General features: G+C 69.6%; 52 protein-coding genes (2 of these 52 running past the window's edge). 23 read left to right on the forward strand and 29 right to left on the reverse strand.

Translation table 11 applies throughout. The annotated features are described in order from the left end of the window. The 3 genes from AC57B8_RS13195 to AC57B8_RS13205 form a co-directional block, all read right to left on the reverse strand. Positions 1-292 carry the 5' portion of an NAD(P)-dependent oxidoreductase gene (locus tag AC57B8_RS13195; protein WP_496479826.1) on the reverse strand. The gene continues 617 nt to the left of window position 1, outside the view, so only the first 292 of its 909 coding nucleotides appear in the window; it begins with the start codon at positions 290-292; its stop codon lies off the left edge, out of view. A gap of 68 nt (positions 293-360) precedes the next feature. After that, entirely contained in the window at positions 361-1,497 is a 1,137-nt protein-coding gene (locus AC57B8_RS13200; RefSeq protein WP_062482331.1) for a PilT/PilU family type 4a pilus ATPase, read from the reverse strand. A 29-nt stretch (positions 1,498-1,526) separates the two neighbouring features. Next, the gene (locus AC57B8_RS13205) at positions 1,527-2,570 is read right to left on the reverse strand and encodes a type IV pilus twitching motility protein PilT (RefSeq protein ID WP_062482334.1); all 1,044 of its coding nucleotides are present in this window, start codon (positions 2,568-2,570) and stop codon (positions 1,527-1,529) included. A 51-nt stretch (positions 2,571-2,621) separates the two neighbouring features. Here AC57B8_RS13205 and AC57B8_RS13210 point away from each other — a divergent pair, with 51 nt between their 5' ends. After that, on the forward strand, positions 2,622-3,323 hold the full coding sequence (locus tag AC57B8_RS13210) for a YggS family pyridoxal phosphate-dependent enzyme (RefSeq protein WP_496479827.1): 702 nt from the start codon (positions 2,622-2,624) through the stop codon (positions 3,321-3,323). An 11-nt stretch (positions 3,324-3,334) separates the two neighbouring features. Here the strand turns inward: AC57B8_RS13210 and AC57B8_RS13215 are convergent, their stop codons facing one another. The 13 genes from AC57B8_RS13215 to AC57B8_RS13275 form a co-directional block, all read right to left on the reverse strand. Continuing rightward, entirely contained in the window at positions 3,335-4,072 is a 738-nt protein-coding gene (locus AC57B8_RS13215; protein ID WP_447747510.1) for a sulfite exporter TauE/SafE family protein, read from the reverse strand. Positions 4,073-4,082: 10 nt separating this feature from the next. After that, a complete protein-coding gene (locus tag AC57B8_RS13220; protein WP_496479828.1) occupies positions 4,083-4,673 on the reverse strand; it encodes a malonic semialdehyde reductase in 591 nt (196 codons plus the stop codon). Next, positions 4,670-5,512 carry an alpha/beta hydrolase gene (locus tag AC57B8_RS13225; RefSeq protein ID WP_496479829.1) on the reverse strand — a complete coding sequence of 281 codons (843 nt, stop codon included), beginning with the start codon at positions 5,510-5,512 and terminating at the stop codon, positions 4,670-4,672. Before AC57B8_RS13225 ends, AC57B8_RS13220 begins: the two co-directional genes overlap by 4 nt. A gap of 6 nt (positions 5,513-5,518) precedes the next feature. Further along, complete coding sequence (gene dapA / locus AC57B8_RS13230) at positions 5,519-6,412, reverse strand: 4-hydroxy-tetrahydrodipicolinate synthase (RefSeq protein WP_083259398.1); 894 nt, start codon at positions 6,410-6,412, stop codon at positions 5,519-5,521. Between the two features lie 45 nt (positions 6,413-6,457). Next, positions 6,458-7,273, reverse strand: coding sequence for an ABC transporter ATP-binding protein (locus tag AC57B8_RS13235; protein ID WP_307590426.1), 816 nt, complete (start codon positions 7,271-7,273; stop codon positions 6,458-6,460). Next, positions 7,270-7,671, reverse strand: a complete 402-nt coding sequence (locus AC57B8_RS13240) for a VOC family protein (protein WP_095746984.1) — start codon at positions 7,669-7,671, stop codon at positions 7,270-7,272. The genes AC57B8_RS13235 and AC57B8_RS13240 overlap by 4 nt, the downstream gene beginning before the upstream one ends. A 58-nt stretch (positions 7,672-7,729) precedes the next feature. Next, positions 7,730-8,500 (reverse strand): ABC transporter permease, encoded by a 771-nt coding sequence (locus AC57B8_RS13245; RefSeq protein ID WP_496479830.1) that lies wholly within the window; start codon positions 8,498-8,500, stop codon positions 7,730-7,732. A 121-nt stretch (positions 8,501-8,621) separates the two neighbouring features. Beyond that, on the reverse strand, positions 8,622-9,185 hold the full coding sequence (locus tag AC57B8_RS13250) for a VOC family protein (protein ID WP_496479831.1): 564 nt from the start codon (positions 9,183-9,185) through the stop codon (positions 8,622-8,624). Positions 9,186-9,202: 17 nt separating this feature from the next. Then, on the reverse strand, positions 9,203-10,222 hold the full coding sequence (locus AC57B8_RS13255; protein ID WP_496479832.1) for an ABC transporter substrate-binding protein: 1,020 nt from the start codon (positions 10,220-10,222) through the stop codon (positions 9,203-9,205). Between the two features lie 68 nt (positions 10,223-10,290). Further along, positions 10,291-11,229 carry a fumarylacetoacetate hydrolase family protein gene (locus tag AC57B8_RS13260; protein ID WP_496479833.1) on the reverse strand — a complete coding sequence of 313 codons (939 nt, stop codon included), beginning with the start codon at positions 11,227-11,229 and terminating at the stop codon, positions 10,291-10,293. A 229-nt stretch (positions 11,230-11,458) separates the two neighbouring features. Next, positions 11,459-12,148: a GntR family transcriptional regulator gene (locus AC57B8_RS13265; RefSeq protein WP_095950084.1), complete on the reverse strand. Its 690-nt coding sequence runs from the start codon at positions 12,146-12,148 to the stop codon at positions 11,459-11,461. Positions 12,149-12,262: 114 nt separating this feature from the next. Continuing rightward, positions 12,263-12,730 carry an Lrp/AsnC ligand binding domain-containing protein gene (locus AC57B8_RS13270; RefSeq protein ID WP_062478450.1) on the reverse strand — a complete coding sequence of 156 codons (468 nt, stop codon included), beginning with the start codon at positions 12,728-12,730 and terminating at the stop codon, positions 12,263-12,265. 142 nt (positions 12,731-12,872) lie between these two features. Then, positions 12,873-13,328: a hypothetical protein gene (locus AC57B8_RS13275; protein WP_307696727.1), complete on the reverse strand. Its 456-nt coding sequence runs from the start codon at positions 13,326-13,328 to the stop codon at positions 12,873-12,875. A gap of 252 nt (positions 13,329-13,580) precedes the next feature. Here AC57B8_RS13275 and AC57B8_RS13280 point away from each other — a divergent pair, with 252 nt between their 5' ends. Together AC57B8_RS13280 and AC57B8_RS13285 are read left to right on the forward strand one after the other, a co-directional pair. After that, positions 13,581-14,855: a Glu/Leu/Phe/Val family dehydrogenase gene (locus AC57B8_RS13280; protein WP_070063824.1), complete on the forward strand. Its 1,275-nt coding sequence runs from the start codon at positions 13,581-13,583 to the stop codon at positions 14,853-14,855. Between the two features lie 104 nt (positions 14,856-14,959). Beyond that, positions 14,960-15,622 (forward strand): DUF2242 domain-containing protein, encoded by a 663-nt coding sequence (locus AC57B8_RS13285; RefSeq protein WP_492745463.1) that lies wholly within the window; start codon positions 14,960-14,962, stop codon positions 15,620-15,622. 13 nt (positions 15,623-15,635) lie between these two features. Here AC57B8_RS13285 and rocF read toward each other — a convergent pair whose 3' ends face one another. Beyond that, positions 15,636-16,568 carry an arginase gene (gene rocF, locus AC57B8_RS13290; protein ID WP_496479834.1) on the reverse strand — a complete coding sequence of 311 codons (933 nt, stop codon included), beginning with the start codon at positions 16,566-16,568 and terminating at the stop codon, positions 15,636-15,638. Next, positions 16,565-18,616 carry a prolyl oligopeptidase family serine peptidase gene (locus tag AC57B8_RS13295; RefSeq protein WP_496479835.1) on the reverse strand — a complete coding sequence of 684 codons (2,052 nt, stop codon included), beginning with the start codon at positions 18,614-18,616 and terminating at the stop codon, positions 16,565-16,567. The genes rocF and AC57B8_RS13295 overlap by 4 nt, the downstream gene beginning before the upstream one ends. 235 nt (positions 18,617-18,851) lie before the next feature. On the opposite strand from AC57B8_RS13295, the gene AC57B8_RS13300 reads away from it, so the two are divergent. The 5 genes from AC57B8_RS13300 (at position 18,852) to AC57B8_RS13320 (ending at position 23,333) form a co-directional block, all read left to right on the forward strand. After that, complete coding sequence (locus AC57B8_RS13300) at positions 18,852-20,558, forward strand: WS/DGAT/MGAT family O-acyltransferase (protein WP_070063828.1); 1,707 nt, start codon at positions 18,852-18,854, stop codon at positions 20,556-20,558. Between the two features lie 146 nt (positions 20,559-20,704). Continuing rightward, a complete protein-coding gene (locus tag AC57B8_RS13305; protein ID WP_095950081.1) occupies positions 20,705-21,256 on the forward strand; it encodes a hypothetical protein in 552 nt (183 codons plus the stop codon). Positions 21,257-21,311: 55 nt separating this feature from the next. Continuing rightward, entirely contained in the window at positions 21,312-21,809 is a 498-nt protein-coding gene (locus AC57B8_RS13310) for a phasin family protein (RefSeq protein ID WP_496479836.1), read from the forward strand. A gap of 30 nt (positions 21,810-21,839) precedes the next feature. Then, positions 21,840-22,475 (forward strand): TetR/AcrR family transcriptional regulator, encoded by a 636-nt coding sequence (locus tag AC57B8_RS13315; protein WP_095746972.1) that lies wholly within the window; start codon positions 21,840-21,842, stop codon positions 22,473-22,475. 84 nt (positions 22,476-22,559) lie between these two features. Further along, entirely contained in the window at positions 22,560-23,333 is a 774-nt protein-coding gene (locus tag AC57B8_RS13320; RefSeq protein WP_095950078.1) for an esterase/lipase family protein, read from the forward strand. A 75-nt stretch (positions 23,334-23,408) separates the two neighbouring features. Here the strand turns inward: AC57B8_RS13320 and AC57B8_RS13325 are convergent, their stop codons facing one another. The 3 genes from AC57B8_RS13325 to AC57B8_RS13335 form a co-directional block, all read right to left on the reverse strand. Then, positions 23,409-26,627: a bifunctional cytochrome P450/NADPH--P450 reductase gene (locus AC57B8_RS13325; RefSeq protein WP_496479837.1), complete on the reverse strand. Its 3,219-nt coding sequence runs from the start codon at positions 26,625-26,627 to the stop codon at positions 23,409-23,411. 193 nt (positions 26,628-26,820) lie between these two features. Next, complete coding sequence (locus AC57B8_RS13330; RefSeq protein ID WP_095746969.1) at positions 26,821-28,086, reverse strand: branched-chain amino acid ABC transporter substrate-binding protein; 1,266 nt, start codon at positions 28,084-28,086, stop codon at positions 26,821-26,823. A gap of 32 nt (positions 28,087-28,118) precedes the next feature. Then, entirely contained in the window at positions 28,119-28,808 is a 690-nt protein-coding gene (locus AC57B8_RS13335; protein ID WP_496479838.1) for a TetR/AcrR family transcriptional regulator, read from the reverse strand. 85 nt (positions 28,809-28,893) lie between these two features. On the opposite strand from AC57B8_RS13335, the gene AC57B8_RS13340 reads away from it, so the two are divergent. From AC57B8_RS13340 to AC57B8_RS13355, 4 genes are all read left to right on the forward strand, one after another. After that, positions 28,894-30,537 (forward strand): AMP-binding protein, encoded by a 1,644-nt coding sequence (locus AC57B8_RS13340; protein WP_496479839.1) that lies wholly within the window; start codon positions 28,894-28,896, stop codon positions 30,535-30,537. 13 nt (positions 30,538-30,550) lie between these two features. Further along, positions 30,551-33,847, forward strand: coding sequence for a carboxyl transferase domain-containing protein (locus tag AC57B8_RS13345; RefSeq protein WP_496479840.1), 3,297 nt, complete (start codon positions 30,551-30,553; stop codon positions 33,845-33,847). Between the two features lie 66 nt (positions 33,848-33,913). Then, positions 33,914-35,248: a GDSL-type esterase/lipase family protein gene (locus AC57B8_RS13350; RefSeq protein WP_496479841.1), complete on the forward strand. Its 1,335-nt coding sequence runs from the start codon at positions 33,914-33,916 to the stop codon at positions 35,246-35,248. A 112-nt stretch (positions 35,249-35,360) separates the two neighbouring features. Next, on the forward strand, positions 35,361-35,735 hold the full coding sequence (locus AC57B8_RS13355; protein WP_159279682.1) for a YXWGXW repeat-containing protein: 375 nt from the start codon (positions 35,361-35,363) through the stop codon (positions 35,733-35,735). A gap of 31 nt (positions 35,736-35,766) precedes the next feature. Here the strand turns inward: AC57B8_RS13355 and AC57B8_RS13360 are convergent, their stop codons facing one another. Together AC57B8_RS13360 and purU are read right to left on the reverse strand one after the other, a co-directional pair. Then, positions 35,767-37,014, reverse strand: a complete 1,248-nt coding sequence (locus AC57B8_RS13360) for a S1 family peptidase (RefSeq protein ID WP_496479842.1) — start codon at positions 37,012-37,014, stop codon at positions 35,767-35,769. A 22-nt stretch (positions 37,015-37,036) separates the two neighbouring features. Then, entirely contained in the window at positions 37,037-37,894 is an 858-nt protein-coding gene (gene purU / locus AC57B8_RS13365) for a formyltetrahydrofolate deformylase (RefSeq protein ID WP_062478396.1), read from the reverse strand. A 70-nt stretch (positions 37,895-37,964) separates the two neighbouring features. On the opposite strand from purU, the gene aptA reads away from it, so the two are divergent. Continuing rightward, positions 37,965-39,299 (forward strand): omega-aminotransferase AptA, encoded by a 1,335-nt coding sequence (aptA, locus tag AC57B8_RS13370; protein WP_496479843.1) that lies wholly within the window; start codon positions 37,965-37,967, stop codon positions 39,297-39,299. On the opposite strand, the gene AC57B8_RS13375 is transcribed toward aptA, so the two are convergent. Then, complete coding sequence (locus tag AC57B8_RS13375) at positions 39,283-40,101, reverse strand: ChaN family lipoprotein (RefSeq protein ID WP_496479844.1); 819 nt, start codon at positions 40,099-40,101, stop codon at positions 39,283-39,285. The genes aptA and AC57B8_RS13375 overlap by 17 nt on opposite strands. Positions 40,102-40,165: 64 nt before the next feature. On the opposite strand from AC57B8_RS13375, the gene AC57B8_RS13380 reads away from it, so the two are divergent. Then, positions 40,166-41,221, forward strand: coding sequence for an AbrB family transcriptional regulator (locus AC57B8_RS13380; RefSeq protein WP_496479845.1), 1,056 nt, complete (start codon positions 40,166-40,168; stop codon positions 41,219-41,221). A 69-nt stretch (positions 41,222-41,290) separates the two neighbouring features. On the opposite strand, the gene AC57B8_RS13385 is transcribed toward AC57B8_RS13380, so the two are convergent. Both AC57B8_RS13385 and AC57B8_RS13390 read right to left on the reverse strand, forming a co-directional pair. Then, a complete protein-coding gene (locus tag AC57B8_RS13385; protein WP_062478455.1) occupies positions 41,291-41,572 on the reverse strand; it encodes a BTH_I0359 family protein in 282 nt (93 codons plus the stop codon). 109 nt (positions 41,573-41,681) lie between these two features. Then, entirely contained in the window at positions 41,682-42,854 is a 1,173-nt protein-coding gene (locus AC57B8_RS13390; RefSeq protein ID WP_496479846.1) for a DUF3108 domain-containing protein, read from the reverse strand. 118 nt (positions 42,855-42,972) lie between these two features. Here AC57B8_RS13390 and AC57B8_RS13395 point away from each other — a divergent pair, with 118 nt between their 5' ends. The 3 genes from AC57B8_RS13395 (at position 42,973) to AC57B8_RS13405 (ending at position 46,575) form a co-directional block, all read left to right on the forward strand. Continuing rightward, positions 42,973-44,067: a fumarylacetoacetate hydrolase family protein gene (locus tag AC57B8_RS13395; RefSeq protein WP_496479847.1), complete on the forward strand. Its 1,095-nt coding sequence runs from the start codon at positions 42,973-42,975 to the stop codon at positions 44,065-44,067. A 126-nt stretch (positions 44,068-44,193) separates the two neighbouring features. After that, positions 44,194-45,420 (forward strand): ABC transporter substrate-binding protein, encoded by a 1,227-nt coding sequence (locus AC57B8_RS13400; RefSeq protein WP_370869700.1) that lies wholly within the window; start codon positions 44,194-44,196, stop codon positions 45,418-45,420. A 27-nt stretch (positions 45,421-45,447) separates the two neighbouring features. Beyond that, positions 45,448-46,575: a zinc-dependent alcohol dehydrogenase family protein gene (locus AC57B8_RS13405; protein WP_070063846.1), complete on the forward strand. Its 1,128-nt coding sequence runs from the start codon at positions 45,448-45,450 to the stop codon at positions 46,573-46,575. On the opposite strand, the gene AC57B8_RS13410 is transcribed toward AC57B8_RS13405, so the two are convergent. Further along, positions 46,562-47,359 (reverse strand): helix-turn-helix transcriptional regulator, encoded by a 798-nt coding sequence (locus tag AC57B8_RS13410; protein ID WP_496479848.1) that lies wholly within the window; start codon positions 47,357-47,359, stop codon positions 46,562-46,564. The genes AC57B8_RS13405 and AC57B8_RS13410 overlap by 14 nt on opposite strands. 83 nt (positions 47,360-47,442) lie before the next feature. Between AC57B8_RS13410 and AC57B8_RS13415 the strand changes: the two genes are divergently transcribed. From AC57B8_RS13415 to AC57B8_RS13425, 3 genes are read left to right on the forward strand one after another with little or no spacing between them, the layout of a single operon-like run. Beyond that, positions 47,443-49,203 (forward strand): FAD-dependent monooxygenase, encoded by a 1,761-nt coding sequence (locus tag AC57B8_RS13415; RefSeq protein WP_496479849.1) that lies wholly within the window; start codon positions 47,443-47,445, stop codon positions 49,201-49,203. After that, positions 49,200-49,436: a hypothetical protein gene (locus AC57B8_RS13420; RefSeq protein WP_496479850.1), complete on the forward strand. Its 237-nt coding sequence runs from the start codon at positions 49,200-49,202 to the stop codon at positions 49,434-49,436. Before AC57B8_RS13415 ends, AC57B8_RS13420 begins: the two co-directional genes overlap by 4 nt. A 4-nt stretch (positions 49,437-49,440) precedes the next feature. Further along, positions 49,441-50,415, forward strand: a complete 975-nt coding sequence (locus AC57B8_RS13425) for a tripartite tricarboxylate transporter substrate-binding protein (RefSeq protein WP_492744470.1) — start codon at positions 49,441-49,443, stop codon at positions 50,413-50,415. A gap of 21 nt (positions 50,416-50,436) precedes the next feature. Here the strand turns inward: AC57B8_RS13425 and AC57B8_RS13430 are convergent, their stop codons facing one another. Together AC57B8_RS13430 and AC57B8_RS13435 are read right to left on the reverse strand one after the other, a co-directional pair. Continuing rightward, a complete protein-coding gene (locus AC57B8_RS13430) occupies positions 50,437-51,564 on the reverse strand; it encodes a toxin-antitoxin system YwqK family antitoxin (RefSeq protein ID WP_496479851.1) in 1,128 nt (375 codons plus the stop codon). 74 nt (positions 51,565-51,638) lie between these two features. Beyond that, positions 51,639-52,052 (reverse strand): VOC family protein, encoded by a 414-nt coding sequence (locus tag AC57B8_RS13435; protein ID WP_095950063.1) that lies wholly within the window; start codon positions 52,050-52,052, stop codon positions 51,639-51,641. A 65-nt stretch (positions 52,053-52,117) separates the two neighbouring features. On the opposite strand from AC57B8_RS13435, the gene AC57B8_RS13440 reads away from it, so the two are divergent. From AC57B8_RS13440 to AC57B8_RS13450, 3 genes are all read left to right on the forward strand, one after another. Then, positions 52,118-53,374 carry a TraB/GumN family protein gene (locus tag AC57B8_RS13440; RefSeq protein ID WP_496479852.1) on the forward strand — a complete coding sequence of 419 codons (1,257 nt, stop codon included), beginning with the start codon at positions 52,118-52,120 and terminating at the stop codon, positions 53,372-53,374. 11 nt (positions 53,375-53,385) lie between these two features. Continuing rightward, on the forward strand, positions 53,386-53,757 hold the full coding sequence (locus tag AC57B8_RS13445; protein WP_495304033.1) for a DUF2946 family protein: 372 nt from the start codon (positions 53,386-53,388) through the stop codon (positions 53,755-53,757). 86 nt (positions 53,758-53,843) lie between these two features. Continuing rightward, positions 53,844-55,621, forward strand: partial view of a TonB-dependent receptor domain-containing protein gene (locus AC57B8_RS13450; protein WP_492732672.1) — the 5' portion only. The gene runs 562 nt beyond the window's last position; only the first 1,778 of its 2,340 coding nucleotides appear in the window; its start codon is at positions 53,844-53,846; its stop codon lies beyond the right edge, outside the window.

Raw genomic sequence — 55,621 nt, forward strand, 5'->3', positions numbered from 1 at the left:
GCGCGCCGTCGTCGCCCAGCACCACCGAGCGCAGGTCGTCGTCGTTGCCGACGCAGCAGAACACGATGTCCGCGCCAGCCGCGGCTTCGCGCGGCGTGGGGGCGTGGCGGCCGGGCGCGCCGAACTCGGCGACCCAGGCCTGCGACTTGGCGGGCGTGCGGTTGTAGACCGTGACCGTGTGGCCGGCCTTGGCCAGGTGCCCGGCCATGGGCCCGCCCATGACGCCGAGGCCGAGAAAGGCCACCGTCTGGGCGGGAACGGATTCGTAGGTGCGGGGGTTGATGCTGCTCATGGCCGACAGCTTAAAGCCAAAGAAAGAAACAAGGCCGGCGCGCCTCGCGGTGCACCGGCGGGGCGACCTCAGACGATCGCGAAGTGCTCGGTGCCGGCCGCCAGGTCGGTGCTGCGCGCGCGCTGGCTGTTGAGCTTGATCTGCAGGCGCAGGTCGTTGGCCGAATCGGCGTTGCGGATCGCCTCTTCGAAGTTGATCGCGTTGCCCTCGAACAGGTCGAACAGCGCCTGGTCGAAGGTCTGCATGCCCAGGTTGCGGCTCTTCTTCATGATCTCCTTGATCTCGCCCACCTCGCCCTTGAAGATCAGGTCGGAGATCAGCGGCGTGTTCAGCAGGATCTCGACGGCGGCCACGCGGCCCTGGCCGTCTTCGGTGGGCACCAGCCGCTGCGAGACCAGCGAGCGCAGGTTCAGCGACAGGTCCATCAGGAGCTGCGCGCGGCGCTCTTCGGGGAAGAAGTTGATGATGCGGTCCAGGGCCTGGTTGGCGCTGTTGGCGTGCAGCGTGGCCATGCACAGGTGGCCGGTTTCGGCGAAGGCCACGGCGTGCTCCATGGTTTCGCGGTCGCGGATTTCGCCCATGAGGATCACGTCGGGCGCCTGGCGCAGCGTGTTCTTCAGCGCGGCTTCCCAGCTGTCGGTGTCGATGCCCACTTCGCGCTGCGTCACCACGCAGTTCTTGTGCGGATGCACGAACTCGACCGGGTCTTCCACCGTGACGATGTGGCCGTAGGAGTTCTCGTTGCGCCAGTCGATCATCGCGGCCAGCGTGGTCGACTTGCCCGAGCCCGTGGCGCCCACCAGGATGGTGAGGCCGCGCTTGGTCATCGCCACGTCCTTGAGCACCTGCGGCATGCCCAGCCCGTCGATGGTCGGCAGCTTGGCGGGAATGGTCCGCAGCACCATGCCGACCTTGCCCTGCTGCACGAACGCGTTGACGCGAAAGCGCCCGATGCCCGTCGGCGAGATCGCGAAGTTGCACTCCTTGGTGCGCTCGAACTCGGCCGTCTGGCGGTCGTTCATGATCGAGCGCGTGAGCGCCAGCGTGTGCTGCGCGCCCAGCGCCTGCTGCGAGACCTTGGTGACCTTGCCGTCGACCTTGATGGCGGGCGGGAAGTCGGCGGTGATGAACAGGTCGCTGCCGTTGCGGCTCACCATGAGCTTGAGCAGGTCGTTGATGAACTGGCTGGCTTGATCGCGTTCCATGATGTCTGTGCTCCGAAGGACTGTAGGGATCAGCCGGGGAAATTCTCGGGAATCTTCGCTTTGCCGCGCGCTTCGGCGGCAGAGATCGTATTGCGGCGCACCAGCTCCGTCAGGTTCTGGTCGAGCGTCTGCATGCCCGAGCCCTGGCCGGTCTGGATGGTGGAGTACATCTGCGCGACCTTGGCCTCGCGGATCAGGTTGCGGATGGCCGGCGTGCCCAGCATGATCTCGTGCGCCGCCACGCGGCCCTGGCCGTCCTTGGTCTTGCACAGCGTCTGCGAGATCACGGCCTGCAAAGACTCCGACAGCATCGCGCGGATCATTTCTTTTTCTTCGCCCGGGAACACGTCGATGATCCGGTCGATGGTCTTGGCGGCTGACGAGGTGTGCAGCGTGCCGAACACCAGGTGGCCGGTTTCGGCCGCGGTCATCGCCAGGCGAATGGTTTCGAGGTCGCGCAACTCGCCCACCAGGATGGCGTCCGGGTCTTCGCGCAGGGCGGAGCGCAGCGCGTTGGCAAACGACAGCGTCATCGGCCCCACTTCGCGCTGGTTGATCAGGCACTTCTTCGATTCGTGCACGAACTCGATCGGGTCTTCCACCGTGAGGATGTGGCCGTACTCGTTCTCGTTGAGGTAGTTCACCATCGCCGCCAGCGTGGTCGACTTGCCCGAGCCCGTGGGGCCCGTCACCAGCACGAGGCCGCGCGGCTTGAGCGCGAGTTCGCCGAAAATCTTCGGCGCGTTGAGCTGCTCGAGCGTGAGGATCTTTGAGGGAATGGTCCGGAACACCGCGGCCGCGCCGCGTGCCTGGTTGAAGGCGTTCACGCGGAAGCGCGCGAGGCCGTCGATCTCGAACGAGAAGTCGACCTCCAGGAACTCTTCGTAGTGCTTGCGGTGCGTGTCGCTCATGATGTCGTACACCATGGCATGCACGGCCTTGTGGTCCAGCGCATCGACGTTGATGCGGCGCACGTCGCCGTTCACGCGGATCATCGGCGGCAGGCCGGCCGAAAGGTGCAGGTCGGAGGCTTTGTTCTTGACGCTGAACGCCAGCAGTTGGGTGATGTCCACGGGGCTCCTCGGGCAGGCTTTAGTGACGTTTTGATACGAATTCGGAAGATTATGACGATGATTGGCGACGACCTCCAGCAAGTAAGGGCCCGGATCGACAAGGCCTGTGCAGACGCCGGGCGCGACCCGTCGGCGGTGCGCCTGCTGGCGGTGTCCAAGACCTTCGGGCCGGAGGCCGTGCGCGAGGCGCACGCGGCGGGTCAGGCGGCGTTCGGCGAGAACTACGTGCAGGAGGGCCTGGACAAGATCGCCGCGCTGGCCGACCTGCGCGCGGGACTCGAATGGCACTGCATCGGCCCTCTGCAGAGCAACAAGACGCGGCCCGTGGCCGAGCAGTTCGACTGGGTCCACAGCATCGACCGCCTGAAGATCGCCGAGCGCCTGTCGGCCCAGCGGCCGGCCCATCTGCCGCCGCTGCAGGTGTGCCTGCAGGTCAACGTGGACGGCGGCGCGAACAAGTCCGGCGTGCCGCCGGAAGAGGCCTTGGCGCTCGCGCACGCTGTGGCGGCCTTGCCACAGCTGACGCTGCGCGGGCTCATGGCGATCCCCGAACCGGCGCCCGATTTCGCGGCGCAGCGCGAACTGTGCCTGCGCGCCCATGCGGTGTTCGAGGCGATCCGCGCGGCGGGCATCGCGCTGGACACGCTGTCGCTGGGCATGAGCGGCGACCTCGAGGCGGCGGTCAGCGCCGGCAGCACGATGGTGCGGGTCGGCACGGCGATCTTCGGCGGGCGGGTGCGCAAGCCCGCCTGAAACGACAGGCCCTAACGCAGGAAGAACAGCAGGCTCATCGTCAGCCCCGTGGCGACGATGCCCGCGCGCAGCCAGGCCGGCGGCAGGCGCCGCGCGCCCCGGGCGCCGAGGTAGCCGCCGAGCAGCGCGGCGCCCGCCATGATCGCGGCCTCGCGCCAGGCGATCAGGCCGCCCCAGGCATAGAGGGCGACCGCGATCAGCGTGAGCAGCGCCGAGACCTGGTTCTTGAGCCCGTTGGCCGCCAGCAGGCGGGTCTGGCCGAGCAAGCCGAACAGTGCCAGCAGCAGGATGCCCAGCCCGCCGTTGAAGTAGCCGCCGTAGACAGTGACGGCGAGCACCGAGACCATCGCGACCGTCGGCCGGTGCGCGCCCGACTGTCGAGACGCCGTGAGGCGCGGTGCCAGCACGAACAGCAAGGTGGCGAGCAGCAGCAGCCAGGGCACGACGCGGCGGAAGGTGGCATCGGGCGTCAGCAGGAGCAGCAGCGCGCCGGTACTGCCGCCGATCAGCGAAAGCACCACGAGCGTCCGCATGGACAGCCCGGGCGGCGGTTGGGTGTCGCCGCGCAAGCCCCAGGCCGCCGACAGGTAGCCGGGCAGCAGCGCGAGCGTGCCCGTGGCGTTGGCGCTGACGGCTGGCACGCCGGCGAACACCAGGGCCGGCAGCGTCAGGAAGCTGCCGCCCCCGGCCACTGCGTTCAGGGCGCCCGCCACGAAGGCTGCGGCGATCAACGTCGCATCGACAAGCATCGCGCGACCCTCAGGCGAAGCGGCAGGCTTCTTCGAACGCGAGCCTCGGGTGGCGGTCGAACAGCTGGGCAGGGTCGCCGTGGCCGAGGTTGCACAGGAAATTCGTGCGTACCGACGTGCCATGCCAGAACGCTGCGTCCATGCCTGCGGCATCGAAGCCCGACATCGGCCCGCAATCCAGCCCGATGGCGCGTGCCGCGAGCATGAAGTAGCCCGCCTGCAGGCTCGCGTTGCGAAAGGCCGTGCGCAGCGCGTGCGCCTCCTTGTCGGGCCCGGTGAAGTCGTCCTGCATCGCGGGCCGGTGCGGAAAGAGGCGCGGCAGCTCGCGGTAGAAGGCCGTGTCGAAACCGAGGATCGCGGTGACGGGCGCCGTCATCGTCTTCTCGACATTGCCGGGTGAGAGCAGGGGCCGCAGGCGTTCGCGACCCCCGTCGGTGCGCACGAAGACCACGCGCATCGGCGAGCAGTTGGCCGAGGTCGGCCCCCATTTCACGAGCTCGTGAATCTGGCGCAGCTGCGCTTCGCTGACCGGTCGGGGCAGCCAGCCGTTGTGCGAACGGGCCTGGCGGAAAAGGGTGTCGAGAGCGCTGTCAGAAATCATGGGGAAGGTGTGTCGTCGAAAGACCGCATCAGGCGGAGTGCCGCGGTCGCGATGGCGCCGTCGGCTTGCGTCAGCGCGTCGAGGATCGAGAAGTGATCGTGGCCGGGGCAGTCGATGTGGCCGGCGTGCACGTCGTGCCACTGGCGCCGGATGATCCCGCATTGTTCGTGAAAGCCGGCGTTCTCCTCGCTGCCCAGCGCGGTGAGCAGGGGTGCGGCAGAGACCGGTCGCAACAGGGCTGGGCTCAGGACTGCTGCGCTGTGCGGCGTGAAGCGCGTGGCCTCCATCACCGACGGCACGTCGAGCAGCGGGCGCAGGTCGTACAACGCGCTGATGCAGACGGCGGCTTTCACTTCGGGTTCGGTGGCCAGCAGCATCGCTGCCAGGTGCCCGCCGGCCGAATGGCCGCAGGCGAACAGGCGTCCGGGCGGTGCGTCCCACTGCGCGTGGTGCGCGGCGAGCCAGGCTGCCGCGCTGCGCATCTGCGCGACGATGGTCTCCACGCTCACTGCGGGGCACAGCGCGTAGTTGACCACCGCCACCGCGTAGCCCGCGGCGGTGAAGGGCGGTGCAACCAGCGAGGCGTCGCTCTTGTCGAGCGAGCGCCAGTAGCCGCCATGGATGTACATCAGCGTGCCGCGCGGGCGGCCCTCGGGCAGGAACAGGTCGAGGCGCTCGGCCGCGTGCGGCCCGCAGGCGATGTCGAGCCGCGCGCGGGCGCGCTCGCGCACCGCGGCGGACGCGCGTGCCCAGCCGTCGAAGATGTCCTGGTAGTGCGGGACGGCCAGGCGCGCGTTGTAGCGGCGCTCGCCGTCGCCGGCTGCGGGGTTCGGCGGCATGGCGGGTTACGCGCTGGCGCCGATGCGCTCGACCACGGCCCGCAGGTCGGCGCGCACCTTCTCGGGCAGCGCGGCGACGGGTGGGCGCGTCGGCCCGGCGCTGCGGCCCGCGAGCGTCATCGCTTCCTTGATGACGACCGGGAACGAGCCCCAGGCCCAGGCCGCGCGCAGCGGCGCGAAGATGTTCGACACGCGCAGCGCCTCGTCGTGGCGGCCGGCGCGCAGCGCGTCGTACATGCGCACCATGAGCTCGGGGAACACGTTGGCGGCGGGCGAGATGGTGCCCTGCGCGCCGTGGAACATCATCGACAGCGCGATGGTGTCGCGGCCCGAGAACAGCAGCGCGGGGCGCGGTGCGGTCAGCAGGTACTCGATGGACTGCGTGAGGTCGCCGCCCGAGTCCTTCATGCCCACGATGTTGTCGGCCGCCTGCATGCAGCGCGCGAGCGTGGCGGGCAGCACGTTGACGGCGGTGCGCGGCGGGTTGTTGTAGAGCATCACCGGCAGCTTCGTCGCGCGCGCCACGGCGGTGTAGTGGGCGACCAGCTCGTCCTGCGTGGGCTGCACGAAGTACGGCGTGATCACCAGCGCCAGGTCGGCGCCCAGGGCTTCGGCGGCCTGCGTGAGCGCGATGGCGTCGCGCGTGGTAGCGCCGCCGGTGCCGGCATACAACGGCACGCGGCCGTCGATGGCGCGCATCGACAGCTCCAGCAGGCGGATGTGCTCGTCGCGCTCCAGGGCGAAGAACTCGCCCTGGCTGCCGGCGACGGAAATGCCGTGCACGCCGGCGCGGATGTAGCTGTCGATCAGCTCGCCGACGCGGGCTTCGTCGAGCCGGTGGTCGGCGGTGAAAGGCGTGGCCATGGCGGGCACCACGCCGTGGAATTTCGAGAGGTTCAAGGCAGAGAGCTCCGGAAGAAGAACGAAGAGGGGCGACGGGCGGCGTCAGTCGACGCCCATCAGGTGGCCCAGCTGCACCACGTAGTGGCCGAAGGCGGCCGCTTCCTTGGTGGTGCGCGGGTCGCGTGGGCGCGGCAGGTCGATGCGGATGTCCTCGACGATGCGTCCCGGCCGCTCGGACATCACGAGCACGCGGTCCGAGAGAAAGACGGCCTCCGAGATGCTGTGGGTGATGAGGATCACCGTCTGGCGCATCTCCTGCCACAGGCGCAGCAGCTCGACGTTGAGCTGGTCGCGCGTGAGCGCGTCGAGCGCGCCGAAGGGCTCATCGAGCAGCAGCACCTGGGGCCGCATCACGAGGATCTGCCCCAGCGCCGCGCGCTGGCGCATGCCGCCCGAGAGTTCGTGCGGGTAGTTGCGGCGGAACTTCTCCAGCTTGAGGATCGGCAGCAGCGCTTCCACGCGTTCGTCGATGTCCTTCTTCGGCAGCTTGCGCACCTCGGCCGCGAGGCGGATGTTGGCTTCCACGGTTTCCCACGGCAGCATGTTGTGGGTCTGGAACACCACGCCCACGTCGTCGGACATCCGCGTCTGCAGGTGGCCGAGCACGCGCACCTCACCGCCCGCGTCGGGCTGGATCAGCCCGGCCACGATGCGCAGCAGGGTGCTCTTGCCGCAGCCGCTCGGCCCGAGGATCGAGACGAACTCGCCGCGCTGCACCGTGAAGTCGACCTGCTCCAGCGCGCGCACGCTGTGGCGCGCGTCGAAGGTCTTGGCGACGCGGCTGACGCCGATCGCTGTGTCGATGGCTCCGGGGGCGCGCACCGTCGCCTCGCCGGTGGCCACGGTCCCAGGCTTCACTTGCGGGCCCCCACCCAGCCGCCTTCGGAGATGTCGAAGACCACGCCGTCGAGGTCGCGGAATTTCATCTCGTAGTACAGGCTCTTCTTGTCGTGCGGCAGGTCCATGAAGAAGGTGCCGCCGTTGTCCTCGATGGCCTTGCGCTGCGCGTCCAGGTCGTCGACCCAGAAGCCGAAGTGATGCGTGCCGATCCAGTCCTTGCCCTTTTCAAGGCCTGCCGCCTCGTCGGTCTTGTAGTTCAGCAGCGCCAGGCAGATGGTGCCGTCCGTGAGGTACACGCCGTCGGCGATGGGCGAGTGCGTGGGTTCGACGATGGTGAGGTCGAAGACCTCGCTGTAGAACTTGGCCGCCTTCTGGGGATCGGGAACGGCAAGGGCGATGTGACGCAGTTTGGCCATGGGGATGTCTCCTGAGTTGAAATCTTTGAAAGGACGAAAGAGAAAGAGGGGTGAAGGCTCAGAGCCCGCGCCACCAGACGCGTTGGGCGGCCAGCTCGACCAGCAGGTACAGCAGGCCGGCGACCACCGAGATCACCACCAGCGCGGCGAACAGGTAGTCGGTGCGCGCGTTGGCGTTGGCCTCCAGGATGAGGTGGCCGAGCCCGCGCTCGGAGCCGACGAACTCGCCCACGATCGCGCCGATCACGGCCAGCGGCATGGCCGAGCGCAGCCCGTCCATGATCGACGGCAGCGCCGAGGGCACGTAGAGGCGTCGGAAGGTGGTCCAGGACGAGGCGCGGATGGCGCGGAAGTGCTCCACCAGGTGCGCCGGCGTGCCCGCCAGCCCGCCCATGGTGGCGATCACCACCGGGAAGAAGGCGAAGAGAAAGGCCATCAGCACCTTCGAGGTGTCGCCGTAGCCGAACCAGATCACCATGAGCGGCGCCAGCGCGATCTTGGGCAGGCCCTGGAACACCACGATGAGCGGGTACAGCGCGCGCCGCACCACCGGGATGGCGTGGATCGCGAGACCGAGCAGCACGCCGCCGATGGCCGCGAGCGCGAAGCCGGCCAGCACCTCCTGCGTCGTGACCCACGACTGCACGAGCAGCGCCATGCGGTTCGTCCACAGGCTGTCGAGCACCTGCGACAGCGGCGGCAGCAGGTAGCGCTTGATGCCGAACACGTCGACCGACTTTTCCCACAGCAGGCCCAGTGCGAGGAACAGCAGGGCGGGGTCGGTGAAGCGGCGCCACGATTCGGCGCGCGAGGAAGGGGCGGGGTGCATGTGTCTTGTCTCCGGGTCTTTTTATGTGTCGTGTCTTGTCTTGTCTTGTCTTGTCTTGTCTTGTCTTGTCTTGTCTTGTCTTGTCGTGCCGTGCCGTGCCGTGCCGTGCCGTGCGGCGCGTTCAGCGCTTGGGGTCGTCGCTGCCTTCGTCCCGGGCCGTGCGCGGGCCCCACTCGGGCGGCGGCACCACGAACCGGTCGAAGTGCCACTGGTCGAAGGCCGCGAGGTCGTTCTTCCAGACGCGGGGCGTGTAGGGTTGCGCGGGCGTGATCTGCACCATCTCCGCGTAGAACTCGCAGTAGTTGCCGTCGGGGTCCTTGAACACGAGGAACAGGTTCTCGCCGGGCCCGTGCTTGCCGATACCGCGCACGATGTCGATGCCCTGCGCCTGCAGGTAGCGCGCGGCGTCCTCGATCTCGGCCAGCGAGCCGAGCTGGTAGGCGAAGTGCTCCAGCCCGGGCCGCCCCGGCGTGTAGGTGGCCGCATGCTGCGGATCGCCGGGCGCAATCTGCGCCAGCGCCAGGTCGTGGTGGTCGTTCCCGCAGCGCAAGAAGGCCATCTGGTCCTCGATGTGGTCGGACACTTCCAGCCCGACGATCTCGGTGTAGAAGCGCACGGAGGCCTTGAGGTCGCGCACGTTGAGCACGACGTGCCCGAGGCGCTGGGGACGGGGGCGTTGAACCATCGGTGTTGCTCCCGCGCTCATGGTGCGAGCAGGTCGTTGCTGTACGCGTCCTGCGGCTTCACCTTGCCGCCCAGGCCGAAGGCCTTGTCGACGAACTGCACGGTGGCGCGCATGCGGTCATCGCGCAGGTGGCCCAGCCCCTTGGCCTTGGCTGCCGGGTCGACCAGCAGGTCGTTCATGTCCTTGATCTGCGCCAGCGCCACGGCGCGGTCGGTGGTGGGAAACATCTTCACCATGAGATCGGCCGCCTGCTCGGGGTTGGCCATGGCGAACTCGTAGCCGCGGTACGAGGCGCGCAGGAACTTCTTCACCACCTCGGGGCGCTTGCGGATCAGGTCTTCGCTGGCCGCGAAGCCGCTGCCGTAGGCGTCCAGGCCGAAGTCGCTGTACTCGATCCAGCCGAGCGTCACGCCCGCGGCCTGGGCCTGCTTCTGCGTGACGGCGCGGTTGCTCCCACGCCAGCACTCGGCCAGGTCGACCTTGCCTTCGATCAGCGAGGCGTCGACCACGGCGGGGTCCATGCGCAGCAGGCGGATGCTGTCCTTGGGCTGGCGGTTCAGCTCCAGCCAGGCGGGCACGACGTTGTGCACCGGCGAGGCCGAGCCGCCACCCAGGCGCAGGCCCTTCATGTCGGCCGGCGTCTTCGGCTGGTGGCGCTTGGTGTCGAAGCAGATGCCCGCGGGCCAGCGCGTGTTGATGGCGCCGATCATGCGGATCTTGCCGCCGTTGGCGCGGTTGAGCACGAGGCTGATCGGGTCGACGTAGCCGAACTCGAACTGGCCCTGGTCGAGCTCATTGGCGGTGCGGTTGCCGCCGTAGCCGCGCACGATGGCGGTGTCCAGGCCCAGCTCGCGGAAGTAGCCCTGCGCCTGCGCGACGATCACGCCCACCGAGCTGCCCTGCGGCAGCCAGGCCATGTTGTAGGTGACCTTCTCCTGGGCGGCGGCGGGCGCCGCGGGCAGCAGCAGCGCGCTGCAACAGGCGATGCCGGTCAGCGCGCGCGCGAGTGCGGCCAATCCTCTGCGGGTGGGTTGCATGTCTTTGTCTCCATACCTTGTTGTTCGTGATTCGAAAGAACGGGGCCGTGGCCCCGCCGTGCGGACGCTCAGAGGCGCTCTGCCTGCACCTGGTTGGACAGCCGTCCGATGCCTTCGATGCTCGCCACCAGCCGGTCGCCTGCGTTCAGGTAGATACCCCGACCCATGCCCACGCCGGTGGGCGTGCCGGTGGCGATCACGTCGCCGGGTTCGAGCGTGACGATGGTCGAGAGGTAGGCGATCTGCTCGCGCACCGTCCAGATCATGTTGGCCGTGCTGTCCTGTTGCATGGGCTCGTCGTTCACGTCCAGGCGCATCTGCACGGCCTGCGGGTCGGGGATCTGCCAGGCGGGCACCAGCCACGGGCCGATGGGCGCGAAGGTGTCGTGGCACTTGCCCTGGAACCAGTCGTGCTTGAACGGGTAGTCGCCGCGGATGTTGAGGTCGCGCGCCGAGATGTCGTTGACGATCGTGTAGCAGGCCACGGCGTCGAGCGCGTCCTCGACCGAGATGCGGCGGCAGCGCTTGCCGATCACGGCGGCGAGTTCGACCTCCCAGTCGAGCTTGCTGGTTTCGGGCGGCATCTGGATCGTCTCGCCGTTGCCGATCACCGTGTTCGAGAGCTTCAGGAACATGTACGGCTTGCTCTGCGACTTGGCCGCCAGCACGGTGCCCATTTCGTTGGCGTGCGAGGCGTAGTTCGAGGCGGCGCAGAAGATGCGGCTCGGCACGAAGGGCGCAGCCACGGCCGCGGTGCCGTCGGCCACCGGCCGGATCGCGCCCGAGGCGGCGAGCGCGGCGGCGATGGGCGTGGCGTCGCGCAGCCAGGCCTGGGCGTTCGCCCAGTCGCGCAGCATGGCTTCGACGCCCTGCGTCACCCAGGCCTCGGGCAGCGGCGGCAGGCCGGCCGCGCGGGCCGCCTCCAGGTCGTACAGCTGGTCGTCCAGCACCAGGGCGGGGGCAAGCCCGCCGGCACGGCGGTAGGTGGCGAGCGCGATCCAGGACATTCGATTGACTCCTCTTTTGTAGGTGGGTTGGAATCCGCGACAGGTGTTTTGCATTCAGTGTCTGCGAATTGTGTGCAATTTTATGTTTTGGTGTTCACGAACGTCAAGGGTTTGTCGCGGCATGCCTGAAACGGACGTGCGGACGCATGCCGCGGCCGGCCTGCGCCGGGAGCGGCGGGCCGGGGCGGGCAGCGGAAACGGGAGGGAGGGAGAGGGCGCGGCAGCCGCGTCAGGCGGCGGCGCTGGAAGACGGGGTGCGGGAGGCGCTGCCGTCGAAGTGCTGCAGCACGTTCATCGCCGAGTTGGCCGCATGGCTGTGCATGGCGGCGGCGGCGGCGTCACCGTCGTGCGCCAGCAGGGCGGCAACGAGGGCGTCGTGCTCGACATGGGAATGCTGCAGGCGGTTTTCCGTCGTGAAGAAGCCTTGCGAGCGGAAGGGCGCGAGGCGCTGCCGCAGGCTCAGTGCGAGGTCCTGCAGCGTCTTGTTGCGGGCGCCGGCGTAGATCAGCGCGTGGAATTCCTCGTTCAGCGCGGCGTACGCTTTCGCGTCGCCCTCGGCCGCGGCGCGTCCGGCTTGCTGATGAACGAACTCGATGCGCTTGCGCTCCGACGGCGCGGCGCGCAGCGCGCACAGCTTGGCGCACAGGGCTTCCAGTTCGCCGGAGGCTTCGAAGAGGCCGTCCAGATCGGCGGGCGCCATCGTCGCCACCGAGAAGCCGCGGCGCGGCAGGTGCTCGATCAGCCGGGTCGAGGCCAGCTGCCGCAGCGCATCGCGCACCGGGCTGCGCGAGACGCCGAAGCGCGTCGCGATCGTCTGTTCGTCCAGGCGCTCGCCGGGCTGGAAACGGCGCAGCACGATTTCCTCGGCCAGGCGGTCCGAGATGGTCTGGGACAGCGTTTTTCCAGGCTCGTTTTCCATGGTTTGCTTCTTCGGGGGCGTGCCGCCCACGTGGCGTGGGACGACATATTGTCGACAAAATTTAATTGTCGCATGCAATAACGCCGACCCAAACGCCTCAGGCGGGCGTGCGCCTCAGACCCCGAGCGGCAGGCGCGCGCTGCTCTTCACCTCTTCCATCACCGCATACGTGCGCGTCTCGCGCACCCCGGGCAGTTGCCACAGCACGGTGCCGGCGAACTCGCGGTAGGCGGCCATGTCGGCCATGCGGGTCTTGAGGAGGTAGTCGAAGCCGCCGGCGACCATGTGGCATTCCATGATCTCGTCGCGCACCTGCACGGCGGCCTTGAACTGGTCGAAGACGTTGGCGGTGGTGCGGTCGAGCAGGACCTCGACGAACACGGTGAAGCCGCGCCCCAGCTTGTAGGGGTCGAGCCGGGCTTCGTAGCCCAGGATGAAGCCGTCGCGCGTGAGGCGCTGCACGCGCGCCAGCACGGCGGTGGGGGACAGCGCGACCGCCTCTGCCAGCTTGAGGTTGGTGATGCGGCCGTCTTCCTGAAGGATCTTCAGCAGGCGCAGATCGATGCGGTCGAGATCGAGCATTCGAAGATTATCCGGCTCACACATCGATCGGCTGCAAGAAATGCGGCCTACTTGGGCAGGCCATAGGAGATAGAACCAAGGAAATGCCGTTGAGCTACCCTTTCGCAGTTCCTTGGACTACCGGAAACCGTGGTTTCTCTGTTCAGCGCACCGTGGTCGCGGCCGGTGCGGCGGCCTGGCGGCCCGAGAGCTGGTCGACCAGCGCGCCGTAGGCCGGGCCTTCGCGCAGCTTGGTGTAGGCGGCCTGGGCTTCGCGGTAGCCGGGGCGCGACGTGTCGGCGCCGGCTTCACCCGACTGCTGGGCGGCCAGGCCGGAGCGGATCCACAGCTGGGTGTCGGCGGCCACGGCGGCGCGGCTGTTGGCCGAGACCACGACCGGCTCCTGGCCCATGTTCTCGTTGTAGCCCTGGGTGGGCGCGGTCTTCAGCCACTGCTGGGCGTCGGCCGTCACGGCGGCGCGCGTCGTCGACGACGCGAAGGGCGCGGGACGCGGGTCGCCTTCGGCGTAGTTGCCGGCAAAGCTCGGCGCGGCGGCCAGGCCCAGCAGGGCGGCGACGGCGGCGGTGTTCAGAAGGCGGGTGGTGGCAGACAGCTTCATGTTCGTTCACTCCTTGAGGTGGTTGCTTGGTTGGTGAGAGCGACTGTACGAAGCGCATCCACGCGACCGATAACGTCTGGATGACGGTTTTGTCATGTGCGTATCCACCTGCATCGGGCCGCGCCGAGAGGGACCGCAAGGGGCCTTCCAACTTCTCTTGCATAACCGCCATCGCGGCATGCATAAGCCATGGCGCGCGGCCCTCAGTCGGCATATCGTTGCGCCCATCTATTCCAACCAAGGGAATCTTCCATGAACGAGAAACTCTCCTTCGTCAATCCGACGGCCAACAGCCCCTGGGGCACCTACCTGTCGCAGGTCGATCGCGTCGTGCCGTACCTCGGCCCGCTGGCGCGCTGGGTCGAAACCCTCAAGCGCCCCAAGCGCGCGCTGATCGTCGACGTGCCGATCGAGATGGACAACGGCACCATCGCCCACTTCGAGGGCTACCGCGTGCAGCACAACATGAGCCGCGGCCCGGGCAAGGGCGGCGTGCGCTTCCACCCCGACGTCACGCTCGAAGAAGTGATGGCGCTGTCGGCCTGGATGACCATCAAGACCGCCGCCGTCAACCTGCCGTACGGCGGTGCCAAGGGCGGCATCCGCGTCGACCCGAAGAAGCTGTCGCTGCAAGAGCTCGAGAAAGTCACGCGCCGCTACACCAGCGAGATCGGCATCATCATCGGCCCGCACACCGACATCCCCGCGCCCGACGTGAACACCAACGCGCAGATCATGGCGTGGATGATGGACACCTACTCGATGAACGTCGGCGGCACCGCCACCGGCGTGGTCACCGGCAAGCCGCTGCACCTGGGCGGATCGCTGGGCCGCGTGAAGGCCACCGGCCGCGGCGTGTTCGTCACCGGCCGCGAAGCGGCCCGCCGCCTGGGCATGGACCTGCGCGGCGCGCGCATCGCGGTGCAGGGCTTCGGCAACGTGGGCTCGGTCGCGGCCGAACTCTTCGTCGAAGCAGGCGCCAAGATCGTCGCGGTGCAGGACCACACCGGCACCATCGTGAACACCAACGGCCTCGATCTGACCCAGCTGGTGCCCATCTCGCGCACCGACGGCGTGGTCGGCTTCAAGGCCGGCGGCGACATCGTGCCGAACGAAGACTTCTGGGACGTGACCTGCGACATCCTGATCCCGGCCGCCCTCGAAGGTCAGCTCACGGCCGAACGCGCCAAGAAGACCACCGCCAAGCTGGTGCTCGAAGGCGCCAACGGCCCGACGGTGCCCGAGGCGGACGACATCCTGGCCGAGCGCGGCGTGCTGGTCGTGCCCGACGTGATCTGCAACGCCGGCGGCGTGACGGTTTCGTACTTCGAATGGGTGCAGGACTTCTCGTCCTTCTTCTGGGACGAGGACGAGATCAACGTGCGCCTCGATCGCATCATGATGAACGCGCTCAACCAGATCTGGGACACGGCCGACAAGCACAAGATCCCGCTGCGCACCGCCACCTACGCGGTCGCCTGCGAGCGCATCCTGATGGCACGCCAGGAACGCGGTCTGTACCCCTGAAGTCGGCGCTGGGGCTTTCAGGGCCTTTCGGGAACCCCCGGCCCGCCGGGGGCTCGAAGCGAAGCCGCCGGTTGGTTAGCATCCGGTGTCCTTCCCGCCCTGCCATGCCCCCCACCTCTTCTGCTGCCTTCTTCTCTTCGCCGGCCCGCGTGCCGGCGTTTCTGTTCCCGAGCCTGCTGTCGGCCCTGTTGCTGGCCGGCTGCGGCAGCTTCGGCACTGGGCAGGCCTACGAGCCCGAAGACTTCGACTCCACCACCACCCACACGCGCAACTACGCCGCCAGCGAGGCGCAGACCTGCGAGGCGGCGCGCCGTGCGCTGCTGAGCCAGGGCTACATGGTCACGGCCGCCAACGCCGACCTCGTGACCGCGCGCAAGAGCTTCCAGCCCGCGGCCGAAACGCACGTCGAGGTCGAGTTCCGCGTGGTCTGCGCGCGCGAAGGGGGCGTCGGCCGCAGCACAGTGGCCTTCGCGACCGCGCTGCAAGACCGCTACGGCCTGAAGAAGGGCAGCAACTCGGCCAGCCTGGGCGTGGGCGCCATCGGCTCGCTCTCGCTGCCCTTCGGCGGCAGCAACGAAGCGATGGTCAAGGTGGCGAGCCAGACGCTCACCGACGAGCGTTTCTACGACCGCTTCTTCACTCTGGTCGAGCGCTTCCTGCAGGGCGGCGGCCCCGACATGCCGGCCGATGCTGAGGACGCACCGAAGCCCGCCACGCGCCCCGCCGCCACCACCTTCCCGGTGGCGCCGTCGCCCAACCGCGGCTGACCAGGCTTCGCGCTCAGCGCACCAGCGTCGACTTGCCGAACAGGCTCTCGATCAGCTCCACCGCCACCTCGGCCGTCTGGTTGCGCACGTCGAGCGCGGGGTTGAGTTCCACCACGTCGACCGAGCCGAGCCGGCCCGTGTCGGCGATCATTTCCATGCACAGCTGCATCTCGCGGTAGGTCGGCCCGCCGCGCACGCCCGTGCCCACGCCGGGTGCGTCGGCCGGGTCGAGGCAATCGAGGTCGAAGCTCACGTGCAGGTGGGTGTCTTCGTCCACGTCCTGCAGCGCCTCGGTCATGGTGGTGCGCATGCCGTTCTCGTCGATGTGGCGCATGTCGAACACGTGCAGTCCCAGCGTGCGGATCGCTTCCTTCTCGTCGGCGTCGACGCTGCGGATGCCGATGAAGCGGATGGCGTCGTGCGCCAGCGCCGCGGGCTCGCCGCTCCAGCCCGTGAGGTCCGCCGGCCCGTGGCCCAGCAGGCACGACACCGGCATGCCGTGCAGGTTGCCGCTGGGGCTCGTGGTCTCGGTGTTGACATCGGAGTGCGCATCCAGCCACAGCACGCGCAGCTTCTTGCCGCGTTTTCGCGCATGCCAGGCCACGGCGCTGATGGAGCCGATCGCCAGGCAGTGGTCGCCGCCCAGCATCACCGGCACGTGGCCGGCGCCCAGCGCGGTGTCGACGGCGGCGTAGACCGAGCGGTTCCATGCGATCACCTCGGTGAGGTGGCGCAGCCCGTTGGCCGGCGGCGCCCATGGCGTGGCCGGGCCCGCGAGGTTGCCGCGGTCGAGCACCGTGAAGCCCTGGCCCGCCAGCGCCTCGGCCAGGCCGGCCACGCGCAGCGCGTCCGGGCCCATGCCCGCGCCGCGCACGCTGGCGCCGATGTCGGTCGGCGCGCCGATCAGCTCGAGGGTGGTGGCGGCGGTGCTGCTGCTGTTGCTCATGTCGGTCTCCCGATGTGGTGCCAGAGGTAGGCGTAGCCGAGCGCATCCATGAAGGCGGACGCCTTGTTGTCCGCGGCGGCGCTGTGGCCGCCTTCCATGTTCTCGTAGAAGCTGCTGTCGTGCCCCTGCGCGAGCAGCTTCGCGTGCATCTTGCGCGCATGCACGGGCCCCACGCGGTCGTCGCGCGTGGAGGTGGTGAAAAGGGCGGGCGGGTAGGGCGTGCCGGCCTTGGCGTTCTCGTAGGGCGAGAAGGTCTGGATGAACTCCCACTCGTCGGGCAGTTCCGGGTCGCCGTACTCCGCGATCCACGAGGCGCCGGCCGACAGCTGCGTGTAGCGCTTCATGTCGAGCAGCGCCACCTCGCTCACGATGGCGCCGTACAGCTGCGGGTACAGCGTGAGCATGTTGCCCATGAGCAGGCCGCCGTTGCTGCCGCCCATGGCGCCCAGGTGCGCGGGCGAGGTGATGCCGCGCGCGAACAGGTCCTGCGACACGGCCGCGAAGTCTTCGCAGGTGCGCAGCCGGTTCTCCTGCAGCGCGGCCTGGTGCCAGCGCGGGCCGTACTCGCCGCCGCCGCGGATGTTCGCCACCACGTACACGCCGCCGCGTTCGAGCCAGGCACGGCCGATGCCGCCGCTGTAGCTCGGCTCCAGCGAGATCTCGAAGCCGCCGTAGGCGTACTGCAGCGTGGGGTTCGTGCCGTCGGCCACCAGGTCTTTCGCAGCGATCTCGAAGTAGGGCACGCGCGTGCCGTCCGCCGAGGTCGCGAAATGCTGGCTCACGCGAAAGCGCGAGGCGTCGAAGAAGCCGGGGCTGTGCTTCAGCGGCTGCGGCTCGCCCTGGCCGAGGGTGCCGATGTACAGCGTGGTCGGCTGCAGGAAGCCGCTCACGGTCAGGAAGTAGTCGTCGCTCTCGGTCTCGTCGATGCCGCCGGCCGCCACGCACGAGAGCGCGGGCGCGCCGCCCAGGCTGTCGCGCGCCCAGTCGCCCAGGCCGTCCGCGGGCGGCGTGAGCACCTCCAGCCGGTTCACCACGTCGTGCATCACGTTGAGGATGAGGTGGTGGCGCGTCCACGAGTAGTCGTCGAGCGCGGTGGTGTCGTCGGGCTCGAACAGCAGCGTGAGCTCGCGCGCGCCGGCCATGTAGTCGTCGAAGCGCGCCGCCAGCAGCGAGCCGGCGGTGTAGGTGCGGCCGGCCACGCTCCAGTCTTCGCGCGGCTCGATCAGCAGCCACTCGCGCGTGACGCCGGTGTTGGCGTCGTCGGGCACGTCGATCTTGGCGAGCGTGCCGTCGGGCGCGCGCAGCCAGGTCTCGCTGTCGTAGAAGTCGATCTGGCGCGAGACGAAGTCGCGCTCGAAGCCGGGCGTGTGGTCGCTCCAGGCGCTCACCGACATGTCTTCGTGCGCGCCTTCGTACACGGTGATGGCCTCGGCCAGCGGCGTGCCGCGTTGCCACTCTTTCACCAGGCGCGGGTAGCTCGAGCTGGTCATGGAGCCGGGGCCGAAATCGGTGCCCACGTACAGGTGGTCGATGTCTTTCCAGGTGACGTGGTTCTTCGCCTCGGGCAGCGCGAAGCCGCCTTCGACGAACGCCAGGTTCACCAGGTCGAACTCGCGCACCACGTCGGCATCGGCGCCGCCGCGCGACAGCGAGATGAGGCAGCGCTCGTACGCCGGCTCCAGGCAGTCGGCGCCGTGCCAGACCCAGTTCTCGCCGTCCTGCGCGGCCAGCGCGTCGAGGTCGAGCACGGTCTCCCACGCGGGCTCGGGCGTGCGGTATTCATCGAGCGTGGTGCGGCGCCACAGGCCCTTGGGGTGCGCCTTGTCGCGCCAGAAGTTGTAGTACAGCGCACCGATCTTGCTGACCATCGGAATGCGCGCGTCCGAGTCGAGCACCTCGAGCAGGCCCTGCTCGATCGCCTCGAAGGCCGGCGACTGCGCATAGGTGTGAACGGCGCGTGCATTCTGCTGGCGAGCCCAGTCCAGAGCGGCTTCGCCGTCGATGTCTTCGAGCCAGAGATGGGGGTCTTCGTTGTGCGCAGAGGTCATGCGGCACAGTGTACGAAGCCCCCGTGAATGCGGCGGCCTGTGAGCAGTTGTTGCTGCATGCGAGGCGCGTCGATTTTTTCATTACATGTGGATGCGCGCCCCGGCCATCCTTGGGGCAAACCCCTGTCCCGGGCGTGCCTTCCCCCGGTGGAAACACTGAAGAAGCGAAGGCCCACGAACGCGATGCCCACGGTATCCTGCCGGACGGCGCATGCCCCAACGAGGAGAACCACACATGAAACACCTGAGCGGTCTTGATGCCACCTTCCTGCACCTGGAGACCCCCGAGATGCCGATGCACGTGGGGTCGCTCAACGTGCTGGACCTGCCCAAGGGCTACAAGGGCGACTTTTACGAAGACGCCAAGGCCTTCATGGCCAGCCGCATCCACCTGGCCGACGTGTTCACGCGCAAGCTCGCGCTGATGCCCTTCGACATGACCAATCCGGTGTGGGTCGAGGACGACGACATCGACCTCGACTACCACGTGCGCCACATCACGCTGCCCAAGCCCGGCACCAACCGCCAGCTGCAGCAGTACGTGGCACGGCTGCACTCCACGCTCATGGACCGCAGCCGGCCGATGTGGGAGTTCTTCATCATCGACGGCCTCAAGAGCGGCCAGGTGGCGCTGTACACCAAGGTGCACCACGCGGGCATCGACGGGCAGGCCGGCGTCGAGCTGGGCAAGGCCATCTTCGACCTCGAGGCCACCGGCCGCGTGATCAAGCCGCCGCGTGCGCGCCCGCGCAGCAACGGCTACCAGCTGGGCATGGCCGAGCTCGCCACGGCGGCGCTGCGCAACACGGCGCAGCAGTACGTGAAGCTCTTCAAGATGGCGCCGGCCATCGCGCGCGCCATCGGCGGCCTGGCCCAGCCCGACGAGAAGGCGGCCGACAAGGCGGCCGCCACCGCGCCGAAGAAGTTCAACCTCTTCGCGCCGCGCACCTCGCTGAACGTGTCGATCACCAACCAGCGCACCTTCGCCGGGCGCACCATCTCGCTGGCCGAGACCAAGTACATCGCCAAGCACTTCGGCGTGTCGCTCAACGACGTGGTGCTGGCCACCGTGGCCGGCGCGCTGCGCCACTACCTGGCCGACAACAACGAGCTGCCGGCCAAGCCGCTGGTGGCCGGCGTGCCGGTGAGCCTGCGCGAGGCGGGCGACCAGACGGCCAACAACCAGGCCAGCATGATCCTCGTGAGCCTGGCCACCGACATCACCGATCCGCTGCAGCGGCTGAAGGCGATCAACGCCTCGTCGAATTCCTCGAAGTCGACGATGAACCGCTTCAAGGCCGTGATCCTGGACGACTTCCCGACCTTCGCCGCGCCCTGGCTGGTGTCGGGCATCGCGTCGATGGTGGGGCGCTCGGGCATCGTCAATCTGCTGCCGCCGGCGGCCAACGTGGCGGTCTCGAACGTGGCGGGCGCGCCGTTCCCGATGTACTTCGCGGGGGCGCTGGTCACCTGCTACTACCCGGTGTCGATCGCCAGCCATGGCACCGCGCTCAACGTCACCGTGCAAAGCTACAACGGCCGCATGGACTACGGCCTGATCGCCTGCCGCCGCGCCGTGCCCGACATCACCGAGATCGGCGACTACCTGCTGGCCGAGCACAAGTTGCTGATGGAACTGACACAGAAGCACCCGGCCGTCTCCGGCGCACCGGCGACACCGCCCAAGCCCGTGGCCGCCCCCGCGCCGGAAGCGGACGAAGAGGCCCAGGCCGCTGCACCGGCCCGCAAGCCGGCCGCGCGCAAGAAGGCGCCGGTGAAGGCCGTCGCCGCCAAGAAGACGGCGCAGAAGGCCCCTGCCAAGGCCGCGCCGGTCAAGGCGGCAGCGAAGAAAGCCCCTGCGAAGAAGGCTGCGGCAAAGAAGGCCGCACCCCGGCCCGCGGCCCGCAAGGCCGCCGCATCGCCGCGCGCCGCTGCGGCATGATCGACAGGGCCGGCCCGGCCTGGACAAAAAATTGGGGCAGTTGGACTAGTTTTCCGACCGTTCTAGTTTTCCAGGCCTAGGCCCTGCGGAAGATGATTGGCCCATCGCGATTCCCCGCGAGCCAATCAACTTCAAGGAAATCTCACATGTCCACGCAAACCAACATCGCTTCCGCCGCCATCCACGTCGTCGGCCAGTACAACGACGCCGGCAAGACCCTGGTCGGTGCCTACCGCACCGGCGTGCAACGCCTGCTGGGCGGTGCCGCTTCGCGCTACAGCGAGTTCCTGGGCAACCGCCAGATCCCGCTGGTCAGCGAGCAGATCAAGGCCAACCTGATCGGCGCGCAAGAAAAGGTGCATGGTTTCCTGGCCAACCGCCTGGACATCGACACCAGCCGCATCGTGAACGTGATGGACCGCGTCGCCGCCGGCACCACCAGCGGCATCGAAACCGTCGCCAACCGCGTCGCCCAGATCGAATCGCCCGCTGCCACCACCGTGCTGAACGCCCTGTCGGCCGTGAACCAGCCCTTCGCCACCGTGTCGGTGCAAATCGCTGACCGCATCGTCGCCGGCACCAAGCAGATCGAAGCCCGTGTGAGCGGCACCGAAGAAGCCGCCCCCGTGCGCACCGTGAAGGCCAAGGTCGCTGCGGCCAAGAAGCCGGTTCGCCGCGCTGCCCGCAAGGCGGCCTGATCCCGGGGCGCTGACCGCGCCCTTTTCATTTCTACCGCCCCTGGAGCACCACCGCATGGCGACCCGTCCCGATGACACTGCAAAGTTGAAGAAGAGGGCGGCGCCTGCCAAGAAGGCTCCGGCGGCCAAGAAGAAGGCCGCGCCCCGCAAGGCGGCGCCGGCTGCGAAAGCACCGCCCGCAGACACTGCGGTCGGCACCAACAAGGCCGAAGCGCTGCTGCGCGCCGGCCTCAAGGCGCTGGACAGCGTGCGCAACGATGTCGCCAAGCGCCAGGCCAACGTGATCGAAGGCCTGCTCGGCATCGGGCACGGCAAGGCCGACGTGGCCGGTGCCAAGGCGGCGCTGACGCGCGGCTTTCCCAGCCTGGACACCTTCGGCATCCGCAAGTTCGAGGACGTGTTCGACCAGCGTGTCGCCACCGCCCTGCAACGCCTGGGCATGCCCAGCGCCGACGAGGTGCAGGCCCTGCGCGACGAGGTGGCGCAGTTACGCGAACGCCTCGCGAAACTCGAGAAACCGTCCAGTTCAGGCAGCGCCGGCGGCAAGCGCTGAGCGGCACGCAACGCACGCAACACGCCGCTTGTGGCCAGCTCCAACACCACGCGCGATCGCATCCTGCAGACCAGCCTTGCGCTGTTCAACGCGGAAGGTCTTCCGGCCGTGTCCACGCACAAGATCGCGGCCGAGCTCGGCATGAGCCCGGGCAACCTGCACTACCACTTCAAGGCCAAGCAGCTGATCGTCGAATGGCTGTTCCGGCGCTTCGAGCAGCGGCTCGAGGTGCTCAACGGCTCGTCGGCTTCCATCACCGCCATCGACGACCTGTGGCTGGCGCTGCACCTGCGCTTCGAGGCCATCGACGAATACCGTTTCATCTACCGCGACATGGCCTTCCTGGCCAGCGAATACCCGGCCCTGGGACAGCGCGCCCAGGCCATGACCGCGCAGAACCTGCTGGCGGCCCAGGCGCTGTGCGAAGGGCTGGTGGCTTCGGGCGTGATCGAGACCAGCGCCGAGCAGGCGCGCATCCTGGCGCTGCAGATGGTCTTCACCACCACCTGCTGGCTCTCGTTCGAGCGGCTCGTGCCGGGGCGCGACGCGCTGGCGCAAGCCGACCCCGGTTTGGCGGCTTTCTACACACTCACGCTGGTTTCTCCGTATGTTTCCAGCGAATCGAGGGCTTATCTTGATTACCTGAGGGGCAAATACCTCGGATAAATGAAGTCGTCGTCTGACGGGGCATGCAACTTCGCACCCCCATCGTCGTCCTACAGAAGAAAGAACAGAAAGGAAGCCGCCATCATGACCACCGCCACCCACGAACCCATCGCACCGCCGTCGCGTCTGCTCTTGCTGGCCGAAGCGCGCGCCCTCTGGGAAACCGGCGCCGGCCTCGCCATGTGGCCGTTGCTGCAGCTCGCGCCACGCGGCGACGGGCACCCCGTGCTCGTGCTGCCGGGCCTGGTGGCCAGCGACGTGTCCACGCTGCTGCTGCGCCGCTACCTGTGCAGCCGCGGCTACGACGCCCACGGCTGGGGCCAGGGCCGCAACCTGGGCCCGCGCGCCGGCGTCGAGGACGGCATGGTCGACCTGCTCAAGACCCTGGCCGACAAGAGCGGCCAGAAGGTCAGCGTGATCGGCTGGAGCCTGGGCGGCGTCTACGCGCGGCTCTTGGCCTCGGCGCAGAAGGACCTCATCCGCAACGTCATCACGCTCGGCAGTCCGTTCTCGGGCAGCCCGCGCGCCACCAACGCCTGGCGCGTGTACGAGGGCGTGAGCGGCCAGAGCTCGCACGACCCGCGCCGCATGAAGTTCGTCGAACCCACGCCGCCCGTGCCCACGACCTCGATCTTCAGCCGCACCGACGGTGTCGTGGCCTGGCGCTGCAGCCTCGAGAAGACCGGCCCGCAGTCCGAGAACATCGAGGTGGTGGCGAGCCACTTGGGGCTCGGCGCGCACCCGGCCGTGCTCTATGCGGTGGCCGACCGGCTGGCGCAGCCCGAGGGCGAGTGGAAGCCGTTCAACCGCGGCATGCTCGGGCCGCTGGTGTACCCGGACCCGGACCGCAACGTCTGAGCTTAGGCGATCACCTCCAAATAAAAAAGACCGGCGAATGCCGGTCTTCTTCTTTGGGGCTCCAGACTGGGCTCTTCAGGCCCCGGCCCACACGTCGAGCACGTAGCGCCGCTCGGCAATCATCCTGTCCATCCACGCCGCGCTGTCCTGCCCATGCTCGCGCGCGAGGTCGCTGAGCGTGCGACGCACGTCGGGCTCCATGCGCGAGCCGTCGCCGCACACGTACACCACGGCGCCCGCTTCGAGCAGCTTCCACACGGCAGCGCCCTGTTCGCGGATCAGGTCCTGCACGTAGACCTTGCGGTCGCCGGCGCGCGAGAAGGCCGTGTGCAGCTTCATCAGGCCGCGGTGCGACCAGGCCTGCAGCTCTTCGGCGTAGATGAAGTCCTGCTCGGGATGGCGGCAGCCGAAGAACAGCATCGCCTCGCCCAGCGCCTCGCCGCGCTCGACCTGCGCCGCGCGCGCCTGCAGGAAGCCGCGAAACGGCGCCAGGCCGGTGCCCGGGCCGATCATGATGAGCGGCCGGTTGGCGTCCTCCGGCAGCCGGAAGCCCTCGGCCGTGGTCTCGCGGATCACGCCGTGCACCGTGTCGCCGGCCTCGGCGCGCGCCAGGAAGTTGGAGCACACGCCCTCGAAGGTGCCGTTGCCCGACAGCGCGGGCGCGCTCACCACGCCCACCGTCACGCTGCAGCGCCCCGGCGTCATCGTCGGCGACGAGGAGATCGAGTAGTAGCGCGGCGACAGCGGCGACAGCATTTCCAGGAACACCGCGAACGGCACCTGGCAGGCGCGGTGCTCTTCGAGCAGCTCCAGCAGCGACTTGCGCTTGTGCAGCACCTCGGCCTTGTACGCGGCCTGCGAGGCTTCGTCGCTGCCCGACAGCGCCTGCAGCTTCGGCTTGGTGAAGGGGCACTCGGTGTGCGCGGCGAGCGTGGCGATCTGCTTGCGCGTGGCCACGTCCTGCAGCTCGACGTAGTCGCCCAGCAGGCGATCTACCGCGATCACCTGGTCCACCGGCAGCGCGGCCTTGCGGCCGGGCACGGCCGAGAGGCGCACGTGCGCCGAGCGGTCGAAGCCGAAGCGGGCCATCGCGCGCTCGACCTGCGCGGGGCTGTTGCGCGGCACCACGCTCAGGTGGTCGCCGGGCACGTAGTTCACGCCCTCGGGCAGCATCAGCTCGACGTGGCGCGTGGAGCGTCCGGCCTCGCCGTTGGAGCCGGCGCTTTGCAGTTCGCGGTTCTCGATCACGCGCAGCGGCACGGCGCCCAGCGCATCGACCAGCGCGTTCTTCTGCGGCGGCGGCAGCTCTTCGAGCGTGTACAGCGGCTCGGCCTCGGCCGGCGTGTCGGCGCCGTTCTTGATGTCGAAGGTCTTCACCAGCGCGGGCCACAGCGCGTCGCTCCAGTCCTGGAAGGCACCGTCCATGTCCTCGCGCGCATCGCCTTCGCCGCGCTCGTGCACGCGGTCGGCGCCCAAGGCTTCGAGCCGTTCGTCGATGCGGCGCGGCACCGCCTGGTAGGTGGCGGCCCAGTCGGTGTTGCCGCAGCCGAAGACGCTGAAGCGCACGCCGTTGAGCGAGTCGTCGGCCTTGTCGAGCCAGCGGTGGAACTCCGCCGCGTTGTCGGGCGCCACGCCGTTGTACGAGGCGCAGACGATGGCCACCGCGCCGTTGGCCGGCAGCCGCTCGGCGTAGTCGTCGAGCGAGGCCAGCTGGGTCGAGAAGCCGCGCAGCTCGCCGGCCTCGGCCAGCTGGCGCGCCAGGTCTTCGGCGGTGCCGAGGTTGGAGCCCTGCAGCACCAGCAGCGAGGTGCCGTGGCGCGCCGCCTGCGGCTTGCGCGCGGCGGGCTTGGCCGGCGTGTCGGGCGTGGCCGCCGCCTCCACGGTGCCGCGCGGGCGCGAGGCCGGGTCGCGCAGCAGCGCCTTGATCTTGAAGTTCTCGGGCTTGATCGTCAGCGCTTCCTTGATCTTGAGCTTGTAGCCCGTGTGATCGACGAGGTTGAAGCGCTGCAGGATCATGCCCAGCGTGAGCACCGCCTCCTGCAGGGCGAACTGCCGCCCGATGCAGGCGCGCTGGCCGTTGCCGAAGGGCTTGAAGGCGTTCACGGGCCGCTCGCGCTCGGCTTCGCGGCTGAAGTGGTCGGGGTTGAACTGGTCGGCGTCCTCGCCCCAAATGCCCTTGTCACGGTGCAGCGCCAGCGCATGCATGATGACCATGTTGTTCTTCTTGATCGTGTACTGGCCGCCGATCTTCGTGTCTTCCTTCGCGCGCATCGAGATCGCGGGTGCGGTCGGGTACAGGCGCAGCGACTCCTTCAGCACCTGCATCACGTACTGCAGCCGGTTGACCTGCGCGTAGGTGGGCTTTTGCGTGGTGTCGCCGCCGAACACGCTGTCGACCTCGGCCTGCGCCTTGGCCATCGCCTCGGGGTTGTTCAGCAGGAAGTAGATGGCGAACGACAGCAGGCCGCTGGTGGTCTCGTGGCCCGCGATGAGGAATTCGATGCACTCGTCGCGGATCATCTTGTCGGTGAGCTTCTCGCCGCTCTTCTTGTCCACGCCCGCGATCATGTAGCTCAGGAGGTCGGGCTTGGTGGCGATGTCGGCACCGCTCGCGCGCCGCTCCTCGATGATGTCTTCCACCATCTTGTGCATGTAGCGGATGTCCTTGCGCTGCTGTGCCAGCTCCTTCTTGAGCATCAGCTCCTCGAGCGGAATGCCGCGCCGGTTCTGCACTGTCTCCAGCGTGCGCACCATCGCATCGACGAAAGGATGGAAGCCCTCGCGGTAGAACGAGTTGAAGCGGTAGCCGAAGCCGCACAGGCCGATGGTGTCGAGTGTGAGCGCGGTCATGTCGCGCACCACGTCCACCTCTTCATCGAAATTGAGGCGCTCCCACTTGGTGACCAGCTGCCCTGCGATGTCCAGCATCATCGGGTGGTAGGCCTGCATCGCGCGCTGGCTGAAGTTGGCCAAGAGGATGTTGTGCGGCTTCGACCACGTCTCCTCGTGCGTGTCGGACGTGAACAGGCCGTGGGACGCGGCGCGCAACCGGCGCAGCGCGCCGCGCGTGCTCTTGTCGAAGCGCGGCTCTTCGCACAGCTCGTCGACCAGCGCGGGCGACGACACCACGATCACCGGCATGCCCGGCATGTCGAGCCAGTAGATGCCGCCGAGGTCCTGCGCGATCTTCCACATGTCGAGCACCGGCGAGTCGGAGCCGATGGACAGCAGATTGCCGACGAAGGGTTTCTTCGCCGGATGGGGGATCGGATGGAGCGAGTTCTTTCCTGCCATGGTGTACCTTGTTGTGCCTTCGGTATGGACCCGCTTCGGATGTCCGGGATGCGAATCCGGAGTATCCCGATGGCACAGGGGGTGGGCAGGACGGGGTTTCCCTAGGAAACAATGACGCGGCGCAGGGGGCGATCACGCTGTCAGCGTGATCGCTATTCACAGTGGCCTAGGCAGGTCCCCCGAAAGAACTCAGTCAGGGTCGGACCATCTTGCAGTCGGTGCCTTGCGCCAGCTCGTTCCCGGTATAGACCGCATCGGTGCGGAAGCCGTAGTTGGTGCCTTCCCAGCCTGTCTTCACCGCCTTGCCGTCCACCGGCGCGATGGTGTTCACCACCTGCGGCAGCAGCAGCTGGTGGTCTTCGCCGCGCATGCGCACCGGGCCCACCACCGAGTCGAAGCTCAGGTCTTCGAGGGCGCGCGCCACCTTCACCGTGTCGGCGCTGCCGGCCTTGGCGATAGCCGCGGCCAGCAGGCGCGGCGTCAGGTCGATGCGCGGCGCGAGGAAGTCCTTGCCCGTCTTGGCCTTGTAGGCCTTGGCCAGCGCGTCGACCTTCGGCGTGTCGGCCTGGCCCGGGTGCCATTCGGCCACCCAGGTGAGCTGCCCCGTCTTGGCCTGCGACACGGCGGTGACGGTGCCCGGCACCGAGCCCGCGCTGTGGTTGAAGTAGCGCAGGTTGTAGCCCGCGTCGCCCGCCGCCTTCTGCAGCAGCGTCATGTCCTGGCCCCAGTTGCCGGTGATGACCGAGTCGGCGCCGCTTTGCTTGATGTTGGCGATGTAGGGCGCGAAGTCTTTCACGCGACCGATGGGGTGCAGTGTCTCGCCGACGAACTGGATGTCGGGGCGCGCCAGGCCCACCAGCTGGCGGCCGTAGCTGGCCCATTGCTTGCCGTGGGCATAGTCCTGGTTCAGCAGGTAGACCTTCTTCACATCCGGCGTCTTCTTGATGTAGTTGGCCAGCGCCTTCATCTTCATCGCCGTGTTGGCCTCGGTCTGGAAGTGCCAGAAGCTGCAGCCCTTGCCGGTCATCTCGGGGTCGATCGAGGAGTGGTTCAGCACGATCAGTTCCTTGCCCGGGTTGCGCTGGTTCCAGCGCGCCACGGCCAGCACCAGCGCTGTCACCACCGACGAGCCCGAGCCGCCCGTGACGATCGCCTTGGCGCCCTGGTCGATGGCCGCCTGCAGCGCGCTCTGGCTTTCCTGCGCCGAGAGTTTGCTGTCGAACTGCAGCAGCTGCAGCTTCATGCCGCCGAGCACGCCGCCCTTGGCGTTGATGTCCTCGATGGCGTACTGCGTGTGCATGAGCATCAACTCGCCCACGTTGGCGAACGGCCCCGACAACGGATCGATGTAGGCGATCTTGTAGGTCGGCTGCGGGGCCTGCGCCTGTGCCGCGGTGCCGGCGATGGCAAACAAGGAGGCAAGGGCGATCCGCGCCAGGGGCGCATGCGTGAGCTTCATGGGTGTCTCCGGAGGGTGTGTGAAAGACGGAATCAGTGCGTTGCGCGCAGCCCGATCACGCGGCTGGCCAGCTTCGTGAGCTGCGCCACCACCTCGTCGGGCGAGAGGCGTCCGTTGGGGCGGTACCAGCTGTAGAGAAAGCCCGGCAGGCTGCAGGCTGCGAGCGCGGTGATCTTGGTCTCGTCGAAGTCGAGGTCGCCGTCGCGCCGGGCTTCTTCGAGCAGCGGGCACAGCAGGTCGTAGAAGTGGTGCGCGAGCTTCTTCTGCGCTTCGAGGTATTCGGGGCGGTACACCTGCGGCTCGCGGTACGCGAAGAAGGCCACCGGGTGGTGCGCGATGGTGGCGCGGATCAGCCGCTCGATGCCTTCCATCACCTTCTCGCTCGCGCGGCGCGGGTCGGCGGCGGCGAAGTCGAGCGCGGTGAAGCAATCGACCGCGGGGCGCCACGACAGCGTCTCGAAGATCTCCTGCTTGTCGCGGAAGTAGTAGTACACGAAGGGCTTGGTCACGCCCAGCTCGCGCACGATCTGCGCCATGGTCGTGTTGGCGTAGCCCTGCGCGGCAAACAGCTGCGCCGCCGCCTGCAGGATGCGCTCGCGCTGCAGATCGGTGCCCTGCGTGGCCGCGCGCTGGCGGCCCGTGCCCTGCGGCAGGTGCGGCTGCGCCGCCAGCGCCGTGTGCGTGGCAGAGGGTTTGTTCGGTGTCGCGGAAGTTATACCCATGGGTAGGATTGTTCGTGCACCATGCCGCATTGGCAAGCGCCGGCCATGCGCAGGCGGCTATCGATAACCCTGAGAAAGTGACGCCATGGAGACAACGCCCGCCACCCCGCAACGCTTGAAGGAACTGCCGCCGCGCGTGCAGCAGCCCCTGCACGCCTACCTGCGCGACCACGCACGCACGCGCGGCGACGCCACCGCCTGCCTCTGGTACGGCCAGGCCCTGAGCTGGGCCGAGCTCGATCGCGCGAGCGACGCCTTCGCCGCGCGCCTGCAGGCCCTGGGCGTGGTCAAGGGCGAACCCGTGGTGCTGTTCCTCAACAACTGCCCGCAGTACCTGGTGGCGCACTTCGGCATCCAGAAGATCGGCGCCATCGTCTGCCCGAGCGGGCCGCTCAACAAGGAGCACGAGCTGGCCTACCAGGTCAACGACCTGAAGGCGCGCGTGATCGTCGCGGCCGCGCCGCTGGTGCCGGTGGTGCGCAAGGTGCAGGCCGAGAGCGCACTCGCGCATGTGTTCGTGGTGCACTACGCCGACCTGCTGCCCGCCGAGCCCACGCTCGACCTGCCGGCCGAACTGGCCGCCGAGCGCACGGCCGAACGCACCGTGCCCGAAGGCTGCGAAGACTTCCTTGCCGTGATGCGCAGCGGCGCCGCGCCGCAGCCCGTCGCCATCGACATGGACGACATCGCGCTCATGACCTACACCTCGGGCACCACCGGCCTGCCCAAGGGCGCGATGCTCAGCTACGGCAACGCGCTCTTCAAGACGCGCGCCGCGGCCGACTGCAACGGCGTGGGGCCGGACGACGTGCTGCTGTCGATCGCGCCGCTGTACCACATCGCCGGCATGCTCATGGGCGTCAACGTGCCCGTGCTCAGCGGCGCCGCCTCGGTGCTGATGCACCGCTTCGATCCGCGCGCCGTGCTGCAGGCCATTGCCGCCTACAAGGTGAGCTGGTGGTACAGCATCGCGCCGATGAACGTGGCCTGCATGCAGGTGCCCGACATCGCCGGCTTCGACCTGTCGAGCCTGAAGATGAACCCCGTGACCAGCTTCGGCATCGCCTTCACCGAACCGCTGGCCGCGCAGTGGCGTTCGCACGCCAACCACTGCAGCTCGTTCGAGGCCGCCTACGGCCTGAGCGAAACCCACACCTGCGACACCTACACGCCGCACGTGGCGCCGCGCTGGGGCACGCAGGGCGTGCCGGTGCCGGGGGTGACCATCCGCATCATCGACACCGAGACGCAGGTCGACATGCCCACGGGCGAGGTCGGCGAGATCGTGCTCACCAGCGCCGGCTCGTTCAAGGGCTACTGGAACAAGCCCGAAGCCACGGCCGCCACCTTGCGCAACGGCTGGGTGCACACGGGCGACATGGGCAAGCTCGACGCCGACGGCTACCTCACCTTCATCGGCCGCTTCAAGGAAATGATCAAGGTCTCGGGCTACAGCGTGTTCCCCGAAGAGGTCGAGACCATCCTCATCAAGCACCCGGCGGTGGCGCAGGCGGCCGTCATTGCGCAGCCCGACCCCGAGAAGGGCGAGGTCGTGAAGGCCTTCATCGTGCGCAAGCCCGGCACTGCGCTCGAGGCCGACGCGCTCGTGGCCTGGGCGCGCGAGAACATGGCGAGCTACAAGGCGCCGCGCGCCGTGAGCTTCATCGATGCATTGCCGACCACCGGCGCAGGCAAGGTGCTGCGCCGCCTGCTCAAAGACAAGACCTGAAAGGCTTCCTCGCGTGTTTTCCAAAGTTCTGATTGCCAACCGCGGCGAGATCGCCGTGCGCCTGGTGCGCGCGTTGCGCGACCTGGGCATCGCCAGCGTGGCGGTGCATGCGCGCGACGATGCCGCTGCGCTGCATGTGCAGCTGGCCGATGTGGCGGTGGCGCTCGATGCGACCGGGCCCTCGGCCTACCTCGACGTGGCCGCGTTGATCGCGGTGGCGAAGGCGCAAGGCTGCGATGCGGTGCATCCCGGCTACGGCTTCCTCAGCGAGCGTGCCGACTTCGCACAGGCCTGCGCCGACGCGGGCCTGGTCTTCATCGGCCCCACGCCCGGGCAGCTGGGCCTGTTCGGCGACAAGGCCCGCGCCCGCGAACTGGCCGCGCAGTGCGACGTGCCCGTGATGCCCGGCAGCGCCGGCGCGGTGACGCTCGCGCAGGCCCAGGCCTTCTTCGCCGAGCAGCACGCGCAGGGCGCGGGTGTGATGGTCAAGGCCATCGGCGGCGGCGGTGGGCGCGGCATGCGCGCGGTGCTGAACGCCGAAGAGTTGCCCGAGGCGCATGCGCGCTGCATGTCCGAGGCCAAGGCGGCGTTCGGCATCGAGGGCGTGTACGTCGAGCGCCTGATGCGCAACGCGCGGCACATCGAGGTGCAGGTGCTCGGCGACGGCAGCGCCGTGGCCAGCCTCGGCGAGCGCGAGTGCACGCTGCAGCGCCGCTTCCAGAAGCTGGTGGAAATCGCGCCCAGCCCCTCGCTGCCCGAGCCGCTGCGCGCGCAGGTCACGCAGGCCGCGCTGCGCATGGCCAAGGCCGTGGGCTATCGCGGCCTCGGCACCTTTGAATTCCTGGTCGATGCCGCGTCGACCACCCTGCCTTTCGTCTTCATCGAAGCGAACCCGCGCCTGCAGGTCGAGCACACGGTGACCGAGGCGGTGACGGGGCTGGACCTCGTGCAGCTGCAGATCGCCGTCGCCTCGGGCGACACGCTGGACGCGCTCGGCGTGGAGGCCGGCCGCACGGCGCCGCAGCGCGGCTTCGCGGTGCAGTGGCGCATCAACGCCGAGACGCTCGACGCGCAAGGCAACGCGCGCCCCGCGGGCGGCACGCTCGCGCGCTTCGACCTGCCGGCCGGCCCCGGCGTGCGCGTCGACACGCACGGCTATGCGGGCCTGGCGCCTTCGCCGCACTACGACACGCTCTTGGCCAAGCTCATCGTGCATTCGCCGTCGCCGCGTTTCGCGGACGCGCTGCGTCGTTCGCTGCGCGCGCTCGATGAATGCCACATCGACGGCATCGCCACCAACCTGCCGCTGCTGTGCGCCATTGCCGCGCGGCCCGAGTTCGCGACGCAGGCGGTGCACACGCGTTTCGTGGAAGCGCACCTGGGCGATCTGCTCGCTGACGCGAAGGCATTTGAAAAGCACACGAAGAAGGTGACCGCGCCCGCCGCCGCGAGCGCACCGGCGCCGGACGAAGACGACGACGACGGCCTCACCGTCAAGGCGCCGATGCCCGCGAAGCTGGTGCAGTTCGAGGTCGCGGTGGGCGACGTGCTGCCCGCCGGCGCGCAGCTGGGCGTGCTCGAGGCCATGAAGATGGAGCACCTGCTGCACGCCCCCGTGGCCGGCCGCGTGCTGGCGCTGCTGGCTGCGCCCGGCGACTACCTCGTCGAAGGCCAGTCGCTGGTGCGGCTGGAGGCCGTCGATGCGCAGGGCGTCCAGGCGCAGGCGCGTGTCGCGCACGATCTCGACGCGATCCGTCCCGACCTGCAGAAGGTCATCGACCGCCATGCGCCCACGCTCGATGCGAACCGCAAGGCGGCCGTCGACAAGCGGCACGCGCAGGGCGGGCGCACCGCGCGCGAGAACATCGCCGACCTGTGCGACATGGCCGGCGACCCGGGCAACTTCATCGAATACGGCGCGCTCGCCATCGCCGCGCAGACGCGCCGCCGCTCGCTCGAAGACCTCATCGCCAACACGCCGGCCGACGGCATGGTGACGGGCCTGGGCAGCGTCAACGCGAAGCAGTTCGGGTCCGAGAAATCGCGCTGCGCCGTGCTCGCGTACGACTACACCGTGCTGGCCGGCACGCAGGGCATGCGCAACCACCACAAGACCGACCGGCTGCTCGCGGTGGCACACCAGCTCAAGCTGCCGGTGGTGCTGTTCGCCGAGGGCGGGGGCGGGCGGCCGGGCGACACCGACATGCCGATCGTCGCGGGCCTGAACAACCACACCTTCAGCCAGTTCGCGGCGCTGTCGGGCAAGGTGCCGGTCGTCGGCATCGTGCACGGGCGCTGCTTCGCGGGCAACGCGGCGCTGCTGGGCTGCGCCGACGTGATCATTGCCACCAAGGGCAGCAACATCGGCATGAGCGGCCCCGCCATGATCGAAGGCGGCGGCCTGGGCACCTTCGCGCCCGAGCAGATCGGGCCGAGCAGCGTGCAGTCGCGCAACGGCGTGATCGACATCCTGGTGGAAGACGAAGCTGCAGCAGTCGCTGCGGCCAAGCAGTACCTGTCGTACTTCCAGGGCCCGGTGAGCGACTGGCAGTGCGCCGATCCGCGCACGCTGCGTCATGTGGTGCCCGAGAATCGCCTGCGCGTGTACGACGTGCGCGCCGCGATGCGCGGCGTGGCCGACACCGGCTCGCTGCTCGAGCTGCGCGCGGGCTTCGGCGCGGGCATCGTCACGGCGCTGGCGCGCATCGAGGGCAAGCCGGTCGGCCTGATGGCGAACAACCCGCACCACCTGGGCGGCGCGATCGACGTGGAGGCGGCCGACAAATCCGCACGCTTCATGCAACTGTGCAATGCCCACGGGTTACCGATCGTGTCGTTGTGCGACACGCCCGGCTTCATGGTCGGGCCCGAGGTCGAGGCGCAGGCGCAGGTGCGTCACGTGTGCCGCATGTTCATGGTGGCTTCGCATTTGCGCGTGCCTTTCTTCGCGGTGGTGCTGCGCAAGGGCTACGGCCTGGGTGCGCAGGCCATGACCGCCGGCGGCTTCGATGCGCCCGTGTTCACCGTGGCCTGGCCCACCGGCGAGTTCGGCGCGATGGGCCTCGAAGGCGCGGTGCGGCTGGGCTTTCGCAAGGAGCTCGCGGCCGTGCCCGAGGGCGCCGAGCGCGACGCGCTCTTCAAGCAACTGGTGGCGCAGCAGTACGCGAACGGCGAAGCGATCCACATGGCGCAGACGCTGGAGATCGATGCGGTGATCGACCCGGCCGACACGCGCACCTGGCTGGTGCGCGGCCTGGCCTCGGCCACGCGGCCGGCCGAGGCGGTCTCGGCGTACGTCGACACTTGGTAACTTTAGGTTAGACCTCGTCACTGGCGCGGGCAAGGCGGCTCCGTACACTGGGCCGCTTTTGCACGCATGAAGCTTCCTGCCCGCTGGCGCGTCCGTCTGCGCGACGCCGCCTTTTCCCCTGCACACTGGATGGCCGTTCTCGGCCTTGCGGCGTTGCTCGTGGGCGTGCAGGCGGTGTGGGCCGAGAAGGTCGAGCAGGCGGCACGCCAGCCGGCCGAAGCGCGCTGGGTGGCGAGCTGGGCCGTGGCGGTGCTCGACTTCGCCGAGCTGGACGCGAACCCCGCCACGGCCGCCATCGGCGGGCCGGGCGACCATGTGTTCCGCGGCCAGACCTTGCGCCAGATGATGCGCCCGACGATCGACGGCGAGCGCATCCGCGTGCGGGTGTCGAACCGCTTCGGCAAGACGCCGCTGCGCATCGCCGCGGCCACCGTGGCACTGGGCACGGGCGGCGACGCCATCTCGCCGGCCTCGTTGCGCACGCTGCGTTTCGGCGGCCGCGCCACCGTCACCGTGGCGCCGGGCGCGGAAGCATGGAGCGACGGCGTGGCGCTGAACGTTGCGGCGGGCCAGGCCGTGGCCGTGAGTCTTTTTCTCGACCGCGCGACACCGTTCGCCACGATGTACCTGCTGTCCAGCGACACGGGCTGGCTGGCGCAAGGCAACGCCGTCTCGGCGCCCCGGCTGTCGAAGGCGGTGGCGCTGCCGATGAGCCACATCGTGACCGGGCTCGACGTGCTCACCGCCAAGCCGGTGCGCACCGTGGTGGCCTTCGGCGATTCGATCACCGCGGGCGGTGGCGAGTCGGGCGACGGTTCGTACCCCGACATGCTCGCCACGCGGCTGCGCGACAGCCCGCAGGCCGCGCACGCGGTGTCGGTGATCAACGCCGGCATCGGCGGCAACCGGCTGCTGGTGAACGGCATCGGCCCCGACGGCCTGTCGCGCTTTGCGCGCGACGCGCTGGGCCAGAGCGGCGTGACGCACGTCATCGTGCTGCTGGGCACCAACGACATCGGCCGCGCCATCTTCGCGGGCATCCCCGGCCTGAAGGTGCCGCCGCACGACGTGCCCACGGCCGAGCGTGTCACCGAGGGCCTGGGGCAGCTCGTCAAGCAGGCGCGCGCCAAGGGCGTGAAGGTGCTGCTGGGCACCGTGCCGCCCTTCGGCAACACGATCTACGGCACCGACGCCAACGAGGCCATGCGCGAGGCCGTGAACCGCTGGGTGCGCAGCCGCCAGGACGTGGACGGCGTGATCGACTTCGATGCCGTGCTGCGCGACCCGGCCGCGCCGCGTCAGCTGAATCCGACATTCGACAGCGGCGATCACCTGCATCCCAACCGCGCCGGCCACGCGGCCATGGCCGCGGCCATCGACCTGCGCGAATTGCAGGAGTAAAGCGCGTCCGCGGCAGCGAAACAGCTCTACACAAGATTTCGCGCAGCGCTTACAGGCGCTTCACACGGTCCCGGCAGCATGAAGGCTCCTCCAACAACCATGGGGCTTTCTCATGAAAACACTCGCAGTCGCTCTTTCCATCGGTGCCGCTTCGCTGCTGTCGGTGGGCGCCCTGGCCGTTCCCACGGCCGCGCAGGCGCAGGCGGTGATCACCATCCAGGGGCCGCCGCCCCCGCCGCGCTACGAGCGCATGCCGCCGCCGCGTCGCGGCTATGTGTGGTCGCCGGGCCACTATGAGTGGCGCGGCGGTCGCCATGTGTGGGTGCGCGGCATGTACGTGCGCGCCCGCCCGGGCTATGCCTACCGCGCGCCGGAATGGCGCGAGAACAATGGCCGCTGGGAATACAACCGCGGCCGCTGGGACCGCGACGGCGACGGCGTGCCGAACCGCCAGGACCGGCGTCCGGACAACCCGTATCGCAATTGATCGATAGAGAGCGCGCGGCGCGCGCCCGGGGCTAGCGGATGCTCACCAGCTCGAGCACTTCGCTGACCTGGAACGCGCCGCCGCTCGCACCGCCGCGTGTCTGCACTTCGAAGCGGACGACGCGGCCCAGCTCCGGCGAGAACCACACGCTGGCGCGGTAGGTCCCGTACTGGTTGCCACTCCAGGCGCCCGCGTTCGCGAAGCGCTGGGTGTGGCCGCGGTAGTCGATCTTCACCACCTTCATCTCGCGGCCGTTGACCGGCAGCATGGCGGCGTCGTCCACCACGTGGGCGCGCAGGTCCATCTTGATGCGCGTGCCGCCCATGGTGGCGTCGTATTCCGTGGCCCAGGCGGCGTCTTGTTCCAGGGTCGGCCGGGCCCAGCCGCCCGGCGGCATGACGCTGTCGAACTCGCCGGCCACGGCCGTCGTGACGCCGATCACCCCGCCGCCCGGCTTCTCGATCCAGCCGCCGTTGTTGAAGCTGAGGCGGTCGTCACTGGTGGTGGCCGTGTCCGCGCGGTAGATCACCTTGCGGTAGGTGTTGGTGAGGCGGTCGTGCAGCTGGTACTCCACGAGGCTCGGGCGCTGCAGCGACACGCTGGCCGGCGCGGGCTGCGAGGCCAGGCGCTCGATGGCCCGCTGGCCGCGCGTCGGCAGTTCCGCGATCCATGCGGCCGGCATGGCGAGGGTGGCCGGGGCCGATCCGGCGACGAGCCCCACGAGGCGGCCTTGCGCATCGAACAGGCCGGCACCGGCCAGGCCCGCCTCGGTCGGCGTGGCCAGTTGCAGCGACTCGAGCGCGCCCGCGGCGTTGCGGCGCACGCCGCCGAGCATGGAGATGCCGAGCGTGAGTTCGCGCCCGCGCGGCGATCCGATGACGTATAGCGGCATCCCGACCTGCAACGCCCCCGCGGGCACGACGCCCAGCGTCGGCGACACGAGGTTCGCGATGCGCAGTTGGCACAGGTCGCGTTCGACGTCCGGGTGCTCCAGCACGGCGCCGTAGCTCACGTTGTCGCGGCGCAGCGCCACGGCGCTGGCCTTGGCCAGCAGCTTGCAGCTGGTGACGGCCGTGCCCGGGCCGGTGGCGACCGCGCTGCCGGTGGCCAGGACCTTGCCCTGGGCGTCGCTGGCCTGCACCACCCAGACGCTGGGCGAGACGCGCGCGAACAGCGCGTCGGGCGCCAGCGGGGCACTGCCGGCGCGGGCGTCCTGGGCAAAAGTGGCGGGCGCTGCCAGAGCGGCAGCAAGGGCGAAAAGCGGGAGCTGCAGGCGCATCTGGGAGCGGCGATGGAGTGGGTTAGCGGAACACGACCGTGCGGTGGCCGTTCAGCAGCACGCGGTGCTCGCTGTGCCACTTCACGGCGCGGGCCAGCACCTGGCTTTCGGTGTCGCGGCCACGGGCCGTGAGGTCTTCGACCGTGTCGGTGTGGTCGGCGCGGGCCACGTCCTGCTCGATGATCGGGCCTTCGTCGAGGTCGGCCGTCACGTAGTGGGCGGTGGCGCCGATCAGCTTCACGCCGCGGTCGTGCGCCTGGTAGTAGGGCTTGGCGCCCTTGAAGCTGGGCAGGAACGAGTGGTGGATGTTGATCGCGCGGCCGGCCAGGCTCTTGCACAGGTCGTTGCTCAAAATCTGCATGTAGCGCGCGAGCACCACGAGTTCGGCGCCTTCGGCCTCGATGATCTCCAGCTGCTTGGCCTCGGCCTGCGCCTTGGTCGCGGCCGTCACGGGGATGTGATGGAAGGGCACGTTGTAGCTGGCGGCCAGCTGGTAGAAGTCGCGGTGGTTCGAGATGATGGCGCGCACGTCGATCGACAGCAGGCCGCTCTTCCAGCGGAACAGCAGGTCGTTCAGGCAGTGGCCTTCCTTGCTGACCAGGATCACGGTCTTCATCGGGTCGGCGGCGGCGTGCAGCTGCAGGCTCATGCCGAAACCGGTGGCGAAGGCCTTCAGCTCCTCGCGCAGCACGGCTTCGCTGTGGTCACCGCAGGCGAAGCGCACGCGCATGAAGAACAGGCCGGTGCCATGGTCGTTGTATTGGGCGGCCTCTTCGATGTTGGCGCCGCGCTCGAGCAGGAAGCCCGACACGGCGTGCACGATGCCCGTCCGGTCGGGACAGGAGAGGTTCAGGATGTAGGCAGGCGTAGTGGTCGTCATCAGGGGCAGGATTGTGGCAGGGGTGCCAGAATCGCGATTTTCCCTCCCCACATAACCGCAGGAGCGAGACATGGCCTTCCAGGACTTCAACATGGACAACCAGTGGTTGCCCTTCACGCCCAACCGCCATTTCAAGAAGGACCCGCGGGTGTTCGTGGCGGCCGACGGCATGACGTTCACCACGCACGACGGCAAGAAGGTGGTCGACGGCATCTCCTCGCTGTGGTGCGTGGGCGCGGGCCACAACCGCAAGCCGATCAACGAGGCGATCAAGAAGCAGCTGGACACGCTGGACTACGCCACCGCCTTCCAGGTCAGCAACGACAAGGCCTTCAAGGCGGCCGAGATGATCGCCGCGCTGGCCCCGGGCGACCTGAACAAGGTGCTGTTCTGCAACTCGGGCTCCGAGGCCGCCGACACCTCGATGAAGGTGGCGCTGGCCTACCACCGCGCGCGCGGCGAGGGCCACCGCAACGTGTTCATCGGCCGCGAGAAGGGCTACCACGGCGTGGGCTTCGGCGGCATGTCGGTGGGCGGCATCCCGGGCAACCGCAAGGTGTTCGGCTCGGCCTTTTTGCCGCGCGTGGACCACATGCGCTTCATCCACGACCCGGTGAACCATGCCTACATCCACAACGCGGAGCCGGTGTGGACCGAAGACCCGCTGGTCGAACTCGAAACCCGCATCCTGCCGCTGCACGACCCGAGCAACGTGGCCGCGATCATCGTGGAGCCGGTGGCGGGCTCGGCCGGCTGGTACCTGCCGCCGCAGGGCTACCTGAAGCGCCTGCGTGAGATCTGCGACAAGCACGGCATCCTCTTGATCTTCGACGAGGTCATCACCGGCTTCGGGCGCATGGGCACCAACTTCGCGTCGGACTATTTCGGCGTGGTGCCCGACATGTTGAACTTCGCCAAGTGCGTGACCAACGGCGTGATTCCGCTGGGCGGCGTGATCTGCCGCGACAAGCTCTACGACGCGATGATGAAGACCGACGCGCCCGAGCACGTGGTCGAGTTCTTCCACGGCTACACCTACTCGGGCCACCCGGTGGCCTGCGCCGCCGCCATTGCCACGCTCGACCTGTTCAAGGAAGAAAACCTGTTCGCCCGCGCCGGCGAAATGGGCAAGGTGCTGGGCGATGCCTTCCACAGCACCTTCAAGGGCCTGCCGAACGTGGTGGGCATCCGCAGCCTGGGCCTGGCGGCGGCCGTGGAGCTCGCGCCCATCGCCGGGTCGCCGGGCAAGCGCGCCTACGAGGTCTTCCTCGACTGCTTCCACAAGGGCGCGCTGGTGCGGCCCGCGGGCGACGTGCTGGTGATCGCGCCGCCCTACATCGTCGAGAAGCAGCACATCGACACGCTGGTCAACACGCTGGCGGACTCGATCAAGAAGTTCGCTTGAGCACGCCCGCGCAGTAGTCCACTGGCGGCAGCGCCGGCGTGCGCCAGGTGGCGTCGTAGGCGTCGGTGTCGTCCTCGGCCGGGCCGCCGGCCTGCAGGTGGACGGTCTTCACCGACACGTCGGTCGGCAGGTGCTGCGGCACGCCCAGCACCTTGGTGACGTGGCCCGCGCCGGCGATCAGCAGCACCGTCTTGCCCGGCTGCCGGGCCTTCACCAGCGCCTGCGCCATGGCGCGGTCGCGCCCGACCTGGATGCGCGTCATGGGGCCGATCTGCGATTCGGGCAGCAGCTTGCAGTGGCCCTCGCGCACGGCCTCCTGCTGCGCGGCGTAGGCCTCTCCGTTGAGCTGCACGTCGAGCGAGACGTCGGCCATCGCGTCCTTCATGCGCGCACGCGGCAGGTTGGCGCCGATCACCGGCACGCCGGCGCGCACGGCCGTCATCACCGTGGGGCCGTAGCGCGTCCAGGGCCAGGCCTTGTCGTTCCAGCCGAGGGCGGTCTGCACTTGCGCGTCGGTCGCGGTGGTGGGCAGGCGGGCGCTGCTGCGGCCGTCCTCGGCCATCTCGAGCGCCAGCGCGGCGAGCTGGCCACGTTCGGCCAGGGCCTGCACGGTCTCGCGTTCGAGGACGTGGTGTTCGGGGGCGTCGTGCTGTTCGCCGAGCAGCAGCGCATCGGCCGGCAGCAGGGCCGCCACGCGGCGCGCGACGGGCGCCTCGGCGGACAGCGCGGCGCAGCCGGCAAGCAGGGCGGCGGCGACCAGGGGCGCGAGGAACCGGGAAGCGCGGGAAGGGCGAGAAGGCATCCCGCCATACTATGCCCGGCGCCCTGCACCGGGCTGTCGTCCTTTTCCGCTGCTTTCTCTGCCCGTGTCCTTTCGTTTTCCCCTTCGCGTGCTGGCCACGCTGCTGCTGGCGCTGGCCGCCGCACTCGCCTGTGTCGCCCTGCACACCCCGCTGCCCTGGATGATCGGCCCGCTGTTCGCGGTGTCGCTGGCCTCGATCGCGGGCCAGCCGACCGCGAGCCACACGCCGCTGCGCAACCTGGGACAGTGGGTCATCGGCACCGCGCTGGGCCTGTATTTCACGCCGCAGGTGGTGACGCTGGTGGCCGGCGTGTGGTGGGCGATTCTGCTGGCCATCGGCTGGGCGCTGCTGCTGGGCTGGGGGTTCGGGCGCTGGCTGCACCGCGTGCATGCGGCGCGCATGCCGCATGTGCCGGCGAAATCCATGAGAGCCACGACTTACTTCGCAGGCGCCATCGGCGGCGCTTCGGAGATGACGCTGCTGGCCGAATCGGCCGGCGCGCGCACCGACCTGGTGGCCGCCGCGCACAGCCTGCGGCTGATGGTGGTGACGGTGACGATCCCGTTCGCGATGCAGTGGAGCGGGCTGCACGGCCTGGAGATCAACCCGCCCGGCGTGCGCGAGGTGAACCCGGCCGGGCTGGCCCTGCTGGCGCTGGCCACCGGCGCGGGCGGGCTTGTGATGCGGGCGCTGGGCCGCACCAACCCGTGGTTCATGGGGCCGCTGCTGGTGGCCATGGGCTTCACGGTGGCGGGGCAATCGCTGTCGGCGGTACCGACCTGGCTGTCGAACACCGCGCAGCTGGTGATTGCCGTGAGCCTGGGCGTGCGCTTCAGCCGCGAGTTTCTGCACACGGCGCCGCGCTGGCTCGGCTCGGTGGCGCTGGGCACGGTCGGCATGCTGGTGCTGTGCGCCGGCGCGGCCTGGCTGCTGGCCAGGGCGACCGGGCTGCACCCGGCCACGATGATCCTGGGCACCTCGCCCGGCGGCATCGCCGAGATGTCGATCACGGCCAAGGTGCTGCAGCTGGGCGTGCCGGTGGTCACGGCCTTCCAGGTGTGCCGGCTGGTGGCGGTGCTGCTGATCGTGGGGCCGATGTACCGCTGGACCGAGCGCTGACGGCGCAGTACACCGCCAAAGAAAAAGCGCCCCGCGGGGCGCTTTTTTCGTTCGGGCGAGGCAGGCCGCTCAGTGCACCAGCACCGGCGTGTGCGCCAGCTCGGCGTAGCCCTCGAGCGTGTCCTCGACCTCTTCCTGCGTGGGCGTGTTGAGCTGCCAGGCGGCGATCTGCTGCTGGAACAGTTCAGCCCAGGAGCCGTCGAGGTACACCTCCTTGCCAGAGCGCTTGTCCACGATCTCGAAGCCGTGGCGTTCCAGCACGGGGCCGTTGGGCGTCGTGCTGGGCTCGTCGCCGTCGTTCGGCTGCACGTGCACGACGACGAAGGACTCGGAGTCGTAAAGCATGTTCATGGCGGGCCCTGTGAGGATGTCGATGGCGTTCATGAGGGTTAGATAGCAATCAACGCGCCAGTTTCAAGAACAGTTGTCGTCGCGCCGTTGATATGTGAGCCTTTTTGCCTCAATTGGCGGGCGCCTGGGGTAGGGGTTTGCGCAATTGGGCGTCAGCAAAATCACCATTTGCCTCGGTTTGCCGGATGCGCACGGGCAGATAGCCGTACTGCGGCGCCAGCCAGAGCTCCAATTTGCGGTCGAAATCCTTGCGGGGCGTGCGGGTGAGCTTGCGCGTGGTGAAGTCGCCCGCCGGCAGGCTCAGCTGCTCCTCGTCGCCGACCTCGAAGACCCAGACATCGCCGTCGCGCACGCCCACCGTCTGTACCGAGATCCGGGTGCCGGCTGGGTAGCGCGCCGGGCTGGCCGCCAGCAGGCCGCCCAGCTGCATCATCACGCTCATGCGGTCCTGCGCGCCCGGCTGCAGGGGCACGGGGGGGGCGTTGTTGCTGAAGATGATCTGCCCCTGGTCGCGCGCGAAATGCGAGGCCACCTCGGCCTTGCGGCTTTCCGAATAGCGCTCGGGTTCCAGGCCCGAGGGGCCGATCTTGCCGGTGCTGTGCCAGTTCAGCAGGGTGAAAAACACCGCCTTGAGCGTGAGCCGCCCGTCGTAGCGGCTGCCGTCCTGCAGCCAGACCAGCTCGCCGAACACGCCGCGCTGCGGCGAGGCGCCTTTCTGGCCCGTGGCCTCGAAATCGAGCGTGACCGAGCCCGGAATCCGCAGCGCCTGGGTGCCGGCGATGGTGCCCGAGGCGCCGCTGCCGGCCGTGGTCGTGCCGCCCTGCGTGCCACCGGCCGTGGTGCCGGTGGCGGCGGCCGGGGCGCTGGCCGGTGCCTCGGGGACGGTTGCTCCTGAATCTGTAGCGGCTTGCGCGGTCTGGTCGGGCGTTTCGGGGGGCGGCGTCTGGGCCGGCGCGTCCGGCACGGGGGCCGGGGCCGGCTTGGGCCGGGGCACCGACGCCTCGCGCGGACGCCGGGGCTTGGCCGGTGGCGGCGGCTTGGCCGCGACCGGCGCGGCGGCCGGTGCCGCGGGGGCCTCCGCCGCGGGCGGCGCGATCACGATCGTGCGCGTGATGAACTTGCTGGCCAGCGGCGAGGGCTCCGGCCCGATGGCCATCGGCGCCAGCCCGAGCAGCAGCAGGTGCGCCAGCGCCACCGCCAGCGTCAGCCCCGCGAGCGCGCGCCAGGACGGGCGCCCGGGCAGGCCCAGGGACAGCGGTGGGGGCGCGACGTGCGTCGACATGGGTGTGTGGAGTGGGCTGCGGTGCCGAGGTTCACGAAGTCCACTCGGTACACTGCCGCCCGTTCAACCAGTTTAGTGGGCGCGGCGCCGCGCCCTTTTTCTTGCTCACGCCCGCACCATGAAACTCGCCACCCTGAAGGACGGCTCGCGCGACGGCCAGTTGGTCGTCGTCTCGCGCGACCTCACGCTCGCCCACTACGCCACCGGCATTGCGAGCCGCTTGCAGCAGGTGCTGGACGACTGGGGCTTCATGAGCCCGCAGCTGCAGGACCTGTACGACGCCCTCAACCACGGCCGCGCGCGCCACGCCTTTCCCTTCGACCCCGCCCAGTGCATGGCGCCGCTGCCGCGCGCCTACCAGTGGGCCGATGGTTCGGCCTACCTGAACCACGTCGAGCTCGTGCGCCAGGCGCGCAACGCCGAGGTGCCCGAGAGCTTCTACACCGACCCCCTCATGTACCAGGGCGGCAGCGACGACTTCCTGGGCCCGGTCGACGACGTGATCGTGCCCAGCGAGGCCATGGGCATCGACTTCGAGGCCGAGATCGCCGTCGTCACCGGCGACGTGAAGATGGGGTCCACGCCCGAGCAGGCGCTGGACGGCATCCGCCTCGTGATGCTGGCCAACGACGTGAGCCTGCGCAACCTCATCCCGGCCGAACTGGCCAAGGGCTTCGGCTTCTTCCAGAGCAAGCCCGCCACCGCCTTCAGCCCCGTGGCCGTCACGCTGGACGAGCTCGGCGAGGCCTGGCAGGACGGGCGCGTGCACCTGGCGCTGCAAAGCAGCTGGAACGGCCGCAAGGTCGGCCTGTGCGACGCCGGCCCCGAGATGACCTTCCACTTCGGCCAGCTCATCGCCCACATCGCCAAGACCCGCAACGTGCGCGCCGGCAGCATCGTCGGCAGCGGCACCGTGAGCAACAAGGGTGTCGAGAAGAACGGCCGCATGGAATGGCCCAAGGGCTACTCGTGCATCGCCGAGAAGCGCTGCATCGAGACCATCCAGGACGGCGCGCCCGCCACCGACTTCATGAAGTTCGGCGACACCATCCGCATCGAGATGAAGGGCTTGGACGGGCGCTCGCTGTTCGGCGCGATCGACCAGGAGATCGTGTCGACGGCGGGGCGGCCGGTGGAGGCGCCGGTGTCGCTCACCAAGCCGCAGGCCGGAACCGACACCGGCACCGCGCCGGCACCCGCCGCCGGCGACTGAGACCCTGTCGGGGTTTCTCCCCGTTCGGCTGGCCGGAAGCCCCCGTTCCGCAAAGCCCAACCCTGTGCGGCGGGCGCTGCCTAGGATGCAGCGATCCGTTCACTGCAAGGAGACAGGTCCATGGGCATGCCGAAGCTGGCGGGGCGCGCGCTGTGCGCATGGGGGGTGATGGGCATGGCGCTGGCCGGGCAGGCCGCCGCCCAGAAGCTCAGCGACGACAAGGTGCGCGTGGGCGTGCTGTCGGACATGTCGGGCCTGTATGCCGACACCGCCGGGCGCGGCTCCGTCGAGGCCGCGCGCATGGCCATCGAGGACTTCGGCGGGAAGGTGCTCGGACGGCCCATCGAACTGGTCTCGGGCGACCACCAGAACAAGGCCGACATCGGCGCCTCGCTGGCGCGCACCTGGTACGACCGCGACGGCGTCGACGCCATCTTCGACATGAACAACTCGGCCGTCGCGCTGTCGGTGGTCAACCTGGCGCGCGAGCGGCAGAAGCTGTCGATCAACACCGGCGGCGCCTCGGTGGCGCTCACCAACGAAGCCTGCGCGCCGACCTCGGTCCACTACACCTACGACACCTACGCGCTGGCCAACGGCGCCGCGCAGGGCGTGAGCCGCCAGGGCGGCAAGACCTGGTTCCTGCTCGGCGTGGACTACGCCTTCGGCAAGGCCATGGCCGCCAACATGACCGAGTTCGTCGGCGAGCTGCAGGGCAAGGTGATCGGCAGCGTGTTCCACCCGCTCAACGCCAGCGACTTCTCGTCGTACGTGCTGCAGGCGCAGGCCTCGGGGGCCGACACCATCGCGCTGGCCAACGCCACCAGCGACACGGTCAATGCCGTCAAGGCGGCGCGGCAGTTCGGCGTGTCGCCCAAGCAGCGCGTGGTGCCGATGCTGATGTTCATCAACGACGTGCATGCGCTGGGCCTGGCGCAGGCGCAGGGCATGACCTTCGCCACCGGCTTCTACTGGGACCGCACGCCCGAGTCGCGGGCCTGGGCGCGCCGCTACTTCGAGCGCATGAAGAAGATGCCCTCGATGATCCAGGCCGGCGCCTACTCGGCGGTCACGCACTACCTGAAGGCCGTGCAGGCCGCGGGCACCGACGACGGCGCCACGGTGGCCGCGAAGATGAAGGCGATGCCGGTGAACGACTTCTTCGCGCAGGGCGGCACGATCCGCGCCGACGGCCGCATGGTGCACGACATGTACCTGGTGAGCGTGAAGAAGCCTGCCGAGTCGAAGTACCCGTGGGACTACTACACGGTGCTGTCCACGATCCCCGGCGACAAGGCCTTCCAGCCCTTGTCCAAGAGCAAGTGCCCGCTGGTTGCCGCAGCGAAGTCCTGATCGCCTGACCGAACCCAAGGAGACCCCATGAAAGTCCGTGCCGCCGTCCTGCAGCGCCTCGGCGCCCCCGCGCCCTATGCCCAGAGCCGACCGCTCGAGATCGAGGAGGTCGAGCTGGCGCCGCCCGGCCCCGGCGAGGTGCTGGTGCGCATCGCGGCCGCGGGGCTGTGCCACTCGGACCTGTCGATCCTCAACGGCGACCGGCCGCGCCGCACGCCCATCGTGCTGGGCCACGAGGCGGCCGGCGTGGTCGAGGCGCTGGGCGAGGGCGTGACCGACCTGGCGCCGGGCGACCACGTGATCCTGGTGTTCGTGCCGAGCTGCGGCCATTGCGCGCCGTGCGCCGAGGGCCGGCCCGCGCTGTGCGAGCCGGGCGGCGCGGCCAACGTGGCGGGCACGCTGCTGGGCGGCGCGCGGCGGTTGTCGTACCGCGGCGAGCCGATGGACCACTTCGTGGGCGTATCGGCCTTTGCCGAGTACGCGACGGTGTCGCGCCGCTCGCTGCACAAGATCGACCGCGAGCTGCCGCTGGAGATCGCCGCCATGTTCGGCTGCGCGGTGGTGACGGGCGTCGGGGCCGTGGTCAACACCTCGCAGGTGCGGCCGGGCCAGACCGTGGCCGTGGTGGGGCTCGGCGGCGTGGGGCTGGCCGCGCTCATGGGCGCGCTGGCGGCGGGCGCCGCGCGCGTGATCGCGGTCGACCTGGCGCAGGACAAGCTCGATTTCGCCCTCGCGCTGGGCGCCACCGACAGCGTCAACGCCAGCGACCCCGACGCGGCCAAGCGGCTGCGCGACATGACCGAGGGCGGCGTCGACCATGCGCTTGAGATGGTGGGTTCGGCCAAGGCGCTGGAGTTCGCCTACAAGGTCACGCGCCGCGGCGGCACCACCGTGACCGTGGGCCTGCCCGCCGCCATCCAGACGCTGAACACGCCGGTCTGGCACCTCGTGGCCGAGGAACGCACGCTCAAGGGCAGCTACCTCGGCAGCTGCGTGCCGCGGCGCGACCTGGGGCGCTTCATCGCGCTGTACCGCCAGGGCAAGCTGCCCGTGGACCGGCTGCTCACCGGGCGCCTGAAGCTCGAGGAGATCAACGAGGGCTTCGACCGCCTGCAGCGCGGCGAGGCCATCCGGCAGATCGTCACGATGCCGTGACGGCCGCAGGCATCGCGCCCCGCAGCAACTCCTTCTGCGTCCGAATCCCCAACCGCCGGAACGCCCGGTACTGATGCGTGCGCACCGTGCTGAGCTCCACGCCCAGCACGCGCGCCGTTTCCTTCGCCGTGCGGCCCGCCATCAGGTGGCCGATCACCTCGCGCTCGCGCAGGCTCAGCGTCAACAGCCGCGAGGCGAGGGTGGGCGCGGCCGCCTCGTGCACGGCCGCCGCGCTGCGGCTGTGGGCGCTGGCGGCGTCGGCCAGCAGGGTGGCGTGGGCGGCGATGACGCCGAAGTCGGTCTCGCCGAACTCGGGCTGCGCCAGGCTGCGGTAGAAGCTCACGGCCACGCGCTGGCCGCTCGGGCGCAGCAGCAGCACCGAGCTGCGCTCGCGGATGCCCACGTCGCCGTAGCAGGCGGCGCGGTAGGCGGGGTCGGCCACCTCGTCGCCGTGCTGGTGGCCCATCCACAACTGGGCGCGCTTCGGCAGCTTGCGCGCGGCCAGCCAGGCCATGTGGGGGTCGAGCCGGTCGAAGCGCTGCGCCACGTAGCGCTCGGCGGTGCGCTCGGCCGTGTGGCCGTAGCTGCTGGCGGCCGACACGGTCTCGATGCGGCCGGTGGCGTCGACGCCGAACACGGTGCAGAAAGTGACGGGCATCACGCGGTGCATCGCCGCCAGGCAGCTGGCCGCCAGGTGCGGCGTGCCGATGCCCGCCAGCACGTCGCCGACGACGGCCGCCGACAGTTGGGCCTCGGCGGCGGGGTGGAGGCGCCAGCGTTTCATGGGTTTCGAAGGGAGATCAGGGTAAATACCTCCTACTAAGTTATGACATTGGCGCGGGCGGTGCATCGGGACAATCCCGTTCCATGACCACCACCCGTACCGCCGACGCCGCCACCGGCCCCGTGCCGCCGCCAGCCTGCGCGACCGCGCTGCCGCCCTCGGTCGGCGCCTTCCACTACACGCGCTTCGCGCCCCGGCTGCCGACGCTCGGCGCCGACGGCATGGAGCTCGGCCGCCACCCCGTCGTGATCGCGGGCGGCGGCCCGGTGGGCATGGCGCTCGCGCTGGGGCTCGCCAACCACGGCGTGCGCTGCGTGGTGCTCGAAGCCGACGACACGGTCTGCGTGGGCAGCCGGGCGGCCTGCATCTCGCGCCGCAGCCTGGAGATCGTCGAGCGCCTGGGTGCGCTGCCGGCGTTCATGGGCAAGGGGCTGCCGTGGAGCGTGGGGCGCAGCTTCTACAAGACGGCCGAGGTGTTCCGCTTCGAGATGCCGCAGGCCGCGCAGCAGAAGCTGCCGCCGATGATCAACCTGGAGCAGTACTACATCGAGCAGTACCTGCTGGACGAGATCGAGCGCCGCAATGCCGCGACGCCGGGGCTCGTCGACATCCGCTGGGGCACCGAGCTCACCGCGCTCGCGCAGGACGAGGACGGCGAGGGCGTGACGCTCGACGTGCGCAACGCCGAGGGCGCCTACCGCCTGCGTGGCCAGTGGATCGCGGCCTGCGACGGCGGCCAGAGCTTCGTGCGCAAGTCGCTCGGGCTGGCGCTGGAAGGCACGGGCTACGAAGGCCGCTACGTGATCATCGACATCGAGCTGCACAGCGACCACCCGACCGAGCGCCGCGCCTGGTTCGACCCGCCGTGGAACCCCGGCTCGACCGTGCTGATGCATCGCCAGCCCGACGACATCTGGCGCATCGACTACCAGCTGCGCGCCGGCCAGAGCACCGAAGACGCGCTGCAGCCCGCGGCGGTGGCCGAGTTCGTGCAGCGCCACCTCGACGCCATCGGCGAAGGCCACCTGCCGTGGAAGACGGTGTGGACCTCGGTCTACCGCGCCGGCGCGATGACGCTCGACAGTTACCGCCACGGCCGCGTCGTGTTCGCGGGCAACGCGGCGCATGCGATGCCGATCTTCGGCGTGCGCGGGCTCAACTCGGGCTTCGACGACGCCGACAACCTGGCCTGGAAACTGGCCTTCGTGGCCCAGGGCCTGTCGGGCCCGGCGCTGCTGGATTCGTACTCGCAGGAGCGCATCGCGGCCTTCCACATCAACGCCGAGAGCGCGATGCGCAGCACCGAGTTCATGTCGCCGCCCTCGCGCGGCTTCGACCTGCTGCGCGAAGCGGCGCTGTCGCTGTCGGAGGCCCATCGCGGCATCGCGCAGCTCATCAACCCGCGCCAGACGCAGGCCGTGCGTTACGACGGCTCGGCGCTGTCGAGCACGGGCGATGCGCTGCCGGCCGGTCCGTTGCCGGGCGAGGCGATGCCCGAGCAGCCGCTCGCGCAAGGCCATCTCACCGACTGGATCGGCCCGGTGTTCACGCTGCTGGTGCTGCAGCCGGGCCTGGCGCCGCTGCCCGACGCCGACATCGCGCAGGCCCGGCAAGGCGCCTTGCCTTTCGCGGTGTGCACCATCGGCAGCTTGGGCAACAGCGACGGCACCGACGCGCAGGCGTCCCCCACCGTCTTCGCCGCGCTAGGCGCCGGCGATGGCGCCGTCTACCTGCTGCGCCCCGACGGCCACGTGGCCGCGCGCTGGCACCGGCTGCCGGCCGGTGCGCTGCCCGCCGCGCTGGCGCGCGCGGCCGTCGCCACTTCACAGGACATTCCCGCATGACCACCCCCGCCCCTTCGCTTCATCCCGACGCCCGCGACCGCCTGTACGCCGAGTGCGCGCGCGCCATCACCGAGGCCGGCGCCGAGCGCGAATCGCTGTTCCTCGCGCGGCTCGCGCTGCTGCTGTTCGAGCAGGTCGGCGACGAGTCGCGCTGCCGCGCCGCGCTGGCCGACGCGTTGCGCGCGCTGCCCGTACCATCGCTGTCCGCTTCCGAACAACAACATGGAGATTGATCTCATGGATCGCCGCACCCTTCTCGCCACGCTCGCCTCCGGCGCCGCCGTGGCCGCAGCCCCCTTCGCCCACGCACAGGACTACCCCGCACAGCTCATCAAGTGGGTCGTGCCGTACCCCGCGGGCGGCGGCACCGACGTGATCGCGCGCGTGCTGGCCGAGGCCATGCGCCAGACGCTGGGCCAGCAGATCGTGGTCGACAACCGCCCCGGCGCGTCGACCAACATCGGCGCCGACCTGGTCGCTAAGAGCAAGCCCGACGGCTACACGGTGCTGTCGGCCGACAACGCCGTGCTGGCCTTCAACGAGCACCTGTTCAGCAAGCTGCCCTTCAGCCCCGAGAAAGACTTCACCTACATCGGCGCCATCGGCAAGTTCCCGCTCGCGCTGGTCGTGCACCCGGACTTCCCGGCCAAGACCTTCAAGGAGTTCCTGGCCTACGTGAAGGCCAACCCCGGCAAGGTCAACTACGCCTCGCCCGGCAACGGCTCGCCGCACCACCTGGCGATGGAAATGTTCAAGGCGCGCACCGGCACCTTCATCACCCACATCCCGTACCGCGGCGCGGCGCCGGCCATGGCCGACGTGATGGGCGGCCAGGTGCCGTGCATGTTCCTGGACCTGGCCTCGGGCCTGCCGATCATGCAGGGCAACAAGGTGCGCGTGCTGGCCATCGGCTCGGGCGCGCGCAGCAAGCGCCTGCCCGACGTGCCGACGCTGGCCGAAGTGGGCGTGCCCAACACCGAGGTGTTCGCGTTCCAGGGCATCCTCGGCCCGGCCGGCCTGCCCGCCGCCGTGGTGAACAAGCTCAACAGCGACCTGAACAAGGCCTTCAGCACGCCGGCCGTGCAAAAGCGCTTCGACGACTTCGGCATGGAAGCGATGCCCGGCACGCCGGCGCAGTTCGCGGCGCTGTCGCGCGCGGAGTCGAAGCGCTGGGGTCCGATCATCAAGCAGGCCGGCATCAAGCTGGACTGATGCCGCCCAGAGGCGTTCGTCCTAGCGGGCGAACGCTTTTCGCGAGCCGTCTTCGAAGACTTCGTCGTCGCGCTGCAGCTCGCCGTTCTCGTCCCAGCTGCGTTCGCGCGTCACGCGGCCCTTGTCGTCGAAGCTCGACTCGGCCAGCAGCTCGCCTTTTTCATTGAAGCGCTGGTGCGTGCCCACGGGCACCTGCCGACTGCGCCCCGGCGCGAGGTAGCGGCCCTGCGCGGCGCGCTGGCCGCTGTCGTAGAACTCGGTCACGTCGACCATGCGCTCGCTGCCGGCGCCGCTGTAGACGGCTTTGCTGCGCGGCTGGCCGTTGAGGTGGTAGCTGTCGTCGCTCAGGGGTTCGCCCGCGGCGTTCCAGCGCTGGTCGCGCACCAGCGAGCCGCGGTCGGAAAACTCCTGCTCGCGCTGGCGGATCGACGAGCGCCCGACCAGCAGCCACACGGTTTCGCGCCGCTTCACGCCCTCGGACGAAAAACTGCGCTCCACGCGCCGGTTGCCGGTGGTCTCGTCGACCACCGAGGGCTTGCCGTTGTCGTAGAACTCCTGCGTGCGCACGCGCTTGCCGGCCTGGTACGACAGCCGCGAGCGCAGCGTGCCGCGTGCGTCGAACAGGTCGACGTTCGACGGCCCACCCGTGAAGCCGCACAGCTTGGCATCGTCGGCCACCGGCGCCAGCACCGGCGCCTCGGCGCAGCGCAGCATCGACATCTGGCCGCGCTCGGTGAACTCGACCATGGCGCGCTCGGTGCCGCGGTCGGGGTAGAAGGTGGCGCGCCGCAGTTGGCCGCCGGGGTAGAAGCTGCGCACCAGGCCGCGCTCCTGGCCGTCGTCGTACATGGCGTCGCGCAGCACCTGGCCGCCGGGCGCGAGCTCGCGCGCGCGGCCGTGCATGTTGCCCTTGGCGTTGATGGTGTGCTCGCGCGCGAGCTTGCCTTTTTCGTAGAAGCGCACCAGGCCCATGAAGACGCCGTTCTGCACCTGCTGCTCGCGCTGGAGCTCGCCGGTGCCGCGGTCCTTGCAGCGCATCAGGCCGGTCTTGCCGGCGGTGCTGTTGCCGTCGGCGGGGCTCACGCGCTGGCCGTTGAGCTCGCACTCCTGCTGCGCATGGACCGTCGGGGTACCCAGCAGCGCGGCCAATGCGATCGCGGCCGGGCCGAGGAGGGACGCGGCCGCCCGAGGCGCCCGAAGAGCGGGAACGGGCGGGCGCAGGGTCACTTGTCGTAGAGCGTGTCGAGCGAGCGGAAGCCCTTGGCCTCGATCGGGTTGCCGAAGGGGTCGCAGAAGAACATCGTCCACTGCTCGCCCGGCTGGCCTTCGAAGCGCACCTGCGGCTTCAGAACGAAGTCGGTGCCGGCGGCCTCGAGGCGCCCGGCCAGCGCCTGCCAGTCGGGCAGCGCGAGCACGATGCCGAAGTGCGGCATGGGCACCATCGCGTCGCCGACGCGGCCGGTGCGGGTGGTGGCGAAGGGTTCGCCCCGGTGCAGCGAGATCTGGTGGCCGAAGAAGTCGAAGTCGACCCAGGTGTCGGTGCTGCGGCCTTCGGCGCAGCCCAGCACGTCGCCGTAGAAGCGGCGGGCGCCGTCCAGGTCGCGCACGTGGAAGGCAAGGTGAAAGATGCTTTGCATGGTTTTGGATTATGGGCAGCGGTGCTGTGAGAATGCCGGACTTTCTTTCAATCATGGAGCTCGCCTTGCGGATACTCCGAGCCCTCGTCGCACCGCTGCGCTTGCTGTCGCGCGGCACCGACCGGCCGGCGCCCCAGCGCCTTCTTGCACGTCTGACCCGCCAGGCCTTCGCGGCCGTCGGTGGTTGTTTCATCGCGGTGGCCGCACATGCCGCTGCCTGCCCGCCCTCGGCCATCGCCAGCCTGGAGAAGCCCGGCATCGGCCTGCGCAACGGCATCGACCGCGGCCTGCTGTGGCGCATCGAGCGCGACGGCCGCACCTCCTGGCTCTACGGCACCCTGCACCTGGGGCGCGGCGAATGGGTGCGCCCCGGGCCCACCGTGCAGAAGGCGCTGGCGCAGAGCGACACGCTCGCGCTCGAGCTCGACTCGCGCGACGACGCCACGGTGCGCGCCCTGAGCCAGCCGGCCGACCCGGCCGCGGTGGCGCGCGTGCTCAGCGGCGAACGCGCCCGCCGGCTCGAGCGCCAGAACGCCGAGGCCTGCGTGCCGCCGGGCTCGACCGCCAGGCTGCCGCCCATCCTGCAGGTCACGGCGCTGACCGCGTTGGCGGCGCGCGCCGACGGCCTGTATGCGGAGTTCGGCGTCGACGAGACGCTGGCCGTCTCGGCCCGCAACAGCAACAAGCCGATCGTCGCGCTCGAGAACGCCGCCGACCAACTGCGCTGGCTCACCGGCGGCTCCGAAGCTGAAGAGGCCGAGCAGATCGACGCCATGCTCGACGAGCTCGAATCGGGCCGGCTGCGCGGCCAGCTCAAGACGCTGGCCGATGTCTGGGCGCGCAGCGACGCGGCCCGGCTGGCGCGCTACGCCGAGTGGTGCGAGTGCCTGAACACGCCGGCCGAGCAGCGCCTCATGAAGCGCCTGCTCGACGATCGCAACCCCGGGCTGGCCGACGGCATCGAGCGCCTGCATGCGGGCGGGCGCAGCGCCTTCGCCGCGGTCGGCGCGCTGCACATGGTCGGCGCGCAGGGCCTGCCCACGCTGATGGCGGCGCGCGGCTTTCGCGTGACGCCGGTGCTCACCGAGGCGCAGGCGCAGCAGGCGCTGCCGATGCCGGCGCTCGCCGCGCCCGAGCCGCCGGCCCGCAAGGCGGTGCGCGGTGGCAAGAACGTCAAGGGGCAGAAGGCGGCCAAGGGCACGGGCCAGAAGGCCGCTGCGAAGGGCGGGGCCAAGCCGGCGTCCAAGGCCGCTGCTGCGCCCAAGGGCAAGGTCGCACCCCGTGCCGCCCCCAAGGCCACCAACAGCAAAGTGCGCCGATAATCGCGACCGCCATGCACACGTTGCGCCCCCACCCCCGCTTGATCGGCCGCCTCGGCCGGTGGGTGCTGCTGTGGTTCGTGCTGTCGCTGGGCGTGGCGGTGGCGTCGCCGGTGGTGCATCCGCAGGCGATGGAACTGGTGTGTTCCGGCGCCGGCACCATCAAGGTGGTGGTGCACACCGAAGACGGCGTGCAGGACATGGGCGCCACGCACATGGACTGCCCCCTGTGCGCGCTGACCGGTGCGCCGCCCCCGCCGCCCGTGGCGGCCGCGTTCGATGCGCCCCTGCCGCTGGGGCGCGTGCTTCAACCCATTCCCGCCGCGCGCCATGCCGCGGCCACGGCCGCGCCGCTGCCGGCCCGTGGGCCTCCGCGTTCCGCCTGAGCGATCAGCAACAGCGCTGTCTGTCGGTGCACCCCGGGTGCGCGCAGGCAGTCCCTTTGGCTTGAAGTTCGTGGAGCCGGTTCCCCATGAAGCAGCACTCCCGCGCCCTGGCGATCGCCATGGCATTTCCTTTCAGCGCGCCGGTGTGGGCGCAGCAGCAAACGCCGCCGGACGTTGATCCGCCGGAGGCCGGCGCCGCGGCCGCCCCGGGGCGCACGCTGGGTACCGTCACCATCAGCGGCGGCCGGCCGACCTCGCTGCCGACGCAGATCCCCACCACCATCGAAGGCGTGACCGCCGAGCAGATCGCCGAGACGGTCAACGCGACCGACGCTGAAGACGCGCTCAAGTACCTGCCGAGCCTGCTGGTGCGCAAGCGCTACATCGGCGACTTCAACCACGCGGTGCTGGCCACCCGCGCCTCGGGCACGGGCAACAGCGCGCGCGCGATGGTCTACGCCGACGGCATCATGCTGTCGAACCCGCTGGGCAACGGCGCCACCTTCGCGCCGCGCTGGGGCATGGTGTCGCCCGACGAGATCGAGCGCGTCGACGTGCTCTACGGCCCGTTCTCGGCCGCCTACCCGGGCAACTCGGTGGGCGCCGTGGTCGACTACGTGACGCGCATGCCCACGCAGCTCGAGGCGCACGTCAAGCTCAGCGGCTTCACCTCGAACTTCGACCTGTACAACAGCCATTCGTCGCCGGGCGGCCAGCAGCTGGACCTGTCGCTGGGCAGCCGCAGCGGCGACTGGTCGTGGTGGCTCGGCGCCTCGCGCACCCACAGCAAGGGGCAGTCGCTGTCGTTCGCCAACCGGCTCGTGAGCGCCGGCACGGTAGGCAGCGCGGGCACGCCCGTCACGGGCGCGGTGCTCGGGCTGAACCCGTCGAACCAGCCGTGGTGGCTGCTGGGCGGCATCACCGCCTACGACACCACCCAGGAGCAGGCCAAGCTCAAGCTGGCCTACGACTTCTCGCCCACGGTGCGCGCCACCTACACGCTGGGCGCCTGGCACAACACCACGCACGGCAGCACCGACACCTACCTGCGCGACGCGCTCGGCCAGCCGGTGTACGGCGGGCGCGTGAACCTCGGCGGACGCACCTACAACCTCGACGCACCGGCGGCGGCGTTCGCGCCGACCGAGACGGCGCTCACGCACTACATGCACGGCCTCTCGGTGAAGAGCCACACCGGCGGCGTGTTCGACTGGGAGGTGGCGGCGAGCCTGTTCGACTACGCAAAGGACACCTCGCGCACGCCGACCACGGCGCTGCCGGGCGCCTTCTACGGCGGCCCCGGCCGCACCACCGACATGGGCGGCACCGGCTGGCACACCTTCAAGGCCGCGGGCACCTGGCGGCCCACCGGCTCGGCCGAAGGCGTGGGCGCGCACGTGGTCGACTTCGGCGTCCAGCAGGACACCGCGCGGCTGCGCAGCGCCATCGGCAACACGCGCGACTGGATCGGCGGGCCGGCCGTGTCGCCGTTCTCCGCCTTCAACGGCAACACGCGGCTGCGCTCGCTCTACGTGCAGGACACCTGGCGCTTCGCGAAAGACTGGAAGACCACGCTGGGCCTGCGCCATGAGCGCTGGGAGGCCTACGGCGGCCAGCTCGGCAACGCGGCGCGGCTGCTCGACTTCGCGCCGCGCAAGAACAGCTTTGTCTCGCCCAAGGCCGCGCTCGCCTGGCAGGCCACGCCCGACTGGCACTTCAAGGCCTCGGTCGGCCGCGCCGTGCGCATGCCCACCGTGAGCGAGCTCTACCAGGGCTCGATCGAGGGCAACCGCATCGTCAACACCAACCCCGAACTGCGCCCCGAGCGCTCGTGGACCGCCGAGCTGAGCGCCGAGCGCGACCT

The sequence above is a fragment of the Variovorax sp. BGA-UO-ETr-C22 genome, from assembly GCF_059567965.1.

Coding starts and splice junctions, on each gene's coding strand:
- AC57B8_RS13410 (WP_496479848.1), bottom strand. CDS start 47,359: ATGAAACGCTGGCGCCTCCACCCCGCCGCCGAGGCCCAACTGTCGGCG.
- AC57B8_RS13390 (WP_496479846.1), bottom strand. CDS start 42,854: ATGTCGACGCACGTCGCGCCCCCACCGCTGTCCCTGGGCCTGCCCGGG.
- AC57B8_RS13280 (WP_070063824.1), top strand. CDS start 13,581: ATGAACGAGAAACTCTCCTTCGTCAATCCGACGGCCAACAGCCCCTGG.
- AC57B8_RS13260 (WP_496479833.1), bottom strand. CDS start 11,229: ATGTCCTGGATCGCGCTCGCCACCTACCGCCGTGCCGGCGGGCTTGCC.
- AC57B8_RS13250 (WP_496479831.1), bottom strand. CDS start 9,185: ATGGTTCAACGCCCCCGTCCCCAGCGCCTCGGGCACGTCGTGCTCAAC.
- AC57B8_RS13220 (WP_496479828.1), bottom strand. CDS start 4,673: ATGATTTCTGACAGCGCTCTCGACACCCTTTTCCGCCAGGCCCGTTCG.
- AC57B8_RS13335 (WP_496479838.1), bottom strand. CDS start 28,808: ATGGGTATAACTTCCGCGACACCGAACAAACCCTCTGCCACGCACACG.
- AC57B8_RS13225 (WP_496479829.1), bottom strand. CDS start 5,512: ATGCCGCCGAACCCCGCAGCCGGCGACGGCGAGCGCCGCTACAACGCG.
- AC57B8_RS13355 (WP_159279682.1), top strand. CDS start 35,361: ATGAAAACACTCGCAGTCGCTCTTTCCATCGGTGCCGCTTCGCTGCTG.
- AC57B8_RS13210 (WP_496479827.1), top strand. CDS start 2,622: ATGACGATGATTGGCGACGACCTCCAGCAAGTAAGGGCCCGGATCGAC.
- purU (WP_062478396.1), bottom strand. CDS start 37,894: ATGACGACCACTACGCCTGCCTACATCCTGAACCTCTCCTGTCCCGAC.
- AC57B8_RS13200 (WP_062482331.1), bottom strand. CDS start 1,497: ATGGAACGCGATCAAGCCAGCCAGTTCATCAACGACCTGCTCAAGCTC.
- rocF (WP_496479834.1), bottom strand. CDS start 16,568: ATGAGCAACAGCAGCAGCACCGCCGCCACCACCCTCGAGCTGATCGGC.
- AC57B8_RS13400 (WP_370869700.1), top strand. CDS start 44,194: ATGCCGAAGCTGGCGGGGCGCGCGCTGTGCGCATGGGGGGTGATGGGC.
- AC57B8_RS13375 (WP_496479844.1), bottom strand. CDS start 40,101: ATGCCTTCTCGCCCTTCCCGCGCTTCCCGGTTCCTCGCGCCCCTGGTC.
- AC57B8_RS13405 (WP_070063846.1), top strand. CDS start 45,448: ATGAAAGTCCGTGCCGCCGTCCTGCAGCGCCTCGGCGCCCCCGCGCCC.
- AC57B8_RS13305 (WP_095950081.1), top strand. CDS start 20,705: ATGTCCACGCAAACCAACATCGCTTCCGCCGCCATCCACGTCGTCGGC.
- AC57B8_RS13415 (WP_496479849.1), top strand. CDS start 47,443: ATGACCACCACCCGTACCGCCGACGCCGCCACCGGCCCCGTGCCGCCG.
- AC57B8_RS13350 (WP_496479841.1), top strand. CDS start 33,914: ATGAAGCTTCCTGCCCGCTGGCGCGTCCGTCTGCGCGACGCCGCCTTT.
- AC57B8_RS13325 (WP_496479837.1), bottom strand. CDS start 26,627: ATGGCAGGAAAGAACTCGCTCCATCCGATCCCCCATCCGGCGAAGAAA.
- AC57B8_RS13330 (WP_095746969.1), bottom strand. CDS start 28,086: ATGAAGCTCACGCATGCGCCCCTGGCGCGGATCGCCCTTGCCTCCTTG.
- aptA (WP_496479843.1), top strand. CDS start 37,965: ATGGCCTTCCAGGACTTCAACATGGACAACCAGTGGTTGCCCTTCACG.
- AC57B8_RS13395 (WP_496479847.1), top strand. CDS start 42,973: ATGAAACTCGCCACCCTGAAGGACGGCTCGCGCGACGGCCAGTTGGTC.
- AC57B8_RS13310 (WP_496479836.1), top strand. CDS start 21,312: ATGGCGACCCGTCCCGATGACACTGCAAAGTTGAAGAAGAGGGCGGCG.
- AC57B8_RS13265 (WP_095950084.1), bottom strand. CDS start 12,148: ATGGAAAACGAGCCTGGAAAAACGCTGTCCCAGACCATCTCGGACCGC.
- AC57B8_RS13275 (WP_307696727.1), bottom strand. CDS start 13,328: ATGAAGCTGTCTGCCACCACCCGCCTTCTGAACACCGCCGCCGTCGCC.
- AC57B8_RS13255 (WP_496479832.1), bottom strand. CDS start 10,222: ATGCAACCCACCCGCAGAGGATTGGCCGCACTCGCGCGCGCGCTGACC.
- AC57B8_RS13425 (WP_492744470.1), top strand. CDS start 49,441: ATGGATCGCCGCACCCTTCTCGCCACGCTCGCCTCCGGCGCCGCCGTG.
- AC57B8_RS13285 (WP_492745463.1), top strand. CDS start 14,960: ATGCCCCCCACCTCTTCTGCTGCCTTCTTCTCTTCGCCGGCCCGCGTG.
- AC57B8_RS13320 (WP_095950078.1), top strand. CDS start 22,560: ATGACCACCGCCACCCACGAACCCATCGCACCGCCGTCGCGTCTGCTC.
- AC57B8_RS13435 (WP_095950063.1), bottom strand. CDS start 52,052: ATGCAAAGCATCTTTCACCTTGCCTTCCACGTGCGCGACCTGGACGGC.
- AC57B8_RS13300 (WP_070063828.1), top strand. CDS start 18,852: ATGAAACACCTGAGCGGTCTTGATGCCACCTTCCTGCACCTGGAGACC.
- AC57B8_RS13360 (WP_496479842.1), bottom strand. CDS start 37,014: ATGCGCCTGCAGCTCCCGCTTTTCGCCCTTGCTGCCGCTCTGGCAGCG.
- AC57B8_RS13270 (WP_062478450.1), bottom strand. CDS start 12,730: ATGCTCGATCTCGACCGCATCGATCTGCGCCTGCTGAAGATCCTTCAG.
- AC57B8_RS13240 (WP_095746984.1), bottom strand. CDS start 7,671: ATGGCCAAACTGCGTCACATCGCCCTTGCCGTTCCCGATCCCCAGAAG.
- AC57B8_RS13385 (WP_062478455.1), bottom strand. CDS start 41,572: ATGAACATGCTTTACGACTCCGAGTCCTTCGTCGTCGTGCACGTGCAG.
- AC57B8_RS13245 (WP_496479830.1), bottom strand. CDS start 8,500: ATGCACCCCGCCCCTTCCTCGCGCGCCGAATCGTGGCGCCGCTTCACC.
- AC57B8_RS13445 (WP_495304033.1), top strand. CDS start 53,386: ATGCACACGTTGCGCCCCCACCCCCGCTTGATCGGCCGCCTCGGCCGG.
- AC57B8_RS13420 (WP_496479850.1), top strand. CDS start 49,200: ATGACCACCCCCGCCCCTTCGCTTCATCCCGACGCCCGCGACCGCCTG.
- AC57B8_RS13215 (WP_447747510.1), bottom strand. CDS start 4,072: ATGCTTGTCGATGCGACGTTGATCGCCGCAGCCTTCGTGGCGGGCGCC.
- AC57B8_RS13340 (WP_496479839.1), top strand. CDS start 28,894: ATGGAGACAACGCCCGCCACCCCGCAACGCTTGAAGGAACTGCCGCCG.
- AC57B8_RS13295 (WP_496479835.1), bottom strand. CDS start 18,616: ATGACCTCTGCGCACAACGAAGACCCCCATCTCTGGCTCGAAGACATC.